This window comes from Pseudoalteromonas sp. P1-30 (assembly GCF_001400005.1).
Taxonomy (GTDB): domain Bacteria; phylum Pseudomonadota; class Gammaproteobacteria; order Enterobacterales; family Alteromonadaceae; genus Pseudoalteromonas; species Pseudoalteromonas atlantica.
The window spans coordinates 469,045-526,715 of the sequence record NZ_LKBC01000001.1; the positions used below are offsets into that span (position 1 = coordinate 469,045).

At 40.1% G+C, this 57,671-nt stretch carries 47 protein-coding genes (2 of these 47 only partly in view); 33 read left to right on the forward strand and 14 right to left on the reverse strand.

Going from position 1 to position 57,671, the window contains the following annotated elements:
- Positions 1–849 carry the 5' portion of a hypothetical protein gene (locus AN395_RS02090; RefSeq protein ID WP_054981905.1) on the reverse strand. It extends 84 nt beyond the left edge of the window, so only the first 849 of its 933 coding nucleotides appear in the window; the start codon lies at positions 847–849; its stop codon lies beyond the left edge, outside the window.
- Positions 850–1,222: 373 nt separating this feature from the next.
- On the opposite strand from AN395_RS02090, the gene AN395_RS02095 reads away from it, so the two are divergent.
- The 10 genes from AN395_RS02095 to rluF all read left to right on the forward strand — a co-directional run bounded on the left by AN395_RS02095 (position 1,223) and on the right by rluF (position 16,706).
- Entirely contained in the window at positions 1,223–1,525 is a 303-nt protein-coding gene (locus AN395_RS02095; RefSeq protein WP_004586437.1) for an isoamylase early set domain-containing protein, read from the forward strand.
- Between the two features lie 9 nt (positions 1,526–1,534).
- The gene (malQ, locus tag AN395_RS02100) at positions 1,535–3,532 is read left to right on the forward strand and encodes a 4-alpha-glucanotransferase (protein ID WP_054981906.1); all 1,998 of its coding nucleotides are present in this window, start codon (positions 1,535–1,537) and stop codon (positions 3,530–3,532) included.
- The gene (gene glgB / locus AN395_RS02105) at positions 3,525–5,744 is read left to right on the forward strand and encodes a 1,4-alpha-glucan branching protein GlgB (RefSeq protein ID WP_054981907.1); all 2,220 of its coding nucleotides are present in this window, start codon (positions 3,525–3,527) and stop codon (positions 5,742–5,744) included. The genes malQ and glgB overlap by 8 nt, the downstream gene beginning before the upstream one ends.
- The gene (gene glgX / locus AN395_RS02110; RefSeq protein ID WP_054981908.1) at positions 5,737–7,800 is read left to right on the forward strand and encodes a glycogen debranching protein GlgX; all 2,064 of its coding nucleotides are present in this window, start codon (positions 5,737–5,739) and stop codon (positions 7,798–7,800) included. Before glgB ends, glgX begins: the two co-directional genes overlap by 8 nt.
- The gene (locus AN395_RS02115) at positions 7,793–10,330 is read left to right on the forward strand and encodes a glycogen/starch/alpha-glucan phosphorylase (RefSeq protein ID WP_054981909.1); all 2,538 of its coding nucleotides are present in this window, start codon (positions 7,793–7,795) and stop codon (positions 10,328–10,330) included. Before glgX ends, AN395_RS02115 begins: the two co-directional genes overlap by 8 nt.
- 14 nt (positions 10,331–10,344) lie before the next feature.
- The gene (gene glgC / locus AN395_RS02120; RefSeq protein ID WP_054981910.1) at positions 10,345–11,646 is read left to right on the forward strand and encodes a glucose-1-phosphate adenylyltransferase; all 1,302 of its coding nucleotides are present in this window, start codon (positions 10,345–10,347) and stop codon (positions 11,644–11,646) included.
- A gap of 41 nt (positions 11,647–11,687) precedes the next feature.
- Positions 11,688–13,223, forward strand: a complete 1,536-nt coding sequence (locus AN395_RS02125) for a glycogen synthase (protein WP_054981911.1) — start codon at positions 11,688–11,690, stop codon at positions 13,221–13,223.
- 91 nt (positions 13,224–13,314) lie between these two features.
- Complete coding sequence (locus AN395_RS02130) at positions 13,315–14,529, forward strand: EAL and HDOD domain-containing protein (protein ID WP_054981912.1); 1,215 nt, start codon at positions 13,315–13,317, stop codon at positions 14,527–14,529.
- Between the two features lie 34 nt (positions 14,530–14,563).
- Entirely contained in the window at positions 14,564–15,643 is a 1,080-nt protein-coding gene (locus tag AN395_RS02135; protein WP_054981913.1) for a DUF418 domain-containing protein, read from the forward strand.
- Between the two features lie 76 nt (positions 15,644–15,719).
- Entirely contained in the window at positions 15,720–16,706 is a 987-nt protein-coding gene (rluF, locus tag AN395_RS02140) for a 23S rRNA pseudouridine(2604) synthase RluF (RefSeq protein ID WP_029774482.1), read from the forward strand.
- 9 nt (positions 16,707–16,715) lie between these two features.
- Here the strand turns inward: rluF and AN395_RS02145 are convergent, their stop codons facing one another.
- From AN395_RS02145 to AN395_RS02155, 3 genes are all read right to left on the reverse strand, one after another.
- On the reverse strand, positions 16,716–17,024 hold the full coding sequence (locus AN395_RS02145) for a hypothetical protein (protein ID WP_174694625.1): 309 nt from the start codon (positions 17,022–17,024) through the stop codon (positions 16,716–16,718).
- Between the two features lie 865 nt (positions 17,025–17,889).
- Complete coding sequence (locus AN395_RS02150) at positions 17,890–20,970, reverse strand: efflux RND transporter permease subunit (protein ID WP_054981914.1); 3,081 nt, start codon at positions 20,968–20,970, stop codon at positions 17,890–17,892.
- A gap of 2 nt (positions 20,971–20,972) precedes the next feature.
- Positions 20,973–22,055: an efflux RND transporter periplasmic adaptor subunit gene (locus tag AN395_RS02155; RefSeq protein WP_054981915.1), complete on the reverse strand. Its 1,083-nt coding sequence runs from the start codon at positions 22,053–22,055 to the stop codon at positions 20,973–20,975.
- A 123-nt stretch (positions 22,056–22,178) separates the two neighbouring features.
- On the opposite strand from AN395_RS02155, the gene AN395_RS02160 reads away from it, so the two are divergent.
- The 3 genes from AN395_RS02160 to AN395_RS02170 all read left to right on the forward strand — a co-directional run bounded on the left by AN395_RS02160 (position 22,179) and on the right by AN395_RS02170 (position 24,467).
- Positions 22,179–23,075: a LysR family transcriptional regulator gene (locus AN395_RS02160; RefSeq protein ID WP_054981916.1), complete on the forward strand. Its 897-nt coding sequence runs from the start codon at positions 22,179–22,181 to the stop codon at positions 23,073–23,075.
- On the forward strand, positions 23,065–23,376 hold the full coding sequence (locus AN395_RS02165) for an MGMT family protein (protein WP_024031765.1): 312 nt from the start codon (positions 23,065–23,067) through the stop codon (positions 23,374–23,376). Before AN395_RS02160 ends, AN395_RS02165 begins: the two co-directional genes overlap by 11 nt.
- 539 nt (positions 23,377–23,915) lie before the next feature.
- The gene (locus tag AN395_RS02170; RefSeq protein ID WP_024031764.1) at positions 23,916–24,467 is read left to right on the forward strand and encodes a hypothetical protein; all 552 of its coding nucleotides are present in this window, start codon (positions 23,916–23,918) and stop codon (positions 24,465–24,467) included.
- A 260-nt stretch (positions 24,468–24,727) separates the two neighbouring features.
- Here AN395_RS02170 and AN395_RS02175 read toward each other — a convergent pair whose 3' ends face one another.
- Together AN395_RS02175 and AN395_RS02180 are read right to left on the reverse strand one after the other, a co-directional pair.
- Positions 24,728–25,627, reverse strand: coding sequence for an SDR family oxidoreductase (locus AN395_RS02175; RefSeq protein WP_054982117.1), 900 nt, complete (start codon positions 25,625–25,627; stop codon positions 24,728–24,730).
- A gap of 606 nt (positions 25,628–26,233) precedes the next feature.
- Complete coding sequence (locus AN395_RS02180; protein WP_054981917.1) at positions 26,234–26,863, reverse strand: hemolysin III family protein; 630 nt, start codon at positions 26,861–26,863, stop codon at positions 26,234–26,236.
- Positions 26,864–27,030: 167 nt separating this feature from the next.
- On the opposite strand from AN395_RS02180, the gene AN395_RS02185 reads away from it, so the two are divergent.
- From AN395_RS02185 to AN395_RS02260, 16 genes are all read left to right on the forward strand, one after another.
- Positions 27,031–27,390 carry a hypothetical protein gene (locus tag AN395_RS02185; protein ID WP_024031760.1) on the forward strand — a complete coding sequence of 120 codons (360 nt, stop codon included), beginning with the start codon at positions 27,031–27,033 and terminating at the stop codon, positions 27,388–27,390.
- A gap of 225 nt (positions 27,391–27,615) precedes the next feature.
- A complete protein-coding gene (locus AN395_RS02190; protein ID WP_054981918.1) occupies positions 27,616–27,894 on the forward strand; it encodes a hypothetical protein in 279 nt (92 codons plus the stop codon).
- Positions 27,895–28,117: 223 nt separating this feature from the next.
- On the forward strand, positions 28,118–28,699 hold the full coding sequence (locus tag AN395_RS02195) for an LON peptidase substrate-binding domain-containing protein (RefSeq protein ID WP_004586417.1): 582 nt from the start codon (positions 28,118–28,120) through the stop codon (positions 28,697–28,699).
- 69 nt (positions 28,700–28,768) lie between these two features.
- Positions 28,769–29,392: a sigma-70 family RNA polymerase sigma factor gene (locus AN395_RS02200; RefSeq protein WP_004586416.1), complete on the forward strand. Its 624-nt coding sequence runs from the start codon at positions 28,769–28,771 to the stop codon at positions 29,390–29,392.
- Complete coding sequence (locus AN395_RS02205) at positions 29,385–30,065, forward strand: ChrR family anti-sigma-E factor (protein WP_054981919.1); 681 nt, start codon at positions 29,385–29,387, stop codon at positions 30,063–30,065. Before AN395_RS02200 ends, AN395_RS02205 begins: the two co-directional genes overlap by 8 nt.
- Positions 30,066–30,073: 8 nt before the next feature.
- A complete protein-coding gene (locus AN395_RS02210) occupies positions 30,074–31,027 on the forward strand; it encodes a DUF523 and DUF1722 domain-containing protein (RefSeq protein ID WP_054981920.1) in 954 nt (317 codons plus the stop codon).
- Positions 31,027–32,418, forward strand: a complete 1,392-nt coding sequence (phrB, locus tag AN395_RS02215; RefSeq protein ID WP_054981921.1) for a deoxyribodipyrimidine photo-lyase — start codon at positions 31,027–31,029, stop codon at positions 32,416–32,418. The genes AN395_RS02210 and phrB overlap by 1 nt, the downstream gene beginning before the upstream one ends.
- 1 nt (position 32,419) lies before the next feature.
- Positions 32,420–32,848 (forward strand): nuclear transport factor 2 family protein, encoded by a 429-nt coding sequence (locus AN395_RS02220; RefSeq protein ID WP_024031753.1) that lies wholly within the window; start codon positions 32,420–32,422, stop codon positions 32,846–32,848.
- A gap of 2 nt (positions 32,849–32,850) precedes the next feature.
- Positions 32,851–33,561, forward strand: a complete 711-nt coding sequence (locus AN395_RS02225; RefSeq protein WP_004586411.1) for an SDR family NAD(P)-dependent oxidoreductase — start codon at positions 32,851–32,853, stop codon at positions 33,559–33,561.
- Complete coding sequence (locus tag AN395_RS02230) at positions 33,558–34,814, forward strand: NAD(P)/FAD-dependent oxidoreductase (protein ID WP_054981922.1); 1,257 nt, start codon at positions 33,558–33,560, stop codon at positions 34,812–34,814. Before AN395_RS02225 ends, AN395_RS02230 begins: the two co-directional genes overlap by 4 nt.
- Positions 34,807–35,544, forward strand: a complete 738-nt coding sequence (locus AN395_RS02235; protein ID WP_054981923.1) for a DUF1365 domain-containing protein — start codon at positions 34,807–34,809, stop codon at positions 35,542–35,544. Before AN395_RS02230 ends, AN395_RS02235 begins: the two co-directional genes overlap by 8 nt.
- A gap of 53 nt (positions 35,545–35,597) precedes the next feature.
- The gene (locus AN395_RS02240) at positions 35,598–36,860 is read left to right on the forward strand and encodes a cyclopropane-fatty-acyl-phospholipid synthase family protein (protein WP_054981924.1); all 1,263 of its coding nucleotides are present in this window, start codon (positions 35,598–35,600) and stop codon (positions 36,858–36,860) included.
- Positions 36,835–37,347 carry a DUF2878 domain-containing protein gene (locus tag AN395_RS02245; RefSeq protein ID WP_054981925.1) on the forward strand — a complete coding sequence of 171 codons (513 nt, stop codon included), beginning with the start codon at positions 36,835–36,837 and terminating at the stop codon, positions 37,345–37,347. The genes AN395_RS02240 and AN395_RS02245 overlap by 26 nt, the downstream gene beginning before the upstream one ends.
- Before the next feature lie 50 nt (positions 37,348–37,397).
- Complete coding sequence (locus AN395_RS02250; RefSeq protein ID WP_054982118.1) at positions 37,398–37,871, forward strand: chalcone isomerase family protein; 474 nt, start codon at positions 37,398–37,400, stop codon at positions 37,869–37,871.
- A gap of 1 nt (position 37,872) precedes the next feature.
- The gene (locus tag AN395_RS02255) at positions 37,873–38,412 is read left to right on the forward strand and encodes a DUF3833 domain-containing protein (RefSeq protein WP_054981926.1); all 540 of its coding nucleotides are present in this window, start codon (positions 37,873–37,875) and stop codon (positions 38,410–38,412) included.
- A 206-nt stretch (positions 38,413–38,618) separates the two neighbouring features.
- Complete coding sequence (locus AN395_RS02260) at positions 38,619–38,894, forward strand: HU family DNA-binding protein (protein ID WP_004586404.1); 276 nt, start codon at positions 38,619–38,621, stop codon at positions 38,892–38,894.
- A 201-nt stretch (positions 38,895–39,095) separates the two neighbouring features.
- Here the strand turns inward: AN395_RS02260 and ilvN are convergent, their stop codons facing one another.
- Positions 39,096–39,593 carry an acetolactate synthase small subunit gene (gene ilvN, locus AN395_RS02265; protein ID WP_004586403.1) on the reverse strand — a complete coding sequence of 166 codons (498 nt, stop codon included), beginning with the start codon at positions 39,591–39,593 and terminating at the stop codon, positions 39,096–39,098.
- Positions 39,593–41,317: an acetolactate synthase 3 large subunit gene (locus tag AN395_RS02270; RefSeq protein WP_054981927.1), complete on the reverse strand. Its 1,725-nt coding sequence runs from the start codon at positions 41,315–41,317 to the stop codon at positions 39,593–39,595. Before AN395_RS02270 ends, ilvN begins: the two co-directional genes overlap by 1 nt.
- Before the next feature lie 444 nt (positions 41,318–41,761).
- On the opposite strand from AN395_RS02270, the gene AN395_RS02275 reads away from it, so the two are divergent.
- Positions 41,762–44,761, forward strand: a complete 3,000-nt coding sequence (locus AN395_RS02275; RefSeq protein WP_054981928.1) for an immune inhibitor A domain-containing protein — start codon at positions 41,762–41,764, stop codon at positions 44,759–44,761.
- 204 nt (positions 44,762–44,965) lie between these two features.
- On the opposite strand, the gene AN395_RS02280 is transcribed toward AN395_RS02275, so the two are convergent.
- The 6 genes from AN395_RS02280 to AN395_RS02305 all read right to left on the reverse strand — a co-directional run bounded on the left by AN395_RS02280 (position 44,966) and on the right by AN395_RS02305 (position 52,056).
- Positions 44,966–45,973 (reverse strand): isocitrate dehydrogenase, encoded by a 1,008-nt coding sequence (locus AN395_RS02280; RefSeq protein ID WP_004586400.1) that lies wholly within the window; start codon positions 45,971–45,973, stop codon positions 44,966–44,968.
- Positions 45,974–46,162: 189 nt separating this feature from the next.
- On the reverse strand, positions 46,163–47,851 hold the full coding sequence (locus AN395_RS02285) for a hypothetical protein (RefSeq protein ID WP_054981929.1): 1,689 nt from the start codon (positions 47,849–47,851) through the stop codon (positions 46,163–46,165).
- A gap of 6 nt (positions 47,852–47,857) precedes the next feature.
- Positions 47,858–48,244: a DUF3192 domain-containing protein gene (locus AN395_RS02290; RefSeq protein WP_004586398.1), complete on the reverse strand. Its 387-nt coding sequence runs from the start codon at positions 48,242–48,244 to the stop codon at positions 47,858–47,860.
- Positions 48,245–48,313: 69 nt separating this feature from the next.
- The gene (gene xni, locus AN395_RS02295) at positions 48,314–49,087 is read right to left on the reverse strand and encodes a flap endonuclease Xni (RefSeq protein WP_054981930.1); all 774 of its coding nucleotides are present in this window, start codon (positions 49,085–49,087) and stop codon (positions 48,314–48,316) included.
- Between the two features lie 10 nt (positions 49,088–49,097).
- On the reverse strand, positions 49,098–50,441 hold the full coding sequence (ppnN, locus tag AN395_RS02300) for a nucleotide 5'-monophosphate nucleosidase PpnN (protein WP_004586396.1): 1,344 nt from the start codon (positions 50,439–50,441) through the stop codon (positions 49,098–49,100).
- A gap of 79 nt (positions 50,442–50,520) precedes the next feature.
- Positions 50,521–52,056: a GGDEF domain-containing protein gene (locus AN395_RS02305; RefSeq protein WP_054981931.1), complete on the reverse strand. Its 1,536-nt coding sequence runs from the start codon at positions 52,054–52,056 to the stop codon at positions 50,521–50,523.
- 203 nt (positions 52,057–52,259) lie between these two features.
- On the opposite strand from AN395_RS02305, the gene AN395_RS02310 reads away from it, so the two are divergent.
- The 3 genes from AN395_RS02310 to AN395_RS02320 form a co-directional block, all read left to right on the forward strand.
- Complete coding sequence (locus AN395_RS02310; protein WP_054981932.1) at positions 52,260–54,050, forward strand: M61 family metallopeptidase; 1,791 nt, start codon at positions 52,260–52,262, stop codon at positions 54,048–54,050.
- A gap of 142 nt (positions 54,051–54,192) precedes the next feature.
- Entirely contained in the window at positions 54,193–56,265 is a 2,073-nt protein-coding gene (locus AN395_RS02315) for a bifunctional diguanylate cyclase/phosphodiesterase (protein ID WP_054981933.1), read from the forward strand.
- A 314-nt stretch (positions 56,266–56,579) separates the two neighbouring features.
- Positions 56,580–57,671 carry the 5' portion of an O-acetylhomoserine aminocarboxypropyltransferase/cysteine synthase family protein gene (locus AN395_RS02320; RefSeq protein WP_054981934.1) on the forward strand. Its footprint extends 180 nt past the window's final position, so 1,092 of the gene's 1,272 nt are visible here — the first part of the coding sequence; its start codon is at positions 56,580–56,582; its stop codon lies off the right edge, out of view.

Below are 57,671 nucleotides of genomic sequence, written 5' to 3' on the forward strand. Positions count from 1 at the left end.
TACCAGCCCTTTAAATTCTTCATCGGTAAAAATAAGTGTATTATCATCATAAAAGGTGATTGCTTCTTTTTGCGTGACAATACCTAAATCGATTCGAGACACATCACCAGAAAAAAACTTGTCGCCTTTAAAGTTTTCGAACAGCCAAATGCTTGTAGAATCAAGTAACACAAGTTTAGTCCTGTCAGGGCTAAGAGCAGCGGATGTGATCCAACAGAGTTTTTCTAAAGTTGTGCAAGTTTTAAATGAATCAATTAACTGAGCATCAAAATTGGCTGCATGATCGCCCACTTTATAAACATTGGTTATGCCATCGAAAGGTTCGGTTCTATTTTTGGTAAATAAATATAAATGGCGTTTGTATTCTACAAAGGCTTCTAAATCAAAGTTGCGTTTATTAGGCGTAATGGGAGTGCCGTCCATTTCAGGATAGGTAAACTTAATAATTTCGGCTTCGGTGGTCTCTGTTTTTATGTCTATTGGGTTTTCTATTTTATAGATAGTTAACCACTTTCTGTCGTTTTTATTATTGCCAAAATCACCTAAGAAAAAATGACCAAATTTATTTTGCGTCATGTCTTCCCAGTCTATATTTTTAGCATTCGTAACAAGGATTTCTTTTTCAATAGCGCCATCTTCGCCCAGGCGATAAAGTTTTGGGTCGTCACCGCCATCATTAATCGCCCACAAACGCTTTTTTTTATCAAACTCAATGCCTGAAATTTCTTTTAATTTAGGGTCTACTGATAATTGCTTTTTACTATAAAGGGTATATATAGAAAGGCTTACAAAGGAGGCAAGTGCAATAAATACAATTACCGTAGTAAATAAAATGCTTTTTTTCAACATGAAATTTTTGGTATTTCAGAGACGTAAGATGCTGTGTATTATTACTTAAGCACACTGATAACGAAAGAATTTTATAGGTTAGTGTGAACCTTTATACGATTTTTTACTCAATATATTAATAATGAAAAATGATTAAGTTGGTTTAATACTTGCTGTACATTAGTTTGTCATTAATAAGCGAAAATTTTTATCGTAATCGCACCTTATATGTGCAGCTAAAAACTTTTTTGCACTGTAATAATGCGTAAATAAAAATTTGTTTAAATTACCCGCGTTTAATGATGTTTAAATGCACCCCACATCGCCCTTTAAAGTGTTGTATCGGCCCTGTGGCAAAGATTAAGTACCCATTTTGGTTTAGTTGGAGCCTACTATGTTGAATAAACGTTTTTTCAAAACAAAAAATGAAGCTGAAGTTACCTTTGAATTTACCCACCCTGATGCAGAGCAAGTAAGTTTACTTGGCGAATTTACCGATTGGCAGCCGGTGCCTATGAAGCTTAATAAAAAAGAAGGGGTATTTAAATGTAAGCAACGCTTGCCAGTTGATCAGCAGTTTCATTTTCGTTATTTAATTAATGGTGATATTTGGGATAACGACCACCAAGCAGATGACTACCTACCTAATACATTTGGCACAGAAAATAGCATAGTGAACACTCAACGCATAAATTAAGGCGAGTAAATGGACGCACTTTCGCAGTTGTTTTATCTGCACGGTATCGGTTATGAGTTTACTAAATACACGGGCGAGCAGGTTATATTTAGCGAAGACACGCGCAAACGTGCCTTACAATGTTGTGGTGTAAATACCGAAGATGAACACCAAATAGCACAGCTTAATTATCAATTAGATGTTGCGCCTTGGTTAGAGTTAGCACCCGATACCAGCTTAGTGAATTTAACTGATAACCTTTTTTATATTCGCATAGATGAGCGTCAACGTGATTTACCTGTTGCGATAACGTTGCCAAAGTTAAACGTAACCTATGAGCGTGCTAACTTACATAATTTGGCTATTACGGGCGATTACTATGTACATGGCGTGCGTTATATTGAAGTAGCAGTGCCTTTAGGAGCTATTCCGGTAGGTTATCATCAGGCGCTGGTTAGTGTAGGGGAGCAGAGCAAAGAGGTTCAATTGTGGGCCACCCCAGAAAAAGTTTTTCAAGTAGATGATACTAAGCGCACTGGACTTTCGCTGCAGTTGTACACAGTTAAAAACAAAGCGGGCTTAGGTATAGGGGATTTTAATGATTTACTAGAGCTATGTGATTTATGTGCGCAGCAGCACATGGACTACATATTACTCAACCCATTACATTTGCTGTTTGCACAGCAGAGTGAGCGAGCCAGTCCCTATAGCCCTAATAGCCGTGCGTTATTAAATCCTTTGTACATTTGTATTGGACTATCAGCTGATGCTAAAAACAATCCACAATTAGATGCTTTGTTACACAGTGATGAGGTAAAAGCGCTTTTTAACAGCAATGAACAGTTTATAAATTATGAAAAAGTAAGCGCAGTTAAATATGAATTATTTAAAGCGCTATTTAGTCATTTTGAAGCACATGCCAGCGCTTCACGACGCGATGAGTTTGCCCAGTTTTGCAAACAAAACGCCCAGACCCTAACTACGCTAAATTCAGCCAATCCTACCTTTGATTACTACTTACAATGGCAGGCTAAATTACAATTAAGCCATTGTCAGCAGCACTGTTTAAATAAAGGCATGGCAATAGGTTTAATTAATGACCTTGCTGTTGGTTGTGCAGGTGATGGCGTTGAGTATCAATCTCAGCAATCCCTTTTTAGTGATAATGCCAATGTTGGCGCGCCGCCAGACCCTTGGGCGCAAGCGGGGCAAAATTGGGGGCTGCCAGCGCTTAACCCGCAACAATTAAAAAATGATCACTTTGCCTTTTATCGCTCACTTATTCGCGCAAACATGCAAGGCGTTGGCGGTTTGCGCATTGATCATGTTATGGCACTAAGGCGCTTATGGTGGTGCTTTGAAAATAACCATACACAAGATGGCTGTTATGTTTATTACCCTTTCGAGCACTTATTGGCTATTTTAAAAATAGAGTCTCACCTTAATCAGTGCATAGTAATAGGTGAAGACTTAGGCATAGTCCCGCCCGAGGTAAAACACGCACTTGCTGTAAGTGGTATTTATTCAAATAGCTTATTTTATTTTGAAAAACAACATGATGGTGAGTTTTTACCGTTACAAGAATTACCTAAGCATTGTTTAATTATGATAGCGAATCATGACGTACCGCCATTTTGCGGCTGGTGGCAAACAGATGATTTAGATATTAAACGTCAGTATCAGCTTATTGATGATCAGCAGTACCAACAGCAATTGCACGAACGACAACAAGAAAAACAACGATTACTGCGTTTTATACAGTTACATAGCGCAGAGCAACTTAGCGAAACTAGCGATGCTATGTGCGTTTACGGTGAACTTGCCAAAGCACTTGCACACAGTGAGACCCGTTTATTTGCACTTCAGCTTGATGATTTAGATAAACAAACGTATCCGGTGAATATACCCGGTACTAATACCGAATACCCAAATTGGCGCCGTGTTTTAACTCATTCAAGCAACGCTATTTTTAAAAATAATGCCAGTACTTTGGCTGCAGTTAATTCAATAAGGAAAGGATATGAGTAGTACCGCACCAAAGGATTCATTACAGACCCATTACGACGCACAGGTAACTGCACTTCAAGGCGGCAGATTTAAAGACCCTTTTAGCTTTTTAGGGGCACATGCTTATAAAAATGGCTACGAAATACGCGTGTATTTACCCGCGGCTAAAAATGTAAATATTATTATTAATGATAAAAAAGTTATTGCTAAGCGTTATAACAGTAGCGATTTATTTATTGCAACAAGCAACGAAATGCCCTCCCAGCCTTATAAGTGCAACGTTGAATATGCAAACTCAGCATTATGTTTTTACGATGAATATAGCTTTGCAAGCAGCCTAGATACAGATGCAATGTATTTATTTAACGAAGGCAGTTTAGAGCATGCATATAAACATTTAGGCGCACACTTTATTAATCAACAAGGGGTTGATGGAGTGCGTTTTTGTGTGTGGGCGCCAAATGCAGCCAGTGTATCTGTTATTGGCGAATTTAACCTTTGGCAAGCTAATCGTCATTATATGCGCTTTCATCCTGCGTGTGGTGTATGGGAGCTTTTTATCGCAGGGCTTCAGCCCGATACCTGTTATAAATTTTCTATTGTGACACAGCAAGGCGATGTGCTTGAAAAAGCAGATCCGTTTGCCTTTAAAATGCAGCAAGCTCCGGGTACGGCCAGTGTGTTACAACAGCAAGCAACGCCTATTTCGCTCAGTGATAGCGAGCTTAAAAATCGTCAAAAGCGTAACCATATAGACGCGCCCATAAGTATTTACGAAGTGCACTTAGGGTCATGGCAAAGGGCTGAAGAAAACCGCTATTTAAGCTATAGCGAACTTGCCGACAAACTGGTTAATTACACGCTTGAAATGGGCTTTACGCATATTCAATTAATGCCAATAAGTGAATATCCGTTTGATGGCTCTTGGGGTTACCAGCCAGTGGGGTTGTTTGCACCAACTAGTCGCTTTGGTGATTACAGCAGTTTTAAATACTTTGTTCAGCAGTGCCACAAAGCAAACTTAGGCGTGCTACTTGATTGGGTGCCTGGGCATTTTCCTAGTGATCCGCATGGTTTACACCACTTTGACGGCACGCATTTATTTGAACATGCCGATATTCGACAGGGCTTTCATCCTGATTGGAATACCTATATTTATAATTACGACCGCCCGGAGGTTAAAAGCTTTTTAATCTCTAATGCGATGTATTGGCTAGAGCAATTTGGCCTTGATGGACTGCGCGTAGATGCGGTGGCTTCAATGCTTTATCTAGATTACAGCCGCAAAGAAGGTGAATGGGTTGCCAATTGTTATGGTGGACGAGAAAACCTAGGCGCTATTGAGTGCTTAAAGCAGGTGAATTTGCGTAGTTATAAAAACAATCCGGGCATTATGATGGTGGCTGAAGAGTCGACCGCGTGGCCGGGGGTCACTCAAAGTGTTGATCACAATGGCTTAGGTTTTGGCTACAAATGGAATATGGGGTGGATGAACGACAGCCTTCATTACATGCAACATGACCCGCTTTATAGGCAGCATCATCATCACGAAATGACCTTTTCTATGGTGTACGCATTTAGTGAAAATTACATTCTACCGCTAAGTCATGACGAAGTTGTACATGGTAAAGGCTCATTAATTGAAAAAATGCCTGGTGATGATTGGCAAAAATTTGCCAATTTACGTGCGTATTACGCATTTATGTGGGCGCACCCAGGCAAAAAGCTGCTGTTTATGGGCGGCGAAATAGCACAGCGAAAAGAGTGGGATCACAACCATTCTATTGATTGGCATTTGCTAGAGCATAAAAGCCACCGCGGTATACAAAACACTGTACAAGCGCTTAATACTGTTTATAAGCAATTGCCTGCACTGTATGAACTCGACTCAAGCCCTGCGGGTTTTGAATGGATAGATAACAACAATAACGAGCAAAGTATATTTAGTTTTGTACGTTATGCTAAAAATGCCCACGACTTTATTGTAGTAGTGGCAAACTTTACGCCTGTTTCTTATCAAGAGTATGAAATTGGGGTACCCGCAGCGGGTAAGTATAAGGTTGTTTTAAACACCGATGATGACGCTTTTTTTGGCTCAGGTATTAAAGTAACAGCAAACAAAAACGCCACGGTTAGTAGCGTTAAGGCAAGCGCTCATGGCTTTTCGCATAGCATTAAAATTGCAGTGGGCGGGTTAACGACTATTTATTTACAAAAGGTTGAAGATGAGTAATCGATTTGAGGTTTCACATGGGCAACCACAGCCACTTGGCGCAACTATTAGCAGTGGCGGCGTTAACTTTAGCTTGTACGCACCTAAAGCAACACAAGCTTATGTGTGCTTATTTGATAAAAGTGGGCACTCTGAAATATTAAAAGTAACCATGCATATCAACGAAGGTGGTATATGGTCAGCCCATGTAGCACCCTTAGCCGAAGGCGCATTATATGGGTATCGCGTAGAAGGGGAGTACAGTCCTGAAAAAGGCCTGCTGTTTAACGAGCACAAGTTGTTGATTGACCCTTATGCAAAAGACTTATTTGGCGAATTCACATGGAGTGAGCGCCACTATGGGCAAATGCCTATTGGCACGAAAAGCACCGTTAATAATGCCATTGATATACCTAAATCACGGGTTGTTAATAGCCAGCCTTATAAACACAAAAAGCCAAACCATAGCTGGTCTAATACCGTTGTTTATGAGTGCCATGTAAAAGGCGCCACGTGCCGACACCCTAATATCCCTAAAAATTTACAAGGTAAGTTTTTAGGCTTAAGCCACCCTAGCTTTATTGAGCATTTACATAATTTAGGGGTTACCGCACTAGAGCTGCTCCCTGTGCATGCTTTTATAAGTGAGCAGTTTTTAACGGCAAAGGGGCTTCAAAATTATTGGGGCTACAACACGCTCAACTTTTTTACCCCGCATAAAGATTATTTAGTTGATGATGACATTAACGAATTTAAGCGCATGGTTAGCGAGCTTCATAAAGCGGATTTAGAGGTTATTTTAGATGTGGTTTATAACCACACCGCAGAAGCGGGCGCCGATGGGCCGATTTTATCGCTCAGAGGGCTAGATAACCTAGCTTATTACAGAACGGTGGCTGATAAGCCTCAGGTGTATATAAACGATACAGGCTGCGGTAACACCATTAATATTGATCATCCTAAAACCTTAAAGCTGGTACTTGATAGCTTACGTTATTGGGTGCAAGTAATGGGAGTAGACGGATTTAGATTTGATTTAGCCACCATTTTAGGCAGAAATACCCATGGTTTTAATAGCGCCCATGCGTTTTTTCAAGCTATTGAACAAGACCCTGTATTAAGCCGTGTAAAGCTTATTAGTGAGCCCTGGGATATAGGGCCTGGTGGCTATCAGCTAGGGGCTTTTGCTGCACCTTGGCGAGAGTGGAATGACCAATACAGAGATGTAATACGCCGATTTTGGCAAAGCGAAGAAGGCGTTATTGCAAATGTGGCAAAACGTATTCATGGCTCATTTGATATTTTTGAGCACAGCCAGCGCGGGCCGCTAAACAGTATTAATTTTATTACCAGCCATGATGGTTTTACGCTTGCCGATTTGGTGAGTTATGAGCATAAACATAATGAAGCGAATGGCGAGCAAAATCGCGATGGCCACAGCGCTAATCATTCCACCAATTGTGGTGTTGAAGGATTTACTAATGATGCCAAAATTATTGCCCTGAGGCTGCAGCAACAAAAGAACTTTTTACTTACGCTAATACTCTCAAAAGGGGTGCCTATGATTGCCTCAGGCAGTGAAATGGGTCACTCGCAAGGGGGCAATAATAATGCGTATTGTCAAAATAACCGCACCAGTTGGTTGGCATGGAAAGACTCACAGCTAAATCATTCACTAACCCGATTTATTGACGATGCACTAAAAATAAGGCGTGGTCACAGTGCGTTTAAACACAGTGTATTTTCAGAAGATATTGACGAGCGCTTTACGGTTAAATGGTTTACCGAGCAGGGCGTAAAAATGACTAACGAGCATTGGCACGAACCGCAGCGCCAGTTTTTAATGTATAGCTTGTTAGATAAGCAAAATAAATACGCCTTATTAATCATTTTAAATGCGAGTAAAAAAACAGTTTTTTGTAAGTTACCCCCATCGCCAATCGCGGCGCAATGGGACATGGTTTTATCAAGTGTACATAACGCATCGGTGAGTAGTAAAGAGGATGCAATAGTCGAAATTTCAGCACAAAGCAGCTGGGTTTTTAGTGCAAATTTAGAGGACGATGGTCATGTCTAAGCAAGACGAAAATGTGTGTGTGGTAAAAGGGTGGCAAGAAGGCCCTGTAATTGATGAAAGCACTTTAAAAGATGATTTAACTCGGCACTTTTATTACAGTTTAGGGCGTGACAAAGTGGGTGAGTCGCAACTGTATTTATATCATGCGCTTGCGCTGACAATCAGAGATCGGCTTGTTGCTCGTTGCAGAGAAACCAAACAACAAATCAAGCAAGAAAAACGCCGTAAAACAGCTTACCTATCGCTAGAATTTTTAATGGGTAGAGCACTTGGTAATGCAATTTTAAACCTCGACTTAGACGAACAAGTCTCCAGTGCACTGCAAGAGTATTGCACCACAATTGAAACCGTAGCCCAGGCAGAGCACGATGCAGGGCTAGGTAATGGTGGCCTTGGGCGTTTAGCTGCCTGCTTTTTAGATAGCTGTGCAAGCCTTGCGCTTCCCGTGGTTGGTTACGGTATTCGCTACGAATACGGTATGTTTAACCAATCATTAAAAAATGGTCACCAAGTTGAGCAACCCGATAACTGGCTTCGTGAGGGGCACCCGTGGGAGCTTGCCGCGCCTGAGCAATCACAACGAGTGAAGTTTTTTGGGCACGTACAAAGTTATACCGACAAACATGGGCGCGAACACCGTCAATGGGTTGGTTGTCACGACGTATTAGCTGTGCCATATGATGTGCCTATTCCTGGTTATAAAAACGACATTGTTAATACGCTAAGGCTATGGAAATCAGAAGCGACCGACGAATTTAACTTAACCGAGTTTAATGCGGGGAGTTATTCAGAAGCGGTAGCGCAAAAAAACCTAGCAGAACAAATTACAATGGTGCTTTACCCAAATGACAGCAGCGAAAATGGTAAAGAGCTTAGATTACGCCAACAGTACTTTTTATCATCAGCGAGTATTCAAGATATTGTATCGCAATGGGTTGAACAGTACGGCGAAGACTTTAGTGACTTTGCTGCACATCATGTATTTCAATTAAACGATACGCACCCAAGTATTGCCGTGGCAGAGTTAATGCGCATTTTAGTTGATGATTACGAGCTTGATTGGGATAACGCATGGGAAATTACAACCAGCACAATGGCTTACACTAACCACACGCTATTGCCAGAGGCGTTAGAAAAATGGTCAGTGCCGCTTTTTGCAAAACTATTGCCGCGAATTTTAGAAATTATTTATGAAATAAACGCCCGCTTTTTAGCGCAAGTGGCTCAGCATTGGCCAGGCGATGCAAGTAAACAGCGTGCTCTTTCGTTAATTGAAGAAGGCGACGTGCCGCAAATACGCATGGCTTATTTAGCGATTGTGGGTAGCTATTCGGTAAATGGTGTGGCCGCACTACATACCCAACTTTTAAAAGAAGGGCTATTTAAAACCTTTTACGAGCTTTGGCCTAACAAGTTTAATAATAAAACCAACGGGGTTACGCCAAGGCGTTGGTTAGCACACTGCAACCCGGCCTTGAGTCATTTAATTACAGAAAAAATTGGCTCAAAATGGGTTAGCGATTTTGCAGATATAAGCCAATTACGCCGTTACTTCGACGACACCGCGTTTCATCAGCAATGGCAAAATGTTAAACGCGAAAACAAACAACGTCTCGTCGATTTGGTGAAAGAGCGCTGTGGTGTTGATTTTGATGTAGAGATGATGTTTGACGTACAAGTTAAACGTATTCACGAATACAAACGCCAGTTATTAAATGTACTTCATGTTATTCATTTATATGACCGTATACGCCGAGGCGATACCACAAACTTAGTACCACGTTGTGTGCTACTAGGGGGTAAAGCCGCCCCTGGTTATTACATGGCTAAAAAAATAATTAAGCTTATTAATAACGTAGCTGAGGTTATTAATAAAGACCCACTTGCAGCGCCTTATTTACGAGTTGCGTTTTTGCCAAATTATAATGTGACCGCAATGGAAACTATTTGCCCTGCAACTGATTTATCAGAGCAAGTATCGACCGCAGGTAAAGAAGCATCAGGCACCGGGAACATGAAGTTTATGATGAATGGTGCGCTTACTATTGGTACGTTAGATGGGGCGAATATTGAAATTAGAGACGCTATTGGCGCTGATAACTTCTTTTTGTTTGGTGCGCAGGCTCATCAAATTGATGATATTAAATCGCGATATAACCCTTCTCATTTAATAGAGCAAAACAGCGACCTAAGCCACGTAATGCAGTTACTCGAAAGCGGGCAATTTAACCTGTTTGAGCCTAATTTATTTGACGACATTATTAATGCTATTAAAAGCCCTCACGATCCGTGGTTGGTTGCACATGACTTTGAAAGCTATGTGGCAGCGCAAAAGCAGGTAGAGGCTGCGTATCAGGACCAAACGCATTGGACGCAAATGAGTATTTTAAATACGGCCGCAAGCGGCATATTTTCAAGCGATAGAACCATAAGCCAATACAGTGAAGATATTTGGCACCTAACCCCCCTAACTATTAGTGAAACAGACTTACACGCAACTACGAGCCATGCCACTAAGAGCACAGACTAAACGGAGAGAGTATTATGCCTAGTTATGCAAATCGTTACATAAGTAGCTTAACCCGAGATACGTACGCGTTAATACTGGCTGGTGGACGCGGCTCACGCTTACACGAATTGACAGATTGGCGCGCAAAGCCCGCTGTTTATTTTGGCGGTAAGCACCGTATTATCGATTTTCCCTTATCAAATTGTATCAATTCGGGTGTGAGGCGTGTAGGAATAGCCACACAATATAAATCGCACTCTTTGATTCGCCATGTTAATCGCGCTTGGGGCCATTTTAAAAAGGAGCTGGGGGAGTCGGTTGAAATTTTACCCGCATCTCAGCGTAATGGTGATGAGTGGTATTGTGGGACTGCCGATGCGGTTTTTCAAAACATGGATATTATTCGCCACGAACTGCCAAAATATGTGATGATTTTGTCAGGCGATCACGTTTATCGAATGGATTACGGCGCACTATTAGCCGAGCATGTGCAAAAAGGCGCCGACATGACAGTATGTTGCCTTGAAGTACCTGTTGAAGAGGCTGCAGATACCTTTGGGGTAATGACCGTTGATGAAAAAAATCGGGTATGTCGCTTTGATGAAAAGCCTTCGATCCCCAGCTCTGTCCCTGGTAAGCCAGGTACCTGCTTAGCCTCTATGGGCAACTATGTGTTTAATACTGAGTTTTTATTTGACCAGCTAAAAAAAGATGCTGAAAATGAAGGTTCTGGCCGCGACTTTGGGCACGATATTATTCCGGCAATTATAGAAGAGCACAGTGTGTATGCGTTTCCGTTTAGAGATCCCATGCAAGAAGGGCAACCTTATTGGCGCGATGTAGGAACGTTAGACTCGTTTTGGGAAGCCAATATGGAATTGGTAATGCCCGAGCCACAGCTAGATTTATACGATCCAACCTGGCCGATTTGGACCTATCAAGAGCAGTTGCCACCGGCTAAGTTTATTTTTGATGATGAAGATAGACGAGGTATGGCGGTAGACTCAACGGTATCAGGAGGGTGTATTGTATCGGGCTCAGTGGTTAGAAAATCACTGCTGTTTTCAAACGTGCACGTGCGTTCATTTTGCGAAATAGAGCAATCAGTAATTTTACCCGGAGCTCTCATTAATCGTCATTGTAAAATTAAGGGAGCCATAATTGATCGAAGCTGTGAAATACCCGCAGGGCTTGAAATTGGCTACGATAGAAAAGCCGATGAAGAAAATGGCTTTAGGGTGTCTAAAAAAGGCATCGTATTAGTCACCCGTGATATGCTCACGGAACTTGCTAAAAAGCTTGAACGTCAAGCACACGAAAATAAAAAGTTCGCTTAAAATCGGGTGCGAATAACAAAGGTTAAGGAAGTAGTAAATAAATGCATGTATTAATGGTTGCCGCAGAAAACGATGCTTTACCAAACGCTAAAGTGGGCGGGGTAGCAGATGTAGTCAGAGATGCCCCAAAAGCACTAGCAGCACAAGGCGTGAGCGTAGATGTTGTTATTCCTGATTATGGGTTTGAGCAACTGCAACGTGAATATATAGGTGATGTCACTGTTATATTTAGAGCGCAGCCACAGGTATTATCTTTATTTAAAATAAGTGATGACAACACACACATTAATCAATTTGTTATTTCGCACCCATTGTTTAGCCAATCGGGTTCGGTGTATTGCAATGACGAACCCGGGCGACCTTTTGCCACTGATGCAACAAAATATGCATTATTTAGTGCCGCTCTATGTGAAGCGCTGCTACAGGGTTTAATAATGCGCCCTCAAGCACTGCATCTACATGATTGGCATAGCGCGTGTGTCGCCGTATTATTAAAATTTGATAAACGCTACGATACCCTCGCTAATTTACATATTGCCTATACAGTTCATAATTTAGCACTGCAAGGGATCAGGCCTTTTAAACACGACGACTCGAGTTTAGAGGCTTGGTTTCCTTCGTTAGGTTATAACGGGCAACATTTGTGCGATCCTCGTTACCCACACTGTTTTAACCCTATGCGCAGTGCTATAAATTTGGCAGATAAAGTTCATTTAGTCTCACCTACTTACAGTACTGAGGTACTAAAGCCGAGTAATTATCAGCAAGGTTTTTTTGGTGGAGAAGGCTTAGAGCTTGATTTACAAAATCAATCGGCTCAAGGCAAGGTGGTGGGAATATTAAATGGCTGTGAATACCCTGAGCAAAACCCTAAGCAAGTTACTTTATCGCTCTTGTATGAGCGTATTGAACATACTTTATTTAACTGGATGGCAAAACATGAGCAGCTTGAAACGAGCTACTATGTGGCGTATCAGCGCATGCTGCAGTTTAAAAACACGCCAATAGATGGGCCCCTTGTAACAAGTGTTGGCAGGCTGACCGAGCAAAAGGTGTTATTACTTTGCCAACAATACGGTAATGCATTAGCGCTTGATAACGTGTGTGAAATAATTAACCGTTTTAACGGTCGTCTTATTATTTTAGGCTCTGGTGACAAAGCCCTTGAAAGCATTTTCACCAAGGCCATGGCACGCAATGCAAACTTATTGTTTTTAAAAGGTTATGGGCAAGGTATTGGCGATAGCCTATATGAGCTTGGGGATTTATTTTTAATGCCAAGCTCGTTTGAACCATGCGGAATTAGTCAAATGCTTGCTATGCGCGCAGGGCAACCTTGTTTAGTCCACAGTGTTGGCGGTTTAAAAGACACCGTAAGCCACAACAACAATGGCTTTGCATTTTCTGGCGGCTCGTTGAATGAACAAGTTGATGGGTTAATGACATGCTTAACTGAAACCCTTACGCTAAAACAGCAAAATCCTAAGCAATGGAGTAACATTACAGCTAATGCTAAAGGAGCACGTTTTTCGTGGGAAACGGTCGCTGCTGATTATATTTCAAGCATGTATTGCTAAATCATTAAAATTAAACGCAGTAGAAGTGACATTTATACCTATTTACGCTATTAATTACTTAGTTTGAGTATAAAAATAAGAAGTAGGTAATGTGTCTGTATTTGTTGCAAGGCAAGCAATATTCAATCGTAAGCAAAATGTAGTTGCTTACGAGCTTTTATTTCGTAATAGTGCTGAAAACTTTTTTCCCGATATAGAAGAAGGTCAAGCAACTGCTCGCCTAATAATGGAAAACCAGCTTAATTTAGGCACACGCCACATCACCTCAGGTAAAACGGCACTGATAAATATAGGCCCAGACTCTTTAAAGCACAATTTATGTGACTTTTTACCCTGCAAAGATGTGGTCATTGAGCTATTAGAAACCATTGAACCCACCGACGATAACTATCAGCTTTGCAGAGAGCTTTTTCATAAAAACTATAAACTCGCATTAGATGACTTTGTTTATAACGAGCAATGGGAGCGATTTTTAAAGTTTATTAAGCTAGTAAAGTTTGATATTGCGCAAACGCCTTTATCAGATATTGCTGAGATTGTAGAAAAACTAAAACAGCATAAAAAAATAAAAATATTAGCAGAAAAAATAGAAACCCAAGCCGATTATCACCAAGCACATAAAATGGGGTTTGATTACTTTCAAGGCTACTTTTTTGCCAAGCCCACAATGCACGAACAGCAAGACATTGATTATAACTATGCGTTAGTTGTGGCAATTTACGCGCAAGTAATGAAACCAAGCCCAGATATAAAGCAAATTAGTGTGTTATTTGAAGCTGATGCGGCCTTGGCATATAAGCTTATGCGGCTAATTAACAGTGGTGTTTTTCCTATTCAAAGTAAAATATCATCTATTAAGCAAGCGTTAGTGTATTTAGGACATGAGCGTTTAAAAAAGTTTGTTAGTTTAATTGTTACCGCGCACACCGCGGGTAAAAAGCCAGCAGAACTAATGCAAGTGTGTGTAGTTAGAGCACGCTTTTGTGAGCTAATAGCAAAGCAGGTGTCTAAATCGTTGGCGGGTGAGGCGTTTTTAACCGGCTTGTTTTCGTTACTAGATGCGATACTCGATCAACCTATGAGTTTATTAGTCGAAAAGTTACCTTTTCCTGATGATATTAAAGCGGCATTATTAAACGAAAAAAACACCCTATATTATATTTTAAATGTAGTACAAGCGTACGAAACAGGTAGCTGGTGGACATTAGAAAAAGCCGTTATATTACTTAATGTTAAAAGAGATGTGCTGCCAGGGTTATATAATCAAGCCGTAGATTGGGCAGATAATTATAAAAATAATAGTTAGAGGACAGTAACCGCTCATTATGCGAAATTATAATATGGACTTTATTCGCGGCATTGCTGTGCTTTGCTTAGTGTATATGAATGGCTATGCGTTTGGCTTAATGGATTATAGCTATATTCCTTTATCTACCCCGCCTTTTAGCGACACCTTTATCCATGTTGTGAGTACTTTTTTTGTTGATGGCCGATTTAGAACGCTGTTTAGCTTACTGTTTGGGGCAGGGCTTTATATTCAATGGCAAAAAGTTAAATCAACAGCGCCTTTAAAAGCGCGATTGCATTGGCTTATCATTTTTGGTTTGGTACATGGTTTTTTACTTTGGGCTGGCGACATTTTATTTTTGTACGGTGTATCTGGCTGGTTTGTTCTAAAATATTTGCAAAGTAATAACCAACTGCTTGTAAAAAGGGCAGGGGAGTTTCTTTTAATTGGTTGTGTAGTCACGGGGTTGGTGCTCTTTAGTGCACCAGATGAGGTCGTTTATCGTGATTCAGCACAGTATATCGATTTATATAGCCCGTATTACAGCGATTACTTTTTGAGTAATCTAGGTATGAATGTATTAATGCTGGTAGCTGTTCCTATCATGATCATGTGGCTGTGCGTAGGGCTAATGCTGATTGGCATATATTTATATAAAAATGAGGTTTTTAGTAAAGGTTTAACTAAGCCGCACCTTATTGTTTGTATAGCTGGCGCCTTTATTTTTTCAGGCATGAGGCTTTATGCGTCAAAGTTCACAGGGGGAGCAGGGTTCGCCATACAAGAGTTTATAAATACCTTTGCCGCATTGTTCATGGCTGTATTTTATATTCATCTCATCGTTAAATTTTGCAATAACAGTGCCCATGTGGGTCGGCTTATTCAGCAAGCTGGGCGTTTAGCCTTTACCTTATATATATGCCAAACACTTATGCAGCTGTTGCTTTATAAAGTGTTGTATCCGCAGTGGGTATTAAGTTTTAACCGAATAGACTATTGGATAATCGCGACTGGCCTAGTTAGCGTGCAGCTATTGTTTACTTCTTTATATTGTCGCTATTATGAGCAAGGGCCACTGGAATATGTTTGGCGCAGGTTAACTCAAGCAAAAATTGCAAAAATTAATGCGTAAAGGTTTAAATTAGGGGCGAAAAATAATGGCGTGTGGTTTACACTAGTCGCCTTTAAAATTAGGACCATTAAGTGCCATGACCGAATTAAAACGTTTAAATAAATTTATTAGTGAAACAGGTTTTTGTTCACGCCGTGAAGCCGATAAATATATTGAGCAAGGTCGTGTAACAGTTAATGGTAATACGCCTGAAATGGGCGTAAAAGTGGCTGATACCGATACTGTTTTAGTAGATGGAAAACCGCTGCGCGAAAAACCAAAACGCGTGTACATTGCGTATAATAAGCCAGTGGGTATTACCTGTACCACCGAGAGTAAAATTCAAAGTAATATTGTCAAAGCCGTTAATTATCCCACCCGTATATTTCCTATCGGCCGTTTAGATAGACCTTCAGAAGGATTGATTTTTTTAACTAACGAAGGCGATATCGTTAATAAAATTTTGCGAGCGGGTAATAATCACGAAAAAGAATACGTGGTGACAGTTGATAAACCACTCAATCGCCAATTTGTGAGCAAAATGGCCAACGGTATTCCTATTTTAGATACCGTTACAAAAAAATGTAAAGTGACACAAACAGCTCCGCAAGAATTCAAAATAGTGCTTACGCAGGGGTTAAACCGCCAAATTCGTCGTATGTGTGAATACCTAGGCTATGAAGTTGTGACCCTTAAACGTACCCGCATTATGAATGTAACGTTAAAGGGCTTAAAAGTAGGCCAGTGGCGACATTTAACCGACGTAGAAATGGCGCAAATTAATGACTCCATTGCTGATTCGGGTAAAACGCAAGAGCATTCGGTTGATACCAATAAGCAAAATGCCAATAACAAAGGCGAGCCTAAAAAGCGTGATTTTCAGGGTGAAAACCCACGTGCCTTTAATAATGAGCGGGGCACTCGCACTCAAAGAAGTAACACGCCCTTTCAAAAGCGCTCCACCACCTATGTAGGTAAAGGCGGAGCTAGTAAAAATACGCAAGGCGATAGCAAAAGCGCAAACAACAAAAAGCCAGCAAACGGTAAAGCGCGTTCATCTGGCACATTAAGTTTAAAAAAATAGCGTGCGCACTTACCATTGTATTTGATGTACAACGTTACCGAGTGGGCTTTTAACGCCCACGATGTTTATTTTTTCATTTTTTAGCCGCTTTAATGCTGGTTTATCTAAATACCATCTAAAAGAGCGCTTTCTGTAAGTTTGTAAATCAAGCACAACCAGTTTTGCGCAGCTGTATTCGTAATCACTCGGACATGCCTCTACAGCCAGTAGCTGGTACTCTTGCTGCCAGCTATTGTCGCTATAATAATACGTCCATAACTTTACTGAAATACAAAAACTAGCCCACAGCCATAAATAAACTAAAACCGGTATAAACAAAATACCCAGCCAGCCCCTAAGCTTCCCATCGTGCTAGGGCCTGTTGACCTTTCAGGATTAAAATTTGTTCAAACTAGGGGCGGTTTAATCGTGGCGTGAGGTTTGTAACCTAGTGGACTAAGTAAAAACTGAGCAACAAAGAGTAAATTGCCCCTAGGCAGAACCCTCCGGGCAGCGCATGTTTGGCATTTATTCCACGTTATCGCCTATTTATGGGGAATAACCACACTACATAGGCTCTGCCTTGCCTAAATCACACTGCTGCAAATTTAACCTCGAAAGATAAACAGGCCCTACATAATCTTTAAAATTTGATTTAAACGTTATGCATGCGTTGTACTTTTTGTATCCGTACATCCCCCCTGCAATACTAATTATTACTGACAAAGCAGGAAGCAGCTTATGTGTTAAAAAATCATAAGCGGTATTGGCAATAAAGGGGGGATCGAGATTTTCATCCCAAGCAATAAAAAATAGGGGGGGAATAGTAAACTAGCGGTAATTATTATTCTAAAAAGTTGTTTTGCTGTCATTTGAGGGGTTATTTATAAAACACAACGCCAATATAAAGTAAAAAAAGCCCTAAATAAACGGCTAATGTAGATACACTGTTTTAGAGCGTAGTCGTTTAATTAAATCGTAAGTACCGTCAAACATGCCTGTTATTACCAGTGCAATACCGCCCGTGATAAGGTAGTTGTTTAAATCTACATTGCCATTTTCGTCGGTTATAAAGCTAAAATAGCCAAAGAGAATACAAATACAACCTAGTTTATTAAGTCCATCTTTAACCTCGGTTTAAATATTAAAAAACGCAGCTACTGTGAGGTAAGCTGCGTTTTAAATGTCCTTTAAGGCTTTTAAATTACTTTCTAGGCTCGTAGTCTATTCTAAATACAACAGTATAAAGCACAGGCACTACAATAAGCGTGAGTATGGTTGCAAAACCTAAACCAAACATAATAGTTACCGCCATTGACTGGAAGAACACGTCAAACAACAGCGGGATCATACCTAAAATGGTGGTAATAGCCGCCATGGCTACAGGGCGTACACGGCTAACGCCAGATTCAAACACAGCTTGATAAGGCGATTTACCATCGCGAAGCTCAAGATTTATTTGATCGACCAACACTATGCCGTTTTTAATCAGCATCCCGCTCAAACTTAGTAATCCAAGTAGTGCCATAAAGCTAAATGGCGCATTCATTATTAACATGCCCGCACTCACACCAATAATGGCAAGTGGCACTGTAGCCCAAATAACTAAAGGCTGTTTAAGTGAATTGAACAGCAGTACGGTTACCGCAAACATCGCTAAATAACCCAGTGGTAATGAACCAAATATAGCGGCTTGTGCATCCGATGACGACTCATACTCGCCGCCCCATTCTAATTTATAGCCACGCGGTAGCTCTATTGCTTCTACGGGTCCGCGCACGCGTGCAAATAACTTAGCGGCAGTTTCATCGCCTAATACGTTGTGATCGGCCATTACCGTTATTGTGCGCTTTCGGTCGCGGCGCATAATTAGGCTGTCTTCCCATTCAACCACAAATTCGTCAACCACTTGTGTTACTGGCACAAATACACCCAATACTGGGCTGTATATTTGTAAATCGTGAACGCTTTCTACATTTAGGCGCTCATTTGCCGGCGAGCGAGCAATAATTGGCAGAAGTTGCGTACCATCACGATATACACCCACTTGCTTGCCAGAAAGGCTAGTAAGCAGTACATCATCAAGGTCAGATTTGCTAATGCCTAAACGGCGCGCTTTTTGTTCGTTAAATTGTGGGCGAATCATTTTAGTGCGTGCGCGCCAATCATCACGAATATTATAAGCGCCGTCGTCCTGTGCGATCACTTCTTCAGCCTGGGCGGCTAATTGTCTAAGTATTACCGGATCAGGGCCTGTAAAGCGTGCTTCAATTTTAGCATCGGTTGAGGGGCCAATTTCCATGGGCTTAATTTTAAGCTCAGCTGAAAGCGGTGTATTTTGCGAGTATTCACGCACTTTTTGCATTACTACAGCCACCGCCTCGCGGTTTTTTACTCTAATAATGAGCTGCCCGTATGACGAGTACGACTTTTGCGGTGCATAAGTAAGCATAAAGCGTGGAGCACCTTGGCCTGTAGTACTAGTTATTTCTTCAACTAGCTCTTCTTTTTGAAGGTAGTTTTCAAGCTTTTTAATCCCCTCTAGCGTTGCTCTTATGTCGGAGCCTTGTTGCTGCCAGTAATCTACATAAAACATAGGGGTGTTAGAGGCTGGGAAAAACGATTGTTTAACCGCACCAAAACCAACCACAGCCGAGCAAAGGAGCACGACCATAAGCACAAGCGTGGTTTTACGATAATGCATAGATATATCTAAAAGTGCTTTATAGCCGGTAAAAATAAAGCCTTGATATGGGTCGTCATCTTCCTCTTCGCCCTCAGCATTTTTAGCTTTTTTAAACTCATCTTGTTTAAACATTAAATTTGCAAAAAATGGCGTAAGCGTAATGGCGGTGATCCAGCTTAGTAAGAGCGATATAAACAACACCCAAAATAAGCTACCCGCAAATTCACCGGTCGCATCAGAGCTTAAGCCAATAGGGGCAAACGCAGTAATACCAATAACTGTAGCGCCTAGTAGCGGCCATTTAGTTTGCTCTACAATATTAACCGCAGCTTTTAACTTAGTTTGGCCACGCTTTAAATTTATTAATATGCCTTCGGTTACTACTATGGCGTTATCTACCAGCATACCAAGGGCAATAATAAGCGCACCCAGAGAAATACGTTGCAGGTCTATGGCGAACAACTTCATAAATATAAAGGTGCCTAAAACGGTGAGTAATAAAATACCGCCAATTAAAATACCACTTTTTAACCCCATAAATATAAGCAGTACCACGATTACAATGGCAATCGCCTCTACTAGGCTGACAATAAAGCCATCTACCGATTTTTCTACTTCTTTAGGTTGGTTATACACCGATTCTACATGTATGCCATGTGGGCGCTGGTATTCAAGCTCTGCTAAGTGCTCGTCAATACGTTTACCTACATCTACTACGTTCACGCTGTTCATAAACGAGACGCCAATTAAAAGCGCTTGTTCTGAGTTGTAGCGAATAACATTGCTGGGTACTTCTGCGTATTCTCTAAATACTTTGGCTACATCACCTAAGTAAATAAGCTCGCTAGCACCGGGTTTTGATATAAGTAGGGTTTCGAGCTCTTTAACATCTTTAAATTCGCCGGTTGGGTGAAAGCGTATAGACTCATCACCCACTCTAATTTTACCTGCGTTAGAGACTGTATTTTGCGATTGCAGTAAACCAAAAATATGGCTTGGGGCAATACCGAGCTGCGCTAATTTACGGGTAGACACTTCAACCATTACTTGAGGCTGTTGCTCACCAGCAATGGTCACTTTACTCACACCTTTAACGAGTACGAGTTCACGCTTTAAGTAATCGGTGTAATCTTTAAGTTCATCATAAGAGTAGCCATCGCCGGTAACCGCATACATAACGCCGTATACATCACCAAAGTCATCTAAAATGGTGCTTGGGTAAACGCCACTTGGGAGTGAAGGCGCTAAGTCGTTAATTTTACGGCGCATTTCATCCCAAATTTGGCGCAGCTGTTCTTTTCGGTAGGTACTTTTCATTTCTACCGATATTTGCGACTTACCATTTGATGAAATAGAGGTTACATAATCTACGTAGGGGAGTTGCTGAATCGCATTTTCGATAGGAAAGGTGACTTCTTCCTCTACTTGTTGTGGCGATGCACCCGGATACATAGTTATAACCATGGCGGTTTTAAGCGTAAACTCTGGGTCTTCTAGTTGGCCTAAATCAAAGTACGACACACTCCCGCCAATTAACAGCAGTAGTGCAAACATCCAGCTAATTACTTTTTTCTCTATGGAGAGTTGCGCAAAGCTCATAATTATAAGCCTCGCTCTTTATTCCATGGACGTACTTTCATGCCTTCATCTAATGAGTGCACGCCAGCAGAGACGACAATTTGGCCTTCTTTAATACCGCTTAGCACTTCAATGCCGTCGCGGTGTACTTGGCCCACTTTAACGGCTTGTTTATTAACAACACCGGTTTCTGGGTTATATATCCACACATAGGCGTTATCTGACACGCTTTCTTTAGCTTCAGAAAAAACCGACTCTACCGGTAAAATAGTGTAAGCCACTTGCGAGCTGGTTACTTTTGATAAATCGATAAATACACGGCCCGTCATCCCTGCAAGTAGGTTAAAGTCTTTAGGCACTGGTAGCGAAAAAACAACTTTGTAGGTAAGCGTAGTAGGATCGGCCTGCGTATCCCACTCTTTTAAATCAAGGGTGTACTCTTTATCATCATAACCGTCAAACACAACGGTAGGGTGGTAGTCGCTGCCTTTTTTAATGCGCGCTATTATTTTTTCAGGAACTTGGATTTCTACATCCATTAAATCGCGGGTTTCTAGGCGTAAAATGTTTTGCTTGGCTTGAATGTTTTCAAAGTTTTTAACAAATACTTTGGCTACAGTCCCTGCAAATGGGGCGCGCAGTTCGCTGTACTCTAGGTTGGTTTCGGCAATTTTAAAGGCAGACTCTGCCACTTGCATATTAGCTAATGCTTCATCGTACTCTGATTGACTCGCGATTCTTTTTTCAAGTAATTGTTCAATGCGGCTAAGTTGTGATTTAGCAAGCTCATAACGGGCTTTTCTATCATCGTATTGTAATTGAAAGTCTTCTGGGTCAAGCTTTGCTAAAAGTTGTCCTTTTTCAACTTCTTCACCTGCTAATACCGGAAACTCTACCAGTTCACCATTAACTCTAAATGCTAAGTACGAGCCTTGGTTAGCAACCACTTCAGCAGGAAAACTGCGCACATTTGTTTGCGAATCATGTCCTATATTGAATAACTTTACAGGCCTAATGGGCTCTTCTTTTACTTGCTTTTCTGGCTCTGAACAGGCCATTAAGGTAAGTAAAGTCGTAGTAAGTATACATAGACGAAAGAGTTTCATGTCTTCTCCGTGGCAATGATGGGCAAAATAATTAAGTGCAGGATACGCCGCAACCATATAAAATAAAATTCATTAAATTTTAGAAACATAATAAGTTTTATTTATGATCATGTTGAGCGCAGTATGAAGCTGAATCAATTACAAATTTTAGATGCCATTGTACAAAGTGCAAGTTTAAGTGGCGCGGCGCTTAAATTACATAAAACTCAACCAGCGCTTACCTTAGCAATTAAAAACTTAGAGGCAAAAATTGGCTTTGAACTACTCGATAGAAGTAAGTACCGATTACAGTTAACTGAAAAAGGGCGTGTTTTTCACCGTGAAGCACAACAATTGTTGCATGCAAATGATGAGCTAGCACAGCTTGCTAAAGAGCTTGCACTGGGTAACGAGCCACAATATCGAATTTGCTATGAGCAAATTTGTCAAAAAGACAGTTATAACGAGATCATAAGTAATACTTTTAGACTATTTAAGCGTACAGAGTTTAATTTAACCAGTGGCAAACGCTTTGTCTCTTTAGAGCAAGTAAATAGTGGGCAAGTGGAGTTAGGCATAGGCCCCTGGTTTGACTTATTTCATGCAACAGGGCACTTAGAGAGCCTACCTATTGGTAAATTAAATATTGGAATTATTGCATCTACTAAAGCGTTTCCTAAGTACATGACCTTTAACGAGCTACAAAATTACCCGTGTTTGGCTATGTTTGAAAGTGACTTAAGCATAGACAGCGACAAGCTTTCTTACTCAAAAGGCTCTGCCTTAATGAAGATTGACGATGTAACCAATTTAAAGTCGTTTTTGCTTGCTGGTGCCGGCTGGGCAATGATGAACATAGACTATTGCGCCCCTGAAATAGAAGCAGGGCTGTTGCAGCAAATACAGATAAACGACAGAGAAGATGAGTTTGGTATAGAAGTACGTGCATTTAGGCGTGATGCAATACACCATGGCCCTGTTGCGCGCTCTATTTGGGAGCAATTTAAAGTACTCAGTGAGGCGTACGTCAATGACCGATAATATTGATAAAGAAACCCTCATCTACACCATTATTGCAAATATACCTGCAGGTTTTGTTGCAAGCTACGGGCAAGTAGCAACGCTTGCCGGTTATCCGCAAAATTCACGCTTGGTAGGACGCCTTTTAAAGCAAATGCCAGATGATTCTGTTATACCGTGGCACAGAGTAGTAAACAGCCAGGGTAAAATATCATTTCCTGCAGGCAGTGATAAATACCAAGAGCAGCGCCAAAAGCTATTATTAGAAGGGGTTAGCTTTAAAAACGGCAAAGTAAATATGCGCGAGTGTAGATGGCAGTAGTGAACGTATTGTCGTAAAAGAGCTTTTAAAGGCTGATTTATTACAAGTGTGCGGCTTACTTTTTTTGTTATTAGCTAGCGTAAATCTACAAAAAATAGGGTTATTCAGCCTTTAACACAACCTCCTTATCTAGCTTTGTGAATGAAAAACTTACAATGATAAGCGATATATTTTCTATTTCTTACACAACAAAAATATATTCGGCAAAGTAAAAAACACCTCTACACCTATCTATTAGCTAAAATGGCATTAAATCAATTAAGCGTCGAGATTTGGCATAACACTTGAACTACTTATTAGTTGTAAATAGATATTGAGCATACCAAATGCTCGCTCAAGGGCGCGTTTAAAAATGGTATCTCATTTACATTAAGGTAAAAACGTAAGTAATCCTAAAGCCATCTTAAAAGTGACTGATAAATTATTTGAAAAATACGTTTTTTCACATCGCTAGTGATAAATGAAGAAGCTGATGAAGTGTAAATATTTAGTTTTAAGCATGAGGGTTATTAAAACCAAATATTAAGGACTAACAAACTATGACTGACCCAACTTTATTGATTTTGATGTATTTTGTGATCCCTGTATGGCTTGCTGCTGGCATTGCTGATTGGTTTTGTCATCGACGTAGTAATATTTCTACAACCAGCGGTGCTAAAGAGTCATTTATTCATTTATTAATGTTTGCCGAAGTGGGCATTCCGTTAATCCTCGTTTTAATATTTGAAGTTAATAGTTTGATTATTGCCATTTGTATTGTGTTGTTTTTTCTGCATGAGCTTACAGCAATGTGGGATGTAACTTATGCAGTAAGTAAGCGAAGGGTAGGGCCGGTAGAGCAACATATACACAGTTTTTTAGAAATGATACCCCTATTAGCTTTGGTATTAATTATTGCGCGCCATTGGGAGCAATTTACCGCTTTATTTACACCTGGCGGCTTTCCTCCTGACTTTACGCTGCAATTAAAAGACTCTCCTTTACCAATAACTTACTTGGCAACGGTGCTATTTATAGCACTTGCGCTAGAATTTACGCCTTATTTAGAAGAGTTCATTCGCGGTATACGTGCTAAAAAAGATAACACTTAATCGGCTTAAGTTATTTATGCAGTTAATTTATGCGTGTCTAACTCGGCGCACTCTTGCTCACACTGAGCTAAATAGTGCTGTATGAACACAGGTTTTAGTACCAAGCTAAGGTGCTGTTAACCAGAGCCTCACCAATACTTAGTGGGGCTTATTTAGGTATAATTGAAAAAAGGCTAGGTAATAATAGCGGCGTAAATACGCCGCTATTATTTTATAAAATCAATAAGCTAAGATTAACTAATATGAGTGAACCAGCATGATTAAGGTAGATGCTGCCCACCTGTAACACCCATTATTTCAGCGGTAATGTAACTTGACTCTTGCGATGCTAAGTATACATAGGTGGGTGCTAGTTCAGCAGGCTGTCCTGGCCTGCCTAATGGTACGTTATCACCAAATTCAGGTAGTTTTTTAGCCGGTTGGCCGCCACTTTGTTGAAGCGGGGTCCAAATTGGCCCAGGAGCAACCCCATTAACCCGAATGCCTTTATCAATCACCATTTTTGCTAAGCTTTTAGTAAAGCTTGTTATTGCGCCTTTAGTCGATGCGTAATCAAGAAGCCCAGCAGAGGGTTGATAACATTGGATAGAGGTTGTATTAATAATACTAGCGCCCGGTGGCATATGTTTTACCGCCGCTTTTGTTATCCAAAACATAGCAAATACATTTGTTGCATATGTTTGGCAAAATTGCTCGGTAGATAAATCGTCTAACTCTGCAACAAACTGTTGCTTACCCGCATTATTCACTAATATGTCGATTGAGCCTAAGCTTTCAACGCTTTGCGCCACAAGGTCGTTACAAAAACTCTCATCAGAGATATCGCCTGCAATTCCCCATGCTTTGTTACCGGTGGCTTTTAAAATATCGAGTGTTTCTTTCGCATCGGCTTCTTCGCTGGCTAAGTAATTAATAACCACATCGGCACCTTCTCTGGCAAATGCAATGGCAACCGCTCTGCCAATGCCCGAGTCGCCCCCAGTGATCAACGCCTTGCGGCCCTTTAATCTGTCGCTACCTACATAGGTATCTTCGCCGTGATCTGCTTTGGGTTTTAAAATTTCATCTAGGCCTGGGTCTGGTTGATCACTGTCTTTTTCGGTTCGTCCCATTTGATATTGGCTTCTAGGGTCTTGCATCGTAAATTGGTTAGTTGGCATATCAACGTCTCCTTTAACGTAAAGTTTAAGTTGGATTAACTGCATGTATCACAAAGAGCTTAATGGCATATAACGCAGCAATGCGAGTTACCTACCTCTTTGCTTGGCGGGAATAGACGTAAAAGTGAGTGTGGTTGTAAAATATTGAGTATAAATAGCAACTTACTAATGTAGCACTTGCCTCAATTGTAGAGTCAGCTTGTAATGCGCCCACTTTGTATCTCCTTTAACGTATTTGCTTGGCCAAGGTTTTACTGACCATTTATATTGAAGGAGCAATAGATATGCCATAGCGTTACATTTAAAATATGAAGCTATGTCACTTATTTTAATGCATTTATTTTTAAACTAGGAAAAGAGTAATTGAATAAAATGGGTAAAAAATGGATAAGAGTACCGAAAATGTTACACGCTGTTTATCGAGCTAGTTAACTAGGCGAGTAAGGTAAAGTGATAGGCTTATAGTCAAAGCCGTAAATAACAGCGTCTTAAATTAAGGCGGTGATATCGCTTAAGCTACAACGCGCTTTTATCGCGCTTTTATATAGAAGGGTAGCCAAATTATTGAGGTTTATGTGCGTGGCAGTAAATTACTAATTACATGTATTAATACACGTAATTAGTAATTGAAATGTAGTGGCAAACACACCCAGCTATTACAAAGAGGTGCCAAATTGCGTGGCTAAATTGAGTGCTTTTAGCGCTATAAAATATTGTTCCTAAGCTATAAAAAATGCCACCGGCCAGTAACCAGTACAGTGCTTTTACATCAATATTTAAATAAAGTGGGTATACAATCGCAAGGGCAAACCAGCCCATAAGTAAGTAGGTAGCCAGCGAGACTTTTTTATTACCATTTTTAACCAGCACTTTATAAGCAACGCCACCAAGCGCGACTGCCCAAATAAAACTCAGTGTCCCCCAAGACCACAATCCATTAAGAGATAGCAATAAAAATGGGGTGTACGTACCCGCTATTAATACGTAAATAGCGCAGTGATCGCACTTTTTATAAAAAGCACGTAATTTTGGCTGTACACTGGCGTGATAAAGTGTGGATGATAAAAACAATACAAATAAACTAGCCCCATATACAGCGGTGCTAATATAAGCTTTTACGCTGGTGGCTTGTTTAAATAAATCCCACATTACAAACACAGCAAAAAAGATACCCAGTGCATGGCTTAATACATTGAGTTTTTCTTCTTTGCGAGAATAGGGTGCCTCTATAGTCATACTAGTCCTACCACTTATTAATTAAACTTGAGTGTACAGGTGTACGCTCAATGTTTCAATGTCAGCATTGTTACTGTAAATTAGTCACCGTACTTTTATTGATTTTAAAGGGAATTAATCGGGTATAGTGTGGTCGTATAGTCTCAATTAATTAAGGCACGTTTATCATGAAAAAAGAGCTCAAAGCCGTTTTACTTACTGCCATTGTGTATCCTGGGGCAGGGCACTTTTCGCTTAAAAAGCATTTAATAGGCTGTATTTTTGCAGGTGTATTCACGCTACTTTTGTTTATGACATTAGGTGATATTTTGGCTATAGCGCAATGTAGCGCAAATGAAATTTTAGCAGGTAAAATTCCGATGACGGCTTCAGGCATTTTACAAGCTGCCCGTAATCCATCAGGTGAATGTGCTCAGCTTGGGGAATATAAATATCTTCCTTTAATGGTGGTCATTTGGTTACTAAGTATGGTTGATGCTTATCGGTTAGGTAAAAAAGTTAAACCCGATACACAAAATAAAAAGTAATGGTAGTCGTTGTTTTAAACTGCAAATAGTGAACTAAAAATATTTACTAATAGTTAGTCAAAAAATTAAAAAGGTTAGTTAAATTAACCAAGCCTGAATGCTGCGTTGTTGTATGGTTTTTGATATAGTCTTTATATATCAATGATTTAATTTTTATTTTTCTGTTGGCACAACCCTTGATTATGTTATTGCGTCTAAACAATATACACAACAAGGAATACCATTATGAAACATTCAATTAAAATCGCTATGGCAAGTTTATTAGTATTAGGTTCTTCGCAAGTACATGCGAGTGAAGTGGACCTAGATGTAACTGATATTATAACGCAAAACGTAACAAGCTATATTAATCAAGCAACGGCAGAACTTGAACAATCAATTTCGCAGAGCCTTAGTTTTGATGCCCAGGCAGTACTTGAGCAATTTGTAAATCAAGCGCAAGAACAAGCTGACGTTACCACACAGTCTACAATGCCGGTAACTACGCAAATTAAAGCTAAATAAGTGTAAAAGGATAAGACGATGAGTAACGAATTAGGATTATTTGCACTTATGTTGGCGCCTGTTGTAAGCATGATTAGTGTTTACTATATGGTTCAAGTAATAAAAAGTATGGGAAGTTGGATCAACTTTTAATTTATAGGTAAATAATTCGATTTGAGTAAGCTGATCGACTTAGTAAAAGCGCACGTAAATAAAGGCAGTGTAATTTAAAGAAGTAGACTTTATGAAACGTGCGATTTTCCCATTACCAATATTTGTGTTACCAGAAGGCTATACGCGTTTGCGTATATTTGAGCCTAGGTATTTAAACATGGTAAAAACCGCACTACAAAATAATGTCGGTTTTGTACTGTGCACCTACCAGCACGACACGCCATTTAATATTAGCGCTCAGGGCTGTTTGGTCGATATTATCGACTTTGATCAAGACCCTAGCAATATGCTACTCATTGATGTGTACGCTGCTAAAAGCGTGCAAATAAATGACGTATACCAAGATGAAAGTGAATTGCGCCATGGCTTATTAAGCGATTGCAATACGCCGTATTGGTACAATGACTCACACAGTGAGATTTCGGCTGATAATCAACGTTTGTCTGATTCTTTGCAGGACATATTTTTAAACAATAAAGAGCTTTCTAGTTTATATAGGCAAACCAAGTTTGATAATTTAGCCTGGGTAGCTGCGCGCTGGCTTGAACTGTTACCTATATCTATCGATAAAAAACAGCAACTTGCGTTCGAAAGTAACTTTGCTAACTTACTAAACTTCCTCCATACTGTGATTAACAATGAATTTGCCTAAAATAATGTGATCTGCGTTTAATTGCTTGGCGTATAGATATATACAAAAGCATACACGGGATTAATTATTATGGTAAGTCAACAACCCTCACCACGTTGTGAACCTAATACAGGTAAATATACTGCCATGCCAGAAACGCCAAGTGCAGAGCTTATGCAAGCTCTGCTTGATGTAGCTACTTCGCGAGACAAAAGAGCGTTTGCTTACTTATTTGAATATTTTTCGCCAAAAATTAAACGCTTTGGAATTAAGCAATTTGGCTCTGAGGCACAAGCAATGGAGCTTGTACAAGAAACACTAACCTCAGTGTGGCGTAAAGCGCATTTGTATCACAGCGATAAAGGGGCTGCGACGACTTGGGTATATACCGTAATGCGTAATGCCTCATTTGATATGCTTCGTAAAATGAAAAGTAATAAAGAAGAAAATATAAGCGAAGATATTTGGCCACTTATTAACGAATCTCAAGATACAACACTTGAATTTAGCGACCACTTGGAAGATCAACAAATTAAGCGTTACCTAGACAAACTACCAACCGCACAGCGAGAGGTAGTTAGAGGTGTTTATTTCCAAGATATGTCGCAAGAGCAACTTGCTCAACAATTAAATATTCCAGTAGGCACGGTAAAATCACGATTGCGTTTAGCCTTGCAAAAATTACGTAATGAAATGGGAGATCAGCATGATTAAACATCACCCTAGTGAATCTTTACTAGCACAATATTGTTCAGCGCAATTACCTGCATCGTTAAGCGTTGCGGTATCTATACACGTTGATATGTGCCCAGTTTGCCAAGCAAAAGTGGCAAAACTTGAAGCCGCTAATGCAAAGGATGTATTTAGCGAGACGCCACACGCCCCTGATGCATTAAATTTAAGTAACGACTTACAAGCACCAGATTTTGACGCCGACCTGCTAGATTTGATAACCGCCGATGCTAGCATTGATGAAGTTTACGAAGTTGAGCCGGTAACCGTACAAGTTAACGAGCATAACTACGAATTACCACGCGCCTTAACACGCATTTCGCATGGGCGTTTTACGCAAGTGGGTAAGCTTGCTCGCTCTCGCGTTGCTATTGATGATGGCCCATTGCGCTCAAGCCTTTTACATATTGGCGCAGGGGGCGAAATCCCCGAGCATACTCATACTGGTTTTGAAGTAACCTTGCTACTTGATGGTGAGTTTAGTGATGAAGAGGGCAGTTACGTGCCAGGAGACTTTATTTGGCAAGATGGCTCTCATCAGCACACCCCACTTACAAAAGATGGCTGTTTATGCTTTACAGTAGTCAGTAGTGCGCTACATTTTAATAAAGGGCTCAGTAAGTTACTTAATCCTATAGGTAACTTGATTTATTAAGAGAATTTATGCAAACAGACACAATAAAAATAGGTATTAGCGCCTGCTTAGCAGGCGAAAAAGTACGTTTTGATACAGGCCATAAAAAGTCTAACTTTTGTATGGATGAACTTGGAAAACATGTAGAGTACACGCGTTTTTGCCCAGAGGTAGCCGTAGGGTTACCTATTCCTAGGCCAACCATACGCCAAGTACGCGTAGGCGATACAATAAAAGTATGTCGCCCAGATGGCACTGGCGATGTTGGGCCTAAGCTAACTGAATACGGTAAAAAAGTAGCCACAGAGCAAGCTAAAAACCTAAGTGGTTTTGTTTTTTGTGCGAAAAGCCCAAGCTGCGGTATGGAAAGAATTAAAATTTATAACGAAGCGGGCACTGGCAATACCTCCGAAGGCGTTGGTTTTTTTGCTGAGCAAATAATGAAGCACAATCCATTACTGCCATGTGAAGAAAACGGCCGCTTAAACGACATGCATTTACGCGAAAACTTTGTAATGCGCGTGTACGCTTACAAACAGTGGCAGTTATTAGCTTCTGAGCCGCTAACAGTGCATAAGCTTACCCAGTTTCATTCGCAATATAAGTACTTATTAATGGCTCATAATTATCAAGCTTACCGCGACTTAGGTAATCTACTTGGTACTTATAAAGGTGATGATATTAACGCTTTAGCAGATGAGTACATTCTTGGGTTAATGAACGGCCTTAAAAAGCCTGCATCACGCAGGAATAACTGCAACGCGTTAATGCACTTGCAGGGCTACTTTAAAAAAGACTTATCTAAGGTTGAAAAGCAAGAGCTACGCGATGCCATCGATGAATACCGTCAAGGTTTAGTGCCTTTGTACGTACCGCTTACTTTGTTAAAACATCACTTAAAAGTACATCCTAATGAATACCTAGAAAAGCAGGTGTTTTTTAATCCTTACCCTAATGAACTAAAATTACGTTACGGCATATAATGAATACACTTTTTTGGTTTAGGCGCGATTTGCGCCTTTTTTCTAACGAAGCGCTTATTGAAGCGCTAAATAATGGCGCTAAACAGGCCATTTTTTTTATCTGCGAAAAGCAATGGCAACAACACAACGCCGCTCCCATTCAAATAGATTTACTAAAAAGACGCCTCAATTATATACGCGAGCAGCTAGCACAGTACGCAATAGAGCTGCATATTATTGACGCCCCTTACTTTGACGATTGTGAAAGTGCGCTTTTATCATTTTGCGATAAACATCAGGTAAAACATGTAATTGCCAATAAAGAGTATGAGTTAAATGAAGTAAATCGTGATGCGCAAATACTTGCAAAGTGTGATGATAAAAATATTACGTTTACCCTCTATGAGGGAGATGTAATAGCGCCTGTAGGCAGTGTTAAAAACCAAAGTAACGAAATGTACAAAGTGTTTACGCCATTTAAAAAACAGTGGCTTAAACAACACCAAGATACTCACTTTAGCTTATTACCGTGGCCTTTAAAAAAACAGCCGATAAATAACAACGCACAGGCCATTAAAAGCGATGGCAGCTCAGAAAAATGGCCAGTTGATGATGAAAGCTTAGCAACCATTGTTGATAATTTTATTTGCGACAAATTAAGTAGCTACGACGAACAGCGTGATATACCCAGTATTAAAGGCACATCGGGTTTAAGCCCTTATTTAGCTCTGGGTATTATAAGCCCTAAGCAGTTACTGGTTAATATTCAAAACCGCTACCCAGATATTTTAACAACATCTAAAAGTAAAACGTTTACTTGGGTAAACGAGCTTATTTGGCGCGAATTTTATCGTCATTTAATTGCGCAATTTCCTAAGCTTTCTCGTGGTGATAACTTTAACGAAAAGTACAATGGCGTTAAATGGCGTAAAAACGAGGCTGAGTTTAAAGCCTGGTGCGAGGGGAAAACAGGTTACCCACTCGTTGATGCAGCGATGAGACAGTTAGTTCAAACCGGCTGGATGCATAACCGTTTAAGAATGGTGGTCGCCAGCTTTTTGACCAAACATTTATTAATTGATTGGCGTGAAGGCGAGCAGTTTTTTATGCAGCACCTTATTGATGGCGATTTAGCCTCTAATAATGGCGGCTGGCAGTGGGCTGCAAGCACTGGCTGTGACGCGCAGCCTTATTTTCGCGTATTTAATCCTATCACTCAAAGTGAGCGCTTTGATCCTAATGGTAAATTTATACGTAGATATTTACCAGAGCTTGAAAAAGTGCCAGATAAATATATTCATTTTCCTCATGCTTATTTAGCGTCAATAGGGGCTGATAAGCAATGTTACTGGCCGGCAATCGTAGATCATAAAGCAGCTCGCGAGCGTGCAATAGCTGCATTTAAGGGGTGATATGGAAACAGCATTACCGGTAGCAAAATTTGTAGAAATATATCAACAACTCGATAAATCAAACCTGCATTTGCTTAATGATATTTACAGCGAGCAAATTAAATTTAAAGACCCAATGCACGAAATACACGGGCTAAGCGAGCTTACCCGATATTTTTCTAATCTATATAGTAATGTTAAGCATTGTCAGTTTGATATTAGCGACACCTACGAGCGTGATGATAAAGCATTTTTGTATTGGACTATGCATTACGCCCACCCAAAACTGGCTTCTGGCAAAACTATATCGGTAGAAGGGCACAGTAAGTTGGTGTTTAAAGAAGGTAAAATTATTAACCACCGCGACTATTTTAATGTCGGTGAAATGCTATACAAGCATATTCCCATTTTGGGTGGCGTTATAAATTACATAGATAAACGAGCAGGGTAGCGATGAATATTTTAATTACAGGTGCAACCTCAGGTATTGGCGAGCAGCTTGCAATAAAGTACGCTCAGCAAGGCAACACGGTAATTGCTTGCGGTAGAAACCTTGAAAAGTTAGCTGAGCTTGAAAAACACACCAACATTAAAGCGTGTCAGTTTGATGCCACAGACCTTAAAGACATAAAGCAAGCAACCCTGGGGTTTAGTGCTTTTGATAAGGTTATTCTTAACGCTGGTAACTGCGAGTATGTAGATGATGCCCGTAACTTTGACAGCGCTTTGTTTGAGCGAGTTATTTCAGTAAACCTGCTGGCCATGGGCTACTGCCTAGAGGCACTATTACCAAAAATTAGTGCGGGCGGACAACTTGTGCTTGTTAGCTCAAGCGTTACGTATTTACCTCTGCCACGCTCTGAGGCTTATGGCGCATCTAAAGCCGGAGTAAGCTATTTAGCGAAAAGCTTAGCAATCGACTTAAACGATGTTGATGTTACGTTGGTGCACCCTGGTTTTGTTAAAACCCCCCTTACTGATAAAAACGATTTCCCAATGCCTATGGCTGTTACTGCAACAGAGGCCGCCGATTATATGATTAAGGGGATCAATAAACGCCGTAAAGAAGTTCATTTTCCTTATCGGTTTACGCTTATTTTAAAAGCATTACGTATTTTACCGTTACCACTTTGGTTACGTTTAGCAAAAGGATTAGCCCGTTGAAAAAAATAGCAATAATAGGTTCTGGCGTATCGGGTTTAACCTGTGCTCATTTACTGCATAAGCATTACGATATTACTGTATTTGAAAAAAACGATTACATTGGTGGTCATACCGCGACAGTAGAGATATCTGATGCAGGGGTTAAACGCGCAATAGACACGGGCTTTATAGTATTTAATGACCGCACTTACCCGTACTTTGAAAAACTACTCGCGCGCATTGGCGTAGACAGACAAGAAACACAAATGAGCTTTAGTGTTCATAATCAAGCAAGTGGTTTTGAGTACAACGGACACACCTTTGCCAGCTTATTTGCTCAAAAAAGAAATATATTTAGGCCTAAGTTTTGGCGCTTGTTAAGCGATATAGTTAAGTTTAATAAATTATGTAAAGCAATGCACAGCGAGCAAAACTACCCTAAAGATCAAACGCTGGGTCAGTTATTAGATACGCACGGCTTTAATGACTTTTTTAAATACCATTACATTTTACCTATGGGGGCGGCAATTTGGTCAACCAGCATCAAAGAGATGCAAAATGTAGGGGTTGAGTTTTTTGTAAACTTTTTTTACAACCATGGCTTACTTGATGTTACAAACAGGCCGCAGTGGTATGTAATCCCTGGTGGGTCTAAGCAATACATTAAGCCGCTTATTAAAGGTTTTGCAGAGCGGATAAAACTAAATACCGACATTGAGACGGTTACGCGTGTAGATAATAAAGTAATTATTACTCTTGAAAATGGCGAACAAGCTGAATTTGATAAAGTGGTATTTGCGTGTCACTCAGATCAAGCCCTTGCATTACTTGGTGATGCTACTGAGCAAGAACACGCTGTATTAGGTGCAATTCCTTATACCGAAAATTCGGTAGTATTGCATACAGATACTAGTTTACTGCCAGATAGAAAAGCTGCCTGGGCTAGCTGGAATTACTTACTAAACGAAAACACCGACAAAGCAGCGGTTGTTACATACCAAATGAATATACTGCAAGGTATTGACTCAGATACACAATTTTGTGTAACCCTTAATCACTTAGAAGGGATTAACAAAGCAAATATATTACGTGAGTTTACTTATCATCACCCTGTTTTTAACGAATCATCCATTGCCGCACAAAAACTCAAGCACACTGTTGATGGCCAAAATAATAGCTATTTTTGTGGTGCTTATTGGTATAACGGTTTTCATGAAGATGGTGTTCGCAGTGGGGTAGATGTGGCTAAGCAATTAGGTGTTGAATTTGAATAGCGCTGTATACTTAGGCGATGTAAGGCATCGGCGCTTTGCGGTAAAAAACCATCAGTTTAAATACCCGCTTTATATGATGTGGGTAGATTTAAAAAATCCGTTATTGCTTAATAACATTCACCCTATGTTAGGTACTTTTGGGTTTAAAGCACTGCGTTTTAATCAAGCCGATTATTTAAACACACTGCCAAACTCAGAGCCATTAAGTATTATTGAACGTGCACAGTGCCAAATAGAAAAACTAGGCGTTAAAGAGACGTTTTCGCATATTTATATGCTTGGCCAACTTAGGTGTATGGGCATTTATTTCAGCCCTGTAAATTTTTACTTTTACGGTAATAGCACCGATAACTTTAAATATATGGTGGCTGAGGTAAGCAATACGCCGTGGAATGAGCGCCATTATTATTTGGTGCCCTTACAAAAAAAAGTGAACTTTAAGAAGGCTTTCTCCGTATCACCCTTTATGAATTTAGATATGGACTACCATTGGCAAGTACAACATACAGCCGATAACACATTAATTCATATAGAAAATAAACGTGGGGATGAGTTGTTATTCGACGCGTCTTTACGATTAAAGCGAAGTCAGTTAACGAAGCAAGAAGTTAATAAATTATTAAAAAAATTTCCTGCGATGACTTTGTCTATTTTCAAAGGTATTTATGTGCAAGCACTTAAGTTGTTTATTAAAAGGGTTCCTTTTTTAGGTCATTCAGGAAAACCTTAGTATAGTTAAACAGGCTTAGTTGCGGGTAGCGATACAATTATAAAGGGTTTAAGATGGAAAAAGTCTCGAGTATAAACTGCCAAGAGCAAACAGGTTGGTTTACAAACTTATATAAAAAGCTAGTCACCAAAGCCTTTGCAAGTATTGAAACAGGCCAAATAGTGTTAGTTGAGAACAGTCGCTCAACAGTATTTGGTCAACAACATTCAGACTTAAAAACCACGATTACCGTTAACGACACTGCCATGTATAAAGCATTTGCGCTATCTGGCAGTGTGGGTGCTGGTGAGTCTTACATTCTTGGGCAATGGTCGTGTGATAACCTGACAAAACTCATCGAAATTTTTGCCATTAACCAAAAACAACTAGATGCTTTTGAAAAAAAATTCTCGTTTTTTAGTGGCTTAGCCCACCGTTTTAACCATCTCAAAAACAGCAACTCAGAATCTGGGTCGAAAAAGAATATCGTTGCACATTACGATTTAGGTAACGATTTATACGAGTCATTTTTAAGCGAGGAAATGCTTTACTCTTGCGCTGTTTATCCATCAAAAGACGCCTCTCTTGAGGACGCTCAACAAAATAAGCTGAAACAAATTTGTGAGCAGGTAGAGATAAACGAAGGCGATTCAGTTATTGAAATTGGCACAGGCTGGGGGGCGTTTGCGATTTACGCAGCCACACATTACAACTGCCATGTGACCACAACAACGATTTCTGATGAGCAATATGTCTATGTTGAAAACAAGGTTAAACAGTTAGGACTTGAAAATAATATAACTTTGCTCAAGCTTGATTATCGTTTATTAGAAGGGCAATACGACAAGCTTGTATCAATAGAGATGATAGAAGCAGTAGGGCATGAATACCTACCAAGCTTTTTTAAGCAATGTAATAGCTTGCTTAAAGAAGACGGTGCAATGCTTATCCAAGCGATCACTATTGGCGATCAACGTTATCAACATTATTTAAAAAACTCTGACTTTATTCAGCAGTATATTTTCCCCGGTGGTTGTTTGCCTTCAATTAATGAGATGAGCGAGCAAATTAAGAACAATACCGATATGGTTATTCATACTGTAAGCGACATAGGCGCGCATTATGCTAGAACACTAGCCGATTGGCGCACACGCTTTATTGATAACTGGCACACCCTAGACAGTGACAAGTTTGATGAGCGTTTTTACAGATTATGGTTATTTTACTTTGCTTATTGCGAAGGCGCTTTTAGAACGCGAGCAACCAGTACCGTTCATTTAACGGCGCGTAAACCACGTTTTACTAGTCAAAATGACGAAATTGCCCTTAATTATTAATTTTGTGCTTTTTCAAACAGTGTGGTTTTTATCACTGTTTTTAGAAGCTCAATCTGTTTTATACACCTCTGGTATTGTTGTGCTTATGTTTGTTTTATCAAAGCAGCATAAGCTCGACGCGCTTCTATTAGTCAAAGCTTTACCAATTGCGCTGTTATGTGAATACCTTGCTGTGCAGCTAAACCTTTTGGAATTTAAAGTATCTCCTTTTCCGCTTTGGTTAGCCTTGCTATGGGCAGCATTATTGCTTTGCTTAAACACATCAATGGTGTTTATTACTAATCTAAAACTTTGGCAAGCCTATTTAGTGTGCTTAGCCTTTGCGCCAATTAGTTATTATTCAGGCGCTCAATTTGGCGTGCTTAGTATTTATTCACCTGTGTGGATGTTTTGGCTTCTGTACGGCGCACTTTGGGCTACTGCCTTTACATTAATTCTTATTATTAACCAAAAAATTAAAGCGATTATAAATTTTAGCAAGCAATAACAGGAGCTTGTATGAATATCACCGCAAAAATATGTGCAATAACGGCCGCAATGATTATGGCTACTTTTTTTACCCCATTGAGCTTTAGCGAAGAGCAAACTGACTTTAAAAAAGTGGGCGAGGCGCGCATGGAATATTTATTTTGGGATGTTTACGATGCAACGTTATATACCCGCTCAGGGAATTACAAACAGGGGGCGCACCCCGTTAAATTTACGCTCACCTATTTGCGAGACTTTGCAGCAAAAGACATTGTTAAAGCCACTAAAGAGCAATGGCAGCATTTAGGTAAAAGTGATTTATCAGCTAAGTATGCTGATAAATTACTCGCTCTTTGGCCAGACATTAAAAAAGGCGAGTCGTTAAGCTTACAAACATCACCAAGCGGTCAGGCTACTTTTTATCATAATGATAAAAAGTTAGGTGAAATTAGTGACTCGCAATTTGCCAACCAGTTTTTAGCTATTTGGCTAAGCCCAAACACCTCAGAGCCAGCACTTAGAAAACAATTATTAGGGATTTAACATGCGCAATATAAATAAATTTAAACAGCTATGTATTTTAATGGCCGCATTATTTTTAGTGAGCTGCTCCGCGCCAAAAGTAGAGCACTACAATAGCAGCAACCCAGAATTTGATTTTAAAGCATTTTTTAGTGGCGATTTGAATGCATACGGCGTTGTGCAAGATTATAAAGGCGAACTCACACGTAAACTTGTTGTCACTATGAATGCGCGCTGGGAAGGTAACGAGGGCGTTATAGAGGAAGACTTTGTGTATGACGATGGTGAAACACAAAAGCGTATTTGGTATGTCACCCTTAATGACGATAATAGCTTAGTGGGACGTGCTGATGATGTACTTGGCATTGCAACCGGTAAAAGCGCAGGCAGTGTGTTTCATTGGAACTACAATGTGGCCTTACCCTATGACGGTAGTACGCTTGAGGTGAATTTTGATGATTGGATGTACCTGGTTACACAATCGCGCTTGATAAACCGAACGTCTATTGTTAAGTTTGGTGTCGAGGTTGGGGAAGTGACCTTAGTTATCGAAAAAATATAGAGCAGTGTGTTATTTAAAGTGTGCCTTTTGTGTACTTAAATTAAGTTTTAGTTAACCCAACACGCTGTATTTTACCGAGAATTATTAAAATTTTACGCATTTTCGAAGTATTTAAGCAAAAAATGCAATTTGCTGTTGCTAACTCCTTAAAAATGCATAAAGATAGGTTTTGCGAAGGCAAAATAATAACGAATAGGAATCTAACAATGAATAAAGCTCAATTAGTTGAAAAAATCGCTACTGATGCAGAAATCTCTAAAGCTGCTGCTACACGTGCACTTGACGCGTTTACTGGCGCTGTAACTTCTTCTTTAAAAGAAGGTAATTCAGTTGCATTAGTAGGTTTTGGTACTTTCTCAGTTAAAGAACGTGCAGCACGTACTGGCCGTAACCCACAAACGGGTGCTGAGATCCAAATCGCAGCGGCAACTATCCCAAGCTTTAAAGCAGGTAAAGGTCTTAAAGACCAAGTAAACCCTTAATTGGCGCTTTACAGAATTTTTTAAAAAAGAGCTATTTAGCTCTTTTTTTTTGCCTGCATTAAAGTAGTGAGCTTACCTAAGCTTATTCTCACATGCCTAATTAGGTATTAATGCAGGGCGTTGTAAGGCAAGGCTTAGCATAAAAAATCCCTGCTAATTGCTTAGCAGGGATTTAATATTAAACGCTTAAGCTTTAATTAATTACGCTTTTAACGCTTTGTCACCACGGCCGATCCCTACAGCACCAGAGCGCACCACTTCAATAATGTCGGTTTCATGGCGTAGGGTGTCTAAAAACGATTCTATTTTGTCTGTGCTGCTTACCAGTTGTAAGCTGTAGCTTTGGCGTCCCATATCTAAAATAGCACCTTGGAACACATCTACGACACGTGTAACAGCTGCACGGGTGGTTTCGTCTTGGGCAAATACTTTAACAAGTAATAATTCACGTTCGATGTGACTCATTTCGGTCAAATCAATAATTTTAAGTACATCAACTAATTTATTAACTTGTTTAGTAATTTGCTCAACGATTCTATCATCACCCATAGTGGTAATAGTGATACGTGACAGTGACTCATCATCAGTGGTGCCCACTGTTAAGCTATCTATGTTGTAGGCGCGCTGTGAAAAAAGCCCAACAATGCGAGATAAGGCTCCCGGTTCGTTTTCTAATAAAATAGATAATATACGACGCATTATGCTTTTACTCCTTTACGTAACCACATCTCATCAATGCCACCTAGTTTAATTTGCATTGGGTATACATGTTCTTTTTCATCAACGTTAATATCTAAAAATACCAAACGGTCGTTAATGCTCATTGCTTTATCTATAGCAGGTTGTAGCTCATCTAAAGTATCTACCTTTATGCCTACATGGCCATAGCTTTCAACAAGTTTTACAAAGTCAGGTAATGAGTCCATATATGAAGATGAATGGCGACCGCCGTAAATCATATCTTGCCATTGGCGAACCATGCCTAGTGAGCGGTTATTTAGCGAAACCACTTTTACAGCCAAGTTGTACTGTAAGCATGTTGATAGCTCTTGAATATTCATTTGGATTGAGCCATCGCCGGTTACACACACTGACTCTTTATCAGGAAAGGCAAGCTTAACACCCATAGCTGCTGGTAAGCCAAAGCCCATGGTGCCTAAGCCCCCAGAATTGATCCATTGGCGAGGGTTTTTAAATGGATAATATTGCGCTGCAAACATTTGGTGCTGACCCACATCAGAGCTTACATATGCGTCACCATTAGTGGCTTTATACACTGCTTCTATAACAGCTTGAGGCTTTATTTTATCGCCATCGGTGTTGTAGCTTAGGCACTTTTGCTCGCGCCAGCTAATAATTTGTCGCCACCAATCCTCTTGTGCACTGCGATCAATTTGAATGCTACTTTTATCTATGCCAGCTTGCAGTTGCTCCATTACAGTGGCTAAACAGCCCACAACCGGAATATGTGCTTTAATCGTTTTAGAAATAGAGGTCGGGTCTACATCAACGTGAACGATGGTTGCATTAGGGCAAAACTTTTTAACATTATTGGTTACACGATCATCAAAACGCGCTCCCAGCGCTAAAATTACATCGGCATTTGCCATGGCTTTATTGGCTTCAAGCGTGCCGTGCATACCCAGCATACCCACGTAATTTGGGTGAATACCCGAAATACCGCCTAAGCCCATTAATGTATTAGTGATAGGTGCATTTAGCGATTCAACTAAGCGGGTTAATTGCTCAGAGGTGTTAGATAAAATAATACCGCCGCCTGAGTATATAACCAGTTTTTTAGCTTCTAAAATTGCGGTAACCGCTTTGCGAATTTGTTTAGAGTGGCCCTTTGTATTTGGGCTGTAGGTTCTAAGCTCTGTTGTTTTAGGGAAGTTGTACTCAAACTTAATAGCAGGGTTAAGCATATCTTTCGGTAGCTCAACAACAACGGGTCCTGGGCGGCCAGTACTTGCAATATAAAACGCTTTTGCCAAAATAGCCGGAATTTCTTCAGCGCTTCTGCAGTTAAAACTATGTTTTACAACCGGGCGAGAACAGCCAACAATGTCAGTTTCTTGGAATGCATCGTCACCAATTAAGCTAGTAGGTACTTGCCCCGATAATACCACCATCGGAATTGAGTCCATATAAGCGGTAGCAATACCTGTAATACAGTTAGTTGCGCCAGGGCCTGAGGTAGCAAGTACAACACCAACTTCGCCAGTAGCTCGGGCATAACCGTCAGCCATATGGGTTGCGGCTTGTTCGTGACGTACTAAAATATGTTCAATGTCTTCTTGTTGAAAAAGTGCATCGTATAAATCTAAAACCGAACCACCTGGGTAGCCAAATATATACTTAACCTTCAACTCTTTTAATGCCTGAACAACTAGTTCAGAACCATTATATTCTTGTTTGCTCATCCTCATTCCTCTGTGCGCTGTTTATGCATAAAAAAACCCCCGCGTAGTGCGAGGGTTTTTAAAAAGCAATTTCACTTTTTAATACATCCCCGCTGGGCTTATCACTAAGACCACTACGAGTACGATTAAAAGGTGAAGTTGTTTTTTCATAATTGTCACTTTATAAAAAGCAAAATGCTGCTTTAGATTAAAAATTCTATATGGGGTTATTTTTAAGGGTTTTACGTGCTTATGTCAACCTTGAAAGGGCTGTTTTGGATTAAAATTTCAAATTAATTTGTTTTCATACTAAAAAGTTGCACGCTATTTGTAGTTATATAAAAAATATGAAGAAATTATGCTAATTTTACCGAGTAACCATAATGGGTAAATAGGTGATTTGAGCGCTGTGCTTAATGCATATATTAGGTATGATAGAGCAATAATTTATCTGGGGAAGATACAGTGAAAAAAATAATATGGCTTAGCTTATTTCTTTGCAGCCTAAATCTTAACGCAGCAAATACCAGTGCGCATGACCCAGGTATTATTAACAAACAAAGAATAGAGTATTGGTTAAATAAACGCGCTGATACCCAACAAACCACTAACAAGCCAACGGTTGAAAGCTACTTAGCGAATGCTGAACGGCTTAACCCTTCGCAGTTAAAACCTGTTTCTACCATGAAAGCCCGCTTAAGCGCTAAGCAAGCCAATAAGCAGCTGCAATATGCAAGTACGGCTAGCCCTAGCAACGCGCTAAATGAGGTCAAAGTACTGGCTATTTTAATTGATTTTCCTGATTTAAAGCACGATGACAATCAACTAGTTGATGATGATACCGACATGTATTACGAAAATTATACAAAGGAGCATTACCAACAATTGCTTTTTAATGAGGGTGGGTTTATTGGCCCTAATAATGAAACGCTTAGCAGCGTATACGATTATTATTACGACGCATCAGGTGCTAGCTTAACTTTTAGTGGGCAAGTATATGGGTGGGTTAGGGCAGATAGTAATGCTAAAACCTATGGTGAGCGCGTAGGTAACACACGCGATATAAATGCCCCCGCACTGATAAAAGAAGCAGTCGAAAAAGCCACTGCACAATTTGATATTGACTTAACGCAATATGATTTAACAGATTTAGATGATATTGACGGCGATGGCATTATCAACGAGCCAAACGGCATTATTGACCATGTTATGGTTTTTCATTCCAGTATTGGTGAAGAATCCGGTGGAGGCTATTTAGGCGTTGATGCAATTTGGTCTCACCGCTACTACGTATTTGATGAAAACAGTGAACCTGTCAGTATTGCCGGTAGTAGCGTTAAGTTATCGGGTTATACGATAAACCCAATAGATGCCAGCATAGGTGTCGTTGCGCATGAATTTGGTCACGACTTAGGTTTAGCAGATGAGTACGATTTACAGTCAAATACCGTGGGTGAGCCTGTATCGTCTTGGTCAATAATGTCTACTGGTAGCTGGGCTGGTGGGCCTAGGGGTTCACAGCCCGTTATGTTTAGTGCACAGGCGCTTGAGTATTTACAAAACAGATACCAAGGCAATTGGGTGAACCAGCTTAATTTAACCATGGAGGAAGTGAACAGCCAGCCTCAGCAGTCGCTAGTTTATACTAGCTCACTTTCTCAGCAGCAAAGCCAAATTAAAGTGACACTTGCGCAGCAGCTAGAAAAATTTAAAACCCCGGTTGAAGGTGATTTTCAATTTTACTCTGGTACAGGTAACAACCTAACACACACGCTCTCACAAACCGTGACCTTACCTGAGGCGGCTACACCACTGACTCTTAGCTTTTTAGCTTACTACAGTATTGAGCGCGATTATGACCTTGTACAAGTAAAGGTAAATCAAACTCCTTTAGCTGGTAATTATACAATCGAGACAAATCCTTATTATGGCGATATAGGCCCGTATATAACTGGTGATTCGTTTTTACATGCAGATGCGCAGCAACCTAATGGTTTTTTAATGCATGAGTTTGATTTAACACAATATGCAGGACAAACCATTACATTAAGTATTGAGTATATTACCGATACAAACACACAGTATTATGGTTTTGTAGCCGATGATTTAAAAATAACAAACAACAATACTGTGATTTGGCAAAATAACGCAGAGCAGCCAAGTATTAACTTAGCGTTAAATGGTTTTAGCCGCGTGAGTAGTTATATTTATGCTAAACCAGCCCACTACTATATACAGCTACGTGCGCACAGAGGTGTGGATGCCGGCTTACAAGCAGAGCAATATTCACCGGGAGTTTTATTATGGTATAGCAATAGTGCATTTGATAACAACAACACAACTGATCACCCAGGGGGTGGTTTTAATTTAGTGGTTGATGCGGATCAAAAGCCAATTTATCGCGGTACAAGTAGCACCACACTTGCAGATACACCTATACAAGTACGCGATGCTGCATTTAGTTTATATCAGCAAAGTGCAGGTTTAGGCGATCAAGACTTAGCTGCCATTAGTGAGTTTAATGATCATTTTGATTACAGCTTTACGCAGCAGGCTGAATCAGGTGTGGTGCTTACTCCCCAAGGCTTTAACTTTGAAATAGTCAGCCAACACCCTGAAAGTGAAACAGCAGAGCTTTTGCTTAGCTATGATGCGCTACAACAAATAACCTCAACAGTAAACGAGGCAACCGTTAGCTTTAATGTAGCCGGTTTAAAGTTAACCCCCACAGATACATTTTTATGGGACTTTGGTGATGGGCAATCGAGTACTGAGCTACGTCCTACACATACCTATGCCGATTACGGCACATACAGCGTTACCTTTTCGGCAATGGGTGAGACGACTACGCAAACACAAACTAAACAAATTACCATCACAAAGCCGCTAGAAATTGAAAATTTAACGTATAAGTTAAATGGTGCGACTTTATCTGCTCAAGCAATCGTAACTGGCGGTGAAGCACCTTACAACATGAGTTGGTTTATAGATGGTGAACCCGTATCGCAAACTGAAAACCTAGATTACCAATTTAGCTACTCTGGAGATTACACCCTCGCGTTAATAGTAACTGATACGCAAGGGATAAGTGTTAGCCAACAGCATGCTTTGAGTGTTAACGCACCGCTGCAATTAAGTACACGCCATACGGCAAATAACTTAACGGTACAATTTAATAGCTCACCATTAGGTGGATCTGGTAATTATACATATAGCTGGGATTATGGCGATAGCAGCCCACTAGGTACAACGCAAAACCCAAGTCATAATTACCAAGGTGCAGGTAGTTATACAGTAAAACTTGTACTCACAGACAGTCAAACCAATGAAGTTATAAGTAGTGAGCTAACAGTCTCGGTACAAGAAGCGCAAAGTGAATCGTCATCAAGTGGTGGGGCAATAGGTTATTTAATTGCGCTATTAGTGATAAGTGGGTTTTACCGGCGTACCAGCAATAAAGTTTAATGATTTTGTGAAGTAATACCATTTGACTTAAATGTCTAATAACTTAACACCAGTGGTATAAAAGGAGATGTTCACTGCATTAAAAATTCTATTTAAAATAAATAGCGTAGTTATGCCAAGTGATGTAATTCGCAAAGGTTAAAATACAAAAAAGCCAGCAATATGCTGGCTTTTTAGGCTTAAAACAAGATTAACCTTGTTAAATTATAAACGGTCGATTACTGATTGAGTGAAATCAGTTGTACCGTGGCTGCCGCCTAAGTCACGTGTTGTGCGATCGCCTGATTTAATTACATCAGCTACTGCGCTGCGAATACGCTCAGCCGTGTCGCCCATATCTAAGTGCTCAAGCATTTGGATAGACGCTAAAATTACTGAAGTAGGGTTTGCTAGGTTTTTGCCAGCAATATCTGGTGCACTACCGTGAACGGCTTCAAAAATAGCAGCATCTTCACCAATGTTTGCACCTGGTGCCATACCTAAACCGCCAACTAAACCAGCACAAAGATCAGATAAAATGTCGCCAAATAAGTTAGTTGTTACTACAACGTCAAACTCTTCTGGTGTCATAACTAGCTTCATACATGTTGCGTCAACAATCATTTCAGTTGATTCAATTTGCGGGTAACGCTCAGCAACTTCACGTGCAACTTTTAAAAATAAGCCAGAGGTAGATTTTAAGATATTTGCTTTGTGTACTGCAGTTACTTTTTTACGGCCTTCACGTACTGCTAACTCGTAGGCAAAAGTGATGATTTTCTCAGCGCCTTCGCGAGTAATTACAGATTTAGCTTCTGCTTCGTTACCGTCTTCGCTTACTACTTGGCCTAAACCTGAGTACATACCTTGGGTATTTTCACGAATAGTAATGATATCGATATCATCGTAACGTGCTTTAGTACCAACAAAAGATTTAACAGGGCGTACGTTTGCGTATAAACCAAACTGCTTACGTAATGTTACGTTAATAGACGTAAAACCTTCACCTACCGGCGTCGTTAGTGGACCTTTAAGAGTGATTTTGTTTTTAGCGATTGTATCAATTGTTTCTTGAGGAAGTAGCTCGCCAGTTTTTTCTAGTGCAGCAAGGCCTGCATCAACAAATTCATAATCAAAATCGCAACCTGCGGCTTTTAATATTTCAAGTGCTGAGTCGATAATGCTCGGACCGATGCCGTCGCCTTTGATCACTGTGATGGTTTGTTTGGCCATTGACTTTTCCTTTAAAAGAATAAAAAACGCACATAAATTATTACTAATAATAGTAACTGCTTGTTAGGTCATTTATGTGACGTATGTGGATATATTTTGAGGGCGCATTTATACCAACTTATCGCCCATTTTGCCAGTTTATACTATAAATACAGGGTATAACCTGTGCTTATAGTCAGCATAAGTGACTTAAATGCTGTTATATAGCGATAAGCCTTGCAGTTGCGCAAAAAAATCATCCTCAGATTTAAAGCCTTGTGCTTTTAGCTGTGCATTTAAAGTTTGTTTTTGCCAAGGCGTTAAAGGCAGAGCGGGTTTAAAAATAGTTTGCGCCACGACCTTTAAACTAATCCATAATTTGTGCTGCTCGTTTAGCTCTTTTTTAGGTTGTTGTTCAGCATCGAGTAGGGGCTTGGTCCATGGATTATCACTCAGTAGTTGTGTTAATTCTGTATTTAAATGTTCATTATTAATCGCTTCCACCCCAAAAAAGGCTGCTAATGGGGCACTATAAGTTTGGTTAGGCACGCTACTTATGGTTACTTTTGCACAGAGCTGTGCACTGCAATGGGTTAATAAATAATGTACGTAACCATAGATGGGCAAGGCTATATGTTCAAATTGCTGTTTTGGGTTATTACTTACCATTAAAGCTAAAATACTAATAAAGCTATTAAGTTTATTCAGTACGATGTGTTTGTGCGGAAGATGTGATGTATCCACTAATTGCTCAAATATAACCCGCTGAATAATCGCCGGTGCATTATCGTAGCCGACCATCGACAAGCTATGGCGTAAGTCTTTGGCGGCTTGGTGCTGATTGTTATAGGGCCTGACGGCTTGGCAGAGCTTCTGTGTTATTTCACTAAAAGGGGCTAGTAACTTATCTAAGCCTTTAAAACTATATTCATGCGCTACTTTTATATGACTTACTAATGCTATTAACTCGGCCTTTGAACTTATCTGCGCCGGGGCTTTACGTACCAGGTGCTCATTGTTCCAGGCTAAAAATAATACCCGTTTATCAGTACATAGCCATTGCATTGGTTGATCTTTAAGTGAGGTTTTAACCTTGTACCACGCCAGTTTTTTCTCATTATTGGCATTAATTAGTATATGCTTATTAGCCTCATCACTTGCTAGATAAACCATTGCTTGGTCGCTGTAAACAATTTTACTGCCTGGCAGGTGCGGGCCTATATGCGCTATTAAATCCTTAATTAACCTTTGCGCAAATGGGTTAGCTGTTTTGACATACAATTCACCCAAAGCTTTGTAAAAATTCAATGGGTTTTTTTTCGATGTATAGGTGATGTTCATCGCTATAATATTACTTAATGCACACAAGGTTATGGCATTGTCATATAGCATTATGTCGCTAGTACTTAGTAACGCTTGCTTATACTTATTTAGTTTAGCCAACATACGCACGCTATTTTGAGTAGGGTGCTGTGCACTGAGCAACACTTTTGCTGCTAGCTGATGGCGAAAACGCCATATTTTTTTATCGCTGAGTGTAAGCATTTGCTGCTGCGCAATTTTATTATGCTGCGCTACAACGCAGCAATGTTCTACCAATGCAACACCAATATAAAGCTCGGTTAGTTCATCATCAAACTGTTGGCTAGCGCACAGTGCGGTGCTAATAACACACTGGTTAATAACGAGGTTTGTAGCAAAGTCGTAGTGGCTGGTGTACAAGCTTAAACGCGCTTGTAAAGCGTGTGGGTGTTGCTGATACAAAACGCGATAATGCTGGGCTGTTTGTACAACAAGCGGATAAAGATGTTGCCACTGCGTTTTGTCATTATAAATTGTTAGTATTTGATGTGTGTTATGCAGTAACCGCACTAACTGTTTTGAAATAGGCTCATCCATTGGCCATCACCTGATCTTTTCCTGATAAGTTGTATAGGCGCTGGGGCCCCATAAAAATAACTCACCATTTTTAAATAATAAGCCGGTGCATTCATCCATCGTGGTTATGCCATCTGAAGTTTGGTGCTGAGTACGGTAAAAAACAATCTGCCATACTTGGTCTTTGTTACGTTTGGCATAGGTTAAATCGGGGCTTCCTAAATAATCGAGTACACTGTTTAAAGTAACCGCCTCATCAATAGACAGCTTTCTTATGTAGCGCTCGTTAAAGGCCTCACGGTCTTGCCAAATCATTGCTTGCGGGTCATCTTTATAAAAGGTGATCACTAAAGTCGCAATGAGTGCATACAAGCCTAAGCCTAATATTAAGTATCTTATAAACTTTTTAATCATTTTTAACTCACACTCGCAACAATACAGTGAGTATATGTTGTGCGCTTAAACAGTGCTATCAACATGCGACTAATGCAACCTTAACTGCTTTAAACTAAAACCTAGCTGTATATCTGTACGCAAAGTTACTAATTGTTTAGAAATAACATACATGTCTTTTTGCTCAACTAGCTTTTTTTGAATACTGCTTGATAGGGCATCATCTTCTATGGCGCTATCTATGCTTTCGTAGGTATTTACAATAAGCTGAGCCGATTTAGTCCCTATACCTTTAACGCCGGGTACATCGTTAGTTTTATCGCCCGCTAAGGCCCAAAAATCAATAAGTTTACTTTGCTCAATACCAAAGCGTTGCTCAATGCTGTCGCAATCTAGGTAGCTCTTTTTAAAATAATCGTACACACAAATATAGTCGTTCAAAAAAGGTAAAAAACCCTTATCGGTAGAAACAATGGTACTGTTTATCTTATTTTTTGCAGCTTTGTCGGCTAAGGTGGCTATGATATCGTCGGCTTCATCGTTGAGCGGTTCAAATACAACGATGCCCGTTTGCTCTATAGCTTCTTTAAAGTTGTGCAGCGCATTTTTAAGCGTGTCGGGCATGGGGGCCCTAGAATGTTTATATTGCTTATAAAAGTGGTAGCGCCAGCTTTTGTCGCCATCAAAAACAGCTATAGCGTGAGTGGCATTTGTTGACTGTAAAAGCTTTTTGCAAGCATGTGCTACGCGCGCGCAACTGGCCTTTAGCATCTGCTCTTCACTATGGTGTGTTTGGTTAGCGTCAACTGCGTAAATGCGCCTAATTAAATTAAGCGCATCAATTAAAAGTAAATGGGGTTTCAAATAGTCAAACTCATGCTTTTATTTCATAACAAGGGATATACTTACTACCGGGTAACTTCATACGACCTTGGTCTACAAAGGCTTGTAATAGTTTATCCATATCTTTCATTAAATCAGGCTCACCACTTAACACATAGGGTCCATGTGCTTTTATAGCGCGTAAGCCTTCATCTTTAACATTGCCAGCAACAATTCCTGAAAACGCTCTACGTAGGTTAGCCGCTAATTGCTGCTTGGGCTGTTCTAGGTGCAAATCTAAACTTGCCATGTTTTCGTGCGTAGGTGCAAAAGGTTGCTGAAAATCGTTATCGATTTTAAGTGTCCAGTTAAAGTAGTAGGCATCGCCTTGGCTTTTACGATAATTACGTACATTTGCCATAGCTGATTTTAATTTTTGCCCTACTAGAGCTGGATCATCAATGATTACTTCAAACTTATCAAGGGCTTCTTTGCCTAATGTCAGCTCTACAAACTTACATAACTCGCTAAAGTACGCTTCGCTTTCTTTAGGGCCGGTTAAAATAACAGGCAAACACTGTTTTTCGTTATCTGGGTGCAGCAAAATACCTAATAAATAAAGTAATTCTTCTGCAGTACCTGCACCACCTGGGAATATAATAATTGCATGCGCCGTTCTAATAAATGCTTCAAGGCGCTTTTCAATGTCGGGTAAAATTACCAGCTCATTTACAATAGGGTTTGGCGGCTCTGCGGCAATTATACTAGGCTCGGTTAAACCAAGATAACGGTTTTCGCTAATACGTTGTTTAGCATGGCCAATAGTGGCACCTTTCATCGGGCCTTTCATCGCCCCTGGGCCGCAGCCAGTGCATATATTTAAACCACGTAAGCCAAGCTCGTAACCTACTTGTTTTGTGTATTTATATTCTATTTCGTTAATTGAATGTCCACCCCAACACACAATCATATTTGGTTCGCTGTTAACGCGCAGCGCGCCGGCGTTTCTAAGCATATCAAATACCATGTGGGTAATGGCTTTTTGTTCTTTAAGATCTTTTTCGTACTTTTGGCAAATAAATAAAATATCGCGGATCACCGAAAAAATATGCTCGTGAATACCGGTAATTATTTCGCCATCAACAAAGGCGGTTTCGGGAGGGTTTTCTAACTCAATTTTAATGCCGCGCTCGCGACTGACTAAACGAATATCAAAGTCTTGGTATTTGTCGTAAATTTCATTACTTGCGTCTGTGTGGCTGCCTACGTTAAGGACGGCTAAGGCACAGTTTCTAAAAAGTCGATAACGTTCACTGGCTGAAGATTGCTCTAATAAATCAACTTCCAATTGTGACAGTAAATCTAAAACCCCAGTCGGGTTTAACTGTATTAACATCGGCATTCTCCTTGCTGCTTAAAATGTAAAAACTGCATGTCATCTACTTTAGCACTCAAACTAATTGAGAATTATGACATTATTTACTCATACAAAGGCGATCCCGACCCGTTTTCTTTGCTTCATAGAGGGCGTCATCTGCTCTGTCGAATGCTTTGAGCGGTGTATCGCCTTTTTTAAATTGTGTAGCGCCTAACGAAATGGTGATTTCTATTTCTTTTTCTCTAAATTTAAAAGGAATATTCTTAATCACTTTTCTAAGTTTTTCAAGCGGCTGCGCTGCGTTTAACAACGAAAGCCCAGGCATTAGTAATACAAACTCTTCTCCGCCGTAGCGGGCTATAAAATCAGACTGCCTTACTGATTTTTGCAGCGCCTTTGCAATAACTTGTAAGGTTATATCGCCTGCAGTATGACCAAATCTATCATTAATTGACTTAAAGTGATCCACATCAATAACCACTAGGGTAACATCCGAGGCTTGGACATTAAATAAGTGAAGCTCGTGATTGTAACGTTCATCAAAAGCCGCTCTATTTGGAAGTTTTGTAAGGCTGTCGAGTAAACTTTTAAAGCGTTGCTCGTTTAGGCGTTTTTTATATTTGGTTAGTTTGCCTTCTAAGCTGCCAATTCGCTGGTTAATTTCATCAAAACTGGCAATCAGCGTTTCGCGGTCTTTTCTTTCTAGCTGCTCTTTAGCAATAAAGTCTTGGCTGAGAGATTTTAGCTCGTTATCAACTAATTCTTTTAAAGAGGAAATAGACGTAGCAGATTGGGTTTGCTCGTTTAAATGCTTTATTTTTCCTTCAATACGTTTATTTAGTGTATCGAACTCTTCGCCCATTGATTTAGAGTGCTGGCTGGTAGATACAATTGATGAGTGCAACTCTTCTAATGTTTGGTTAAGCGAGACTAAAAAGCTTTGTGCCGATTGGCGCTCTTTACTGATATTTTTGACCACGACGCTTATTATATTTAAAGCAGCTTGCAACAGGGCTTCTAAATTATCGTTTTCGGTAATTGTATTTTTTATTTGTTTAATTTGTTCAGTCGATTCATCCTCTAACACCAGCTCATTTGCAAGCTCTAACAGCTTTTTAGCCATACGAGGAGAAGCATTGGTGCTTGTTTCATCCGTGGTTGAAAGCTTGCTATGCAAAGCATGGTGATAAAAGTTAATAAGCTGATTTAATATCGGGATGTAGTCGTGCGTAGACTGTACATTATTAATTTCGTGGTCGAGTAAATGTCTTAAGGTGCGGCGGGTATCATCTGGTAAGCCTTTGGTTTTTTGTAAAAGCTTACCGGCTGTTTGTACGCTCGAAAACAGCTCTCGCTGATGGGCTGTTTGTAACGCCTCTTGGTTTTGCAGTAACAATAAAATGTCATCTATTAAAGGGGATAATATTTCAAACCCGACACCTTTATTTAGCGAACTTCTAAATTTGGCGAGTTTATTATCAAGCTCAATATCAAGCCCTTTACAGCTTAAAGACAGTTTTGCAGTTAGATTTGATAAAGTATCAACTTGGAGCTTACGCGCATTTTCAATGGCTACCCTTGCTTCAATTGCTTGCTTTAACTTTTTATCTACAGCGTTAGAGTTTTCAGACACCTAAGCATACCGCCATCGTATTAATTACATTACCTTCAGTTTACAACAAAATCATATTAAGTGTAGTTATCTAATTAAAAACTTAGCATTTTTACTTAGACCCTGCATGTAAACTGAGCTATTAGGTTGTTTGTCGTTTTTAATTCACTTTTAATTTATGCCTTGTTAGGCTTATTTCAAATAATAAGTAACTTTGAGTCATTATGAAAAAGCGTTTAGTCCTGTCAATGTTAGCGGCCTGTTGTGCAGCCCCTGCTTTAGCCGATGTAAATTATTCTTTAAGTATTACACAGCCACAACATCATTTAGGTAATGTAAGTGTAGAGTTTCCAAAGTCGGCGCAATCGCATATCGATGTTAAATTGCCTGCATGGCGTACTGGTCGCTACGAAATATTAAATTTAGCCAATGGGGTACGTTACTTTGCGGCCACAGACGACAATGGCAATGCATTAAAATGGGAAAAAATTAATCACAGCACATGGCGAGTGCATTTAGCTGAGCCAACACACGTGAATATTGATTACCAAGTATATGCAAACGAGTTAGGTAAACGTGCACGCCACATAGACGATAGCCATGCGTTTATTGATGCATCTGGCTTTTTTATGTTTAGTGAATCGTTTCGACAAGAACCAGTTACCGTAGATTTAAAGGTGCCAAAAGCGTGGCGCTCTGTATCAGGTATGGAAAATGCGAGTAATAAACACAGTTTTAAAGCCGCAGATTACGATGTACTGGTAGACTCACCAATAGAAACAGGAATTAACAAACTTCATAAATTTGAAGTAGATGGCCGCCAATACGAGTTAGTTATATGGGGCGAAGGCAACTACGATGAGCAACTAATGCTTACTGATTTAAAAAAATTAGTCACCACAGGTAATGTTATTTGGGATAGCTACCCGTATGAGCGTTATGTATTTATGGTGCATGCTACATCGGGTGCTGGCGGGGCTACTGAGCATTTAAACTCAACCATTATACAGCGCCCACGGAATCGTTTTGGTAGCCGCGAAGACTACTTAGGCTTTATAAGTACCGCCGCGCATGAATTTATTCATACCTGGAATGTAAAAGCTTACCGCCCTAAAGGGCTGGCGCCTTATGATTACACCAACATGAACTACTCAAATTTATTATGGATTTCGGAAGGTTCTACTAGCTACTTTGAAGATCATCTATTAGTGCGCTCAGGCATAGAAACCACCGATGAGTTTTTTAAAGTGATGAGTAAAACGATTAATCGCCACTTACAAACACCGGGTCGAGAAGTACAAAGTGCCAGCGAAACAAGCTTTGATAAATGGATAAACCAAGGCGGCGACCACGCGCGTAATTACAGCACCAATATTTACTTAGAAGGCTCATTGCTTTCTATGTTGTTAGATATACATTTATTAGAAACAACCCAGGCAAAAGTTAACTACCGCCAAGTACACAATGCTTTATACAACAAGCACACGTTACCAAAAGGGTTTACTGAGCAAGATGTACTGGCAATATTAAAAGAGCTAACAGGTGAAGACTACACAACGTGGTGGCACGATAACGTGAGCACCCCAGCTAATATACATTTTGATGCTTTATTAGGTAAAGTTGGCTTAAAGCTTACTCGCCCTGAGAGCGCTAAGCCATTAGCAAGCATTGATGCCACTGCAAAAAATAGCGGCGAGTTATTAACACTTACCCACGTTCGCAGAGGTGGAGCAGCATGGCAAGCGGGCCTCACAACAGATGATAAAATTGTGGCGGTTAACAAGCAGCATGTTGGAAAAGATTTAAAATCGAGCTTAGAAGTATTTAAAGCGGGTGAAAAAGTCACTATCGATTTTATTCGTCGCGATGCACTTCAATCAACAACCCTCGTTTTATCGCAAGATTATGATAAACCTATAAAGGTGGTTGCTGATAAAAATGCAACTTTATCTCAACGGGCCTTATTTAAAGCATGGATGGGGGTAGAGCACCCCATTAATGTGCAAGCTGATTAACATAATAGCGTTTTATTAAAGGAGCTTTGGCTCCTTTTTTATATCTTATGCAAAGGTATATCACTTAAAAACCAACCTAAAAGTGCTAATTTTAAGAGTACGTCCTATTATTGTGTTAATAACGACTCTAGGTTGCGTATAAATGAAGTCATTAAAAACCACTCAGACTCTCTCACATCAATTTGTGCTTAACGATCCGCTGCATCAGTTATTTGATGCGATACACAGTATTTCTGTGCAAGGATACGATGAGCAGCGCCGCGTTATTTATTGGAATAAAGGCAGTGAGCTGCTTTATGGCTATACAAAAGAGTACGCAACCGGAAAAAAACTAGAAGATTTAATTATTCCGCCCCCAATGCAAGATGCGGTTATAGATGCTCATCGTGAGTGGCTCATAAACGATATCGAAATACCCGCGGCTGAGCTTACATTACAGCACCAAAATGGCAGCAATGTTACTGTGTTTTCAAGCCATGTTATGTTTACAAATCAGCATGGGGTAAAACAGATGTACTGCATCGACATTGACTTGAGCGATGTAAAACAAGCACAAGCGCAAGCTATGGATAAACAGCAGATGCTCGAAAAAGTATTTGAAGCCATTCCTGATTTGTACTTTTTACTCAAACCGGATGGCACCATAGTTGATTACCACGCAAATGATTTGAGCAACTTACATTTACAGCCTGAGCAATTTTTAAATAAATCGATGTTTAGCGTATTGCCCTATACTGTAGCCAAAATGTTTAAAGACAATATTCAAGAGCTGTTAATTCACAAAGGTAATGTATGCTTTGAATACGAACTTTTAGTACCCAAAGGCGTGTTGTATTTCGAAGCGCGGGTGAGTTATTTACATCATTCAGACCAAGTAATGGTGATAATTCGCGACATAACAGAGCAGCATGAGTCAAACAAACTTATACGTAAACAAGCCTATTACGATAGCTTAACGCTACTTCCTAATCGTTTTTATTCTTTAAAACGACTTACTCAGCTAATTAACACTGCGAGCGAACGAAACACTTTAGCCGCTGTTATTTTTATCGACTTAGATGACTTTAAAAAAGTAAACGACACACTCGGGCATGAAATTGGCGATTCATTACTTATCAGCGCCGCTAATAAACTGAGCCAAATAGTTAATGAAAACGCGACCGTAGGCAGGTTAGGGGGCGATGAATTTATTATTCTACAATCAGAGCTTCGCAGTAAAAAACAGTTAGAAGCGATTGTTACACGCTTACTTAAAAGCTTTAGAACTCCCTTTGAAATAGATGGCCGCGAATTGTTATTAACGTTAAGTATTGGCGTGGCTTTGTACCCTGATAATGGGATAACAGCCTCTGATTTATTACGCCATGCAGACACAGCAATGTACCAAGCAAAAGCGCTTGGCAGAAACACCTACGCCTGCTTTACCAGCGAAATGAATACCGCCATAAAAAGGCGGTTAGCAATAGAAGCGCAGATGCATGTTGCTCTTGAAAAAAACGAATTTGAATTGTATTTCCAACCTAAATGCGATGCTAAAACACTTAAAATAATTGGGGCTGAGGCGCTATTACGCTGGAACAATAGTGTGCTTGGTAAGGTTATGCCCGATGAGTTTATTCCGTTAGCAGAGCAAACAGGTTTAATTATTCCTATTGGAAAGTTTGTTATTGAGCAGGCATTAGCATTTTTAACGCAGTGGCAGGCAAGCTCTCAACAAAACTACAGCATGGCAATTAATTTATCACCAAGCCAATTTAGAGATTCAGAGCTGCTAAGTTTTATAGCAAGCACGTTAGAAAAAACCGGAGTAAGTGCTAAAAATGTCGAGCTTGAAATAACCGAAGGCGTGTTAATGAGCGTACAAACCAATATTACAGAGTCGTTGCATGCACTTAATAAGCTCGGTATTAAACTATCCATGGATGACTTTGGCACAGGCTACTCATCGCTTAGCTATTTAAGGCAATATCCGTTTGAGGTATTAAAAATAGATCGCAGCTTTATTTGTGGTATTACCGAAAACCAAGAAGACTATAGCTTAGTTAAAGCCACAATTGCAATGTCGCATAGCTTAGGCTTAAGTGTGGTAGCTGAGGGCGTAGAAACATCAGCACAACAAAAATTACTAGCCGAACTAAATTGCGATTTGATTCAAGGTTACTACTTTAGTAAACCGCTGCCTGCGTTACAGTTACTTGATTTTAAAGCGTTATAAGTACATTTATTATAAGTGTTAACCTAAAACCCATTGAGCTTTAAATAGCGTAAATTGAGCCGCCCACCGCATTTAGTATTTAAACCCTTTAGCCAAATAACGCTACACATTAATATGATAGGCTTTACTGCTACTGCTTTGGTATTTTGATAAAACAAAACCTACGTAGTTAAATAAAACACCCACTAGATTGAGCAAAACTCATCCCGCAAACTTTAATACCCCTGACACTCATAATTCATTAATTTAATTCATGTGCATTTTATAAGCTAATAATGCTAGGTTTAATCATCACAATATTGAAGGAAATAATTATGAAATTAGAGTCATTAGCACTGCACCATGGTTACGAGTCTGAAGAAACCACAAAATCAGCAGCAGTGCCTATTTATAATACCTCATCTTACACGTTTGATAACACGCAACACGGCGCTGATTTATTCGACTTAAAAGTACCAGGCAATATTTATACCCGCATAATGAACCCAACCAATGCGGTGCTTGAACAGCGTATTGCTGCAATGGAAGGGGGCATTGGCGCGCTAGCGGTAGCCTCAGGCATGGCAGCTATTACCTATGCTATTCAATGCTTGTGTGAAGTAGGCACTAATATTGTGAGCACCAGCCAAGTATATGGCGGTACGTATAACTTATTTGCCCATACGTTACCGCGCCAAGGTATTGAAGCTCGCATGATTAAAGCTGATGATTTTAGCGCCTTTGAAGACGCGATTGATGATAATACCCGCGCAGTATTTTGTGAGTCCATTGGTAACCCGGCAGGTAATATTGTCGATATTGAGCGTTTAGCTAACATTGCTCATAGTAAAGGGGTACCTCTTATTGTTGATAATACCGTTGCGACCCCGTATTTATGCCGCCCATTTGAGCTAGGTGCCGATATAGTGGTTCATTCACTGACAAAGTATATAAACGGACACGGTACAGCTATTGGCGGTATGATTGTTGATTCAGGTAAATTTGATTGGAAAGCCAATGCCATACGCTTTGCAATGATGAATGAGCCCGATCCGTCGTATCACAATGTGGTCTATACCGATGCCTTTGCAGAAGCAGCCTTTATTGGTCGTTGTAGAGTAGTGCCACTTAGAAATACCGGTGCAGCACTTGCGCCTAAAAACGCATCTGACATTTTAATTGGCCTAGAAACCTTAGGCTTACGAATGGATCGCCACTGCGAAAACGCGCAGCAACTGGCTGAATATTTAGAAAATCACCCTAAAGTACTTTGGGTTAACTACGCTGGTTTAACATCAAGCCCATATAATGCAATGAGCCAAAAAATCACCAGTGGTAAAGCCTCAGGCATTTTAAGTTTTGGTATCGCAGGCGGCCTTGAAGCAGGCACGCGCTTTATTGATGCGCTTAATATGATCTTACGTTTG

Coding starts and splice junctions, on each gene's coding strand:
- AN395_RS02260 (WP_004586404.1), top strand. CDS start 38,619: ATGAATAAAGCTCAATTAGTTGAAAAAATCGCTACTGATGCAGAAATC.
- AN395_RS02195 (WP_004586417.1), top strand. CDS start 28,118: ATGAAACGTGCGATTTTCCCATTACCAATATTTGTGTTACCAGAAGGC.
- AN395_RS02155 (WP_054981915.1), bottom strand. CDS start 22,055: ATGAAACTCTTTCGTCTATGTATACTTACTACGACTTTACTTACCTTA.
- AN395_RS02290 (WP_004586398.1), bottom strand. CDS start 48,244: ATGATTAAAAAGTTTATAAGATACTTAATATTAGGCTTAGGCTTGTAT.
- AN395_RS02210 (WP_054981920.1), top strand. CDS start 30,074: ATGCAAACAGACACAATAAAAATAGGTATTAGCGCCTGCTTAGCAGGC.
- AN395_RS02160 (WP_054981916.1), top strand. CDS start 22,179: ATGAAGCTGAATCAATTACAAATTTTAGATGCCATTGTACAAAGTGCA.
- AN395_RS02165 (WP_024031765.1), top strand. CDS start 23,065: ATGACCGATAATATTGATAAAGAAACCCTCATCTACACCATTATTGCA.
- AN395_RS02200 (WP_004586416.1), top strand. CDS start 28,769: ATGGTAAGTCAACAACCCTCACCACGTTGTGAACCTAATACAGGTAAA.
- ilvN (WP_004586403.1), bottom strand. CDS start 39,593: ATGCGTCGTATATTATCTATTTTATTAGAAAACGAACCGGGAGCCTTA.
- AN395_RS02245 (WP_054981925.1), top strand. CDS start 36,835: ATGACGAAATTGCCCTTAATTATTAATTTTGTGCTTTTTCAAACAGTG.
- rluF (WP_029774482.1), top strand. CDS start 15,720: ATGACCGAATTAAAACGTTTAAATAAATTTATTAGTGAAACAGGTTTT.
- AN395_RS02190 (WP_054981918.1), top strand. CDS start 27,616: ATGAAACATTCAATTAAAATCGCTATGGCAAGTTTATTAGTATTAGGT.
- AN395_RS02220 (WP_024031753.1), top strand. CDS start 32,420: ATGGAAACAGCATTACCGGTAGCAAAATTTGTAGAAATATATCAACAA.
- AN395_RS02285 (WP_054981929.1), bottom strand. CDS start 47,851: ATGGATGAGCCTATTTCAAAACAGTTAGTGCGGTTACTGCATAACACA.
- glgB (WP_054981907.1), top strand. CDS start 3,525: ATGAGTAGTACCGCACCAAAGGATTCATTACAGACCCATTACGACGCA.
- AN395_RS02180 (WP_054981917.1), bottom strand. CDS start 26,863: ATGACTATAGAGGCACCCTATTCTCGCAAAGAAGAAAAACTCAATGTA.
- AN395_RS02240 (WP_054981924.1), top strand. CDS start 35,598: ATGGAAAAAGTCTCGAGTATAAACTGCCAAGAGCAAACAGGTTGGTTT.
- AN395_RS02270 (WP_054981927.1), bottom strand. CDS start 41,317: ATGAGCAAACAAGAATATAATGGTTCTGAACTAGTTGTTCAGGCATTA.
- AN395_RS02185 (WP_024031760.1), top strand. CDS start 27,031: ATGAAAAAAGAGCTCAAAGCCGTTTTACTTACTGCCATTGTGTATCCT.
- glgC (WP_054981910.1), top strand. CDS start 10,345: ATGCCTAGTTATGCAAATCGTTACATAAGTAGCTTAACCCGAGATACG.
- ppnN (WP_004586396.1), bottom strand. CDS start 50,441: ATGTTAATACAGTTAAACCCGACTGGGGTTTTAGATTTACTGTCACAA.
- AN395_RS02175 (WP_054982117.1), bottom strand. CDS start 25,627: ATGCCAACTAACCAATTTACGATGCAAGACCCTAGAAGCCAATATCAA.
- AN395_RS02250 (WP_054982118.1), top strand. CDS start 37,398: ATGATTATGGCTACTTTTTTTACCCCATTGAGCTTTAGCGAAGAGCAA.
- AN395_RS02255 (WP_054981926.1), top strand. CDS start 37,873: ATGCGCAATATAAATAAATTTAAACAGCTATGTATTTTAATGGCCGCA.
- AN395_RS02095 (WP_004586437.1), top strand. CDS start 1,223: ATGTTGAATAAACGTTTTTTCAAAACAAAAAATGAAGCTGAAGTTACC.
- AN395_RS02225 (WP_004586411.1), top strand. CDS start 32,851: ATGAATATTTTAATTACAGGTGCAACCTCAGGTATTGGCGAGCAGCTT.
- glgX (WP_054981908.1), top strand. CDS start 5,737: ATGAGTAATCGATTTGAGGTTTCACATGGGCAACCACAGCCACTTGGC.
- AN395_RS02115 (WP_054981909.1), top strand. CDS start 7,793: ATGTCTAAGCAAGACGAAAATGTGTGTGTGGTAAAAGGGTGGCAAGAA.
- AN395_RS02310 (WP_054981932.1), top strand. CDS start 52,260: ATGAAAAAGCGTTTAGTCCTGTCAATGTTAGCGGCCTGTTGTGCAGCC.
- AN395_RS02315 (WP_054981933.1), top strand. CDS start 54,193: ATGAAGTCATTAAAAACCACTCAGACTCTCTCACATCAATTTGTGCTT.
- AN395_RS02205 (WP_054981919.1), top strand. CDS start 29,385: ATGATTAAACATCACCCTAGTGAATCTTTACTAGCACAATATTGTTCA.
- malQ (WP_054981906.1), top strand. CDS start 1,535: ATGGACGCACTTTCGCAGTTGTTTTATCTGCACGGTATCGGTTATGAG.
- AN395_RS02125 (WP_054981911.1), top strand. CDS start 11,688: ATGCATGTATTAATGGTTGCCGCAGAAAACGATGCTTTACCAAACGCT.
- AN395_RS02135 (WP_054981913.1), top strand. CDS start 14,564: ATGGACTTTATTCGCGGCATTGCTGTGCTTTGCTTAGTGTATATGAAT.
- phrB (WP_054981921.1), top strand. CDS start 31,027: ATGAATACACTTTTTTGGTTTAGGCGCGATTTGCGCCTTTTTTCTAAC.
- AN395_RS02150 (WP_054981914.1), bottom strand. CDS start 20,970: ATGAGCTTTGCGCAACTCTCCATAGAGAAAAAAGTAATTAGCTGGATG.
- AN395_RS02170 (WP_024031764.1), top strand. CDS start 23,916: ATGACTGACCCAACTTTATTGATTTTGATGTATTTTGTGATCCCTGTA.
- AN395_RS02280 (WP_004586400.1), bottom strand. CDS start 45,973: ATGGCCAAACAAACCATCACAGTGATCAAAGGCGACGGCATCGGTCCG.